The organism is Streptomyces sp. GC420 (assembly GCF_009916105.1).
In the GTDB taxonomy this organism is placed as follows: Bacteria; Actinomycetota; Actinomycetes; order Streptomycetales; family Streptomycetaceae; genus Streptomyces.
In genome coordinates, this window is record NZ_JAAAXQ010000017.1 from 1 (window position 1) to 41,700 (window position 41,700).

General features: G+C 72.6%; 34 protein-coding genes. 27 read left to right on the forward strand and 7 right to left on the reverse strand.

What is annotated here, in order from left to right:
- Positions 1 to 1,320, reverse strand: a 1,320-nt coding sequence (locus GUY61_RS03805) for a cytochrome b/b6 domain-containing protein (RefSeq protein WP_166628602.1), incomplete at its 3' end; no start/stop codon positions are given.
- A gap of 460 nt (positions 1,321 to 1,780) precedes the next feature.
- On the opposite strand from GUY61_RS03805, the gene leuS reads away from it, so the two are divergent.
- From leuS to holA, 8 genes are all read left to right on the forward strand, one after another.
- Positions 1,781 to 4,645, forward strand: coding sequence for a leucine--tRNA ligase (gene leuS, locus GUY61_RS03810; RefSeq protein WP_166628603.1), 2,865 nt, complete (start codon positions 1,781 to 1,783; stop codon positions 4,643 to 4,645).
- A 122-nt stretch (positions 4,646 to 4,767) separates the two neighbouring features.
- Positions 4,768 to 5,526, forward strand: coding sequence for a hypothetical protein (locus GUY61_RS03815; RefSeq protein WP_166628604.1), 759 nt, complete (start codon positions 4,768 to 4,770; stop codon positions 5,524 to 5,526).
- A gap of 116 nt (positions 5,527 to 5,642) precedes the next feature.
- The gene (locus tag GUY61_RS03820; RefSeq protein ID WP_166628605.1) at positions 5,643 to 6,488 is read left to right on the forward strand and encodes a DegV family protein; all 846 of its coding nucleotides are present in this window, start codon (positions 5,643 to 5,645) and stop codon (positions 6,486 to 6,488) included.
- Between the two features lie 735 nt (positions 6,489 to 7,223).
- A complete protein-coding gene (locus GUY61_RS03825) occupies positions 7,224 to 7,922 on the forward strand; it encodes a helix-hairpin-helix domain-containing protein (protein ID WP_398954129.1) in 699 nt (232 codons plus the stop codon).
- A complete protein-coding gene (locus GUY61_RS03830) occupies positions 7,919 to 10,777 on the forward strand; it encodes a ComEC/Rec2 family competence protein (RefSeq protein ID WP_166628607.1) in 2,859 nt (952 codons plus the stop codon). The genes GUY61_RS03825 and GUY61_RS03830 overlap by 4 nt, the downstream gene beginning before the upstream one ends.
- Entirely contained in the window at positions 10,699 to 11,391 is a 693-nt protein-coding gene (locus GUY61_RS03835) for an arylamine N-acetyltransferase (protein ID WP_166628608.1), read from the forward strand. The genes GUY61_RS03830 and GUY61_RS03835 overlap by 79 nt, the downstream gene beginning before the upstream one ends.
- A gap of 29 nt (positions 11,392 to 11,420) precedes the next feature.
- On the forward strand, positions 11,421 to 11,666 hold the full coding sequence (locus GUY61_RS03840) for a hypothetical protein (RefSeq protein ID WP_166628609.1): 246 nt from the start codon (positions 11,421 to 11,423) through the stop codon (positions 11,664 to 11,666).
- A 54-nt stretch (positions 11,667 to 11,720) separates the two neighbouring features.
- Positions 11,721 to 12,713 (forward strand): DNA polymerase III subunit delta, encoded by a 993-nt coding sequence (gene holA, locus GUY61_RS03845; RefSeq protein WP_166628610.1) that lies wholly within the window; start codon positions 11,721 to 11,723, stop codon positions 12,711 to 12,713.
- Positions 12,714 to 13,135: 422 nt separating this feature from the next.
- On the opposite strand, the gene rpsT is transcribed toward holA, so the two are convergent.
- The gene (gene rpsT, locus GUY61_RS03850) at positions 13,136 to 13,405 is read right to left on the reverse strand and encodes a 30S ribosomal protein S20 (RefSeq protein WP_166628611.1); all 270 of its coding nucleotides are present in this window, start codon (positions 13,403 to 13,405) and stop codon (positions 13,136 to 13,138) included.
- 209 nt (positions 13,406 to 13,614) lie between these two features.
- On the opposite strand from rpsT, the gene lepA reads away from it, so the two are divergent.
- From lepA to GUY61_RS03865, 3 genes are all read left to right on the forward strand, one after another.
- Positions 13,615 to 15,483: a translation elongation factor 4 gene (lepA, locus tag GUY61_RS03855; protein WP_166628612.1), complete on the forward strand. Its 1,869-nt coding sequence runs from the start codon at positions 13,615 to 13,617 to the stop codon at positions 15,481 to 15,483.
- A 298-nt stretch (positions 15,484 to 15,781) separates the two neighbouring features.
- Positions 15,782 to 17,671, forward strand: coding sequence for a long-chain fatty acid--CoA ligase (locus GUY61_RS03860; RefSeq protein ID WP_166628613.1), 1,890 nt, complete (start codon positions 15,782 to 15,784; stop codon positions 17,669 to 17,671).
- A 360-nt stretch (positions 17,672 to 18,031) separates the two neighbouring features.
- The gene (locus GUY61_RS03865; RefSeq protein WP_166628614.1) at positions 18,032 to 19,507 is read left to right on the forward strand and encodes an FG-GAP-like repeat-containing protein; all 1,476 of its coding nucleotides are present in this window, start codon (positions 18,032 to 18,034) and stop codon (positions 19,505 to 19,507) included.
- Between the two features lie 42 nt (positions 19,508 to 19,549).
- On the opposite strand, the gene GUY61_RS03870 is transcribed toward GUY61_RS03865, so the two are convergent.
- Entirely contained in the window at positions 19,550 to 20,134 is a 585-nt protein-coding gene (locus GUY61_RS03870; RefSeq protein WP_166628615.1) for a two-component system response regulator, read from the reverse strand.
- Between the two features lie 289 nt (positions 20,135 to 20,423).
- Between GUY61_RS03870 and GUY61_RS03875 the strand changes: the two genes are divergently transcribed.
- Together GUY61_RS03875 and hemW are read left to right on the forward strand one after the other, a co-directional pair.
- On the forward strand, positions 20,424 to 22,355 hold the full coding sequence (locus GUY61_RS03875; RefSeq protein ID WP_166628634.1) for a SpoIIE family protein phosphatase: 1,932 nt from the start codon (positions 20,424 to 20,426) through the stop codon (positions 22,353 to 22,355).
- 88 nt (positions 22,356 to 22,443) lie between these two features.
- Complete coding sequence (gene hemW, locus GUY61_RS03880) at positions 22,444 to 23,676, forward strand: radical SAM family heme chaperone HemW (protein WP_166628616.1); 1,233 nt, start codon at positions 22,444 to 22,446, stop codon at positions 23,674 to 23,676.
- Between the two features lie 117 nt (positions 23,677 to 23,793).
- On the opposite strand, the gene GUY61_RS03885 is transcribed toward hemW, so the two are convergent.
- Together GUY61_RS03885 and GUY61_RS03890 are read right to left on the reverse strand one after the other, a co-directional pair.
- Positions 23,794 to 24,627, reverse strand: coding sequence for a DUF3097 domain-containing protein (locus tag GUY61_RS03885; RefSeq protein ID WP_166628617.1), 834 nt, complete (start codon positions 24,625 to 24,627; stop codon positions 23,794 to 23,796).
- 19 nt (positions 24,628 to 24,646) lie between these two features.
- Positions 24,647 to 25,384 (reverse strand): MBL fold metallo-hydrolase, encoded by a 738-nt coding sequence (locus GUY61_RS03890; protein ID WP_166628618.1) that lies wholly within the window; start codon positions 25,382 to 25,384, stop codon positions 24,647 to 24,649.
- Between the two features lie 162 nt (positions 25,385 to 25,546).
- On the opposite strand from GUY61_RS03890, the gene hrcA reads away from it, so the two are divergent.
- The 8 genes from hrcA to GUY61_RS03930 all read left to right on the forward strand — a co-directional run bounded on the left by hrcA (position 25,547) and on the right by GUY61_RS03930 (position 32,758).
- Positions 25,547 to 26,563 carry a heat-inducible transcriptional repressor HrcA gene (hrcA, locus tag GUY61_RS03895; RefSeq protein ID WP_166628619.1) on the forward strand — a complete coding sequence of 339 codons (1,017 nt, stop codon included), beginning with the start codon at positions 25,547 to 25,549 and terminating at the stop codon, positions 26,561 to 26,563.
- Complete coding sequence (gene dnaJ / locus GUY61_RS03900; protein WP_166628620.1) at positions 26,564 to 27,700, forward strand: molecular chaperone DnaJ; 1,137 nt, start codon at positions 26,564 to 26,566, stop codon at positions 27,698 to 27,700.
- Between the two features lie 99 nt (positions 27,701 to 27,799).
- Positions 27,800 to 28,861 (forward strand): nitronate monooxygenase, encoded by a 1,062-nt coding sequence (locus GUY61_RS03905; RefSeq protein WP_166628621.1) that lies wholly within the window; start codon positions 27,800 to 27,802, stop codon positions 28,859 to 28,861.
- The gene (locus GUY61_RS03910; RefSeq protein ID WP_166628622.1) at positions 28,858 to 29,607 is read left to right on the forward strand and encodes a 16S rRNA (uracil(1498)-N(3))-methyltransferase; all 750 of its coding nucleotides are present in this window, start codon (positions 28,858 to 28,860) and stop codon (positions 29,605 to 29,607) included. The genes GUY61_RS03905 and GUY61_RS03910 overlap by 4 nt, the downstream gene beginning before the upstream one ends.
- Before the next feature lie 131 nt (positions 29,608 to 29,738).
- Entirely contained in the window at positions 29,739 to 30,395 is a 657-nt protein-coding gene (locus GUY61_RS03915; RefSeq protein WP_243766164.1) for a hypothetical protein, read from the forward strand.
- 50 nt (positions 30,396 to 30,445) lie between these two features.
- Entirely contained in the window at positions 30,446 to 30,805 is a 360-nt protein-coding gene (locus tag GUY61_RS03920; protein WP_166628623.1) for a histidine triad nucleotide-binding protein, read from the forward strand.
- A gap of 15 nt (positions 30,806 to 30,820) precedes the next feature.
- On the forward strand, positions 30,821 to 31,726 hold the full coding sequence (locus GUY61_RS03925) for a ribonuclease Z (RefSeq protein WP_166628624.1): 906 nt from the start codon (positions 30,821 to 30,823) through the stop codon (positions 31,724 to 31,726).
- Positions 31,727 to 31,765: 39 nt separating this feature from the next.
- Positions 31,766 to 32,758 carry an adenosine deaminase gene (locus GUY61_RS03930; RefSeq protein ID WP_166628625.1) on the forward strand — a complete coding sequence of 331 codons (993 nt, stop codon included), beginning with the start codon at positions 31,766 to 31,768 and terminating at the stop codon, positions 32,756 to 32,758.
- A 79-nt stretch (positions 32,759 to 32,837) separates the two neighbouring features.
- Here GUY61_RS03930 and GUY61_RS03935 read toward each other — a convergent pair whose 3' ends face one another.
- Positions 32,838 to 33,839: a class I SAM-dependent methyltransferase gene (locus tag GUY61_RS03935; RefSeq protein WP_166628626.1), complete on the reverse strand. Its 1,002-nt coding sequence runs from the start codon at positions 33,837 to 33,839 to the stop codon at positions 32,838 to 32,840.
- A gap of 322 nt (positions 33,840 to 34,161) precedes the next feature.
- Between GUY61_RS03935 and GUY61_RS03940 the strand changes: the two genes are divergently transcribed.
- From GUY61_RS03940 to GUY61_RS03965, 6 genes are all read left to right on the forward strand, one after another.
- Positions 34,162 to 35,496, forward strand: a complete 1,335-nt coding sequence (locus tag GUY61_RS03940; RefSeq protein ID WP_166628627.1) for an enolase C-terminal domain-like protein — start codon at positions 34,162 to 34,164, stop codon at positions 35,494 to 35,496.
- A gap of 117 nt (positions 35,497 to 35,613) precedes the next feature.
- A complete protein-coding gene (locus tag GUY61_RS03945) occupies positions 35,614 to 36,735 on the forward strand; it encodes a PfkB family carbohydrate kinase (protein WP_166628628.1) in 1,122 nt (373 codons plus the stop codon).
- A 149-nt stretch (positions 36,736 to 36,884) separates the two neighbouring features.
- Positions 36,885 to 37,946: a PhoH family protein gene (locus GUY61_RS03950; protein WP_166628629.1), complete on the forward strand. Its 1,062-nt coding sequence runs from the start codon at positions 36,885 to 36,887 to the stop codon at positions 37,944 to 37,946.
- Positions 37,947 to 37,959: 13 nt separating this feature from the next.
- Positions 37,960 to 38,457 carry an rRNA maturation RNase YbeY gene (gene ybeY / locus GUY61_RS03955; protein ID WP_166628630.1) on the forward strand — a complete coding sequence of 166 codons (498 nt, stop codon included), beginning with the start codon at positions 37,960 to 37,962 and terminating at the stop codon, positions 38,455 to 38,457.
- A gap of 4 nt (positions 38,458 to 38,461) precedes the next feature.
- The gene (locus tag GUY61_RS03960; protein WP_166628631.1) at positions 38,462 to 39,775 is read left to right on the forward strand and encodes a hemolysin family protein; all 1,314 of its coding nucleotides are present in this window, start codon (positions 38,462 to 38,464) and stop codon (positions 39,773 to 39,775) included.
- Complete coding sequence (locus GUY61_RS03965) at positions 39,772 to 40,128, forward strand: MmcQ/YjbR family DNA-binding protein (RefSeq protein ID WP_166628632.1); 357 nt, start codon at positions 39,772 to 39,774, stop codon at positions 40,126 to 40,128. Before GUY61_RS03960 ends, GUY61_RS03965 begins: the two co-directional genes overlap by 4 nt.
- A gap of 44 nt (positions 40,129 to 40,172) precedes the next feature.
- Here GUY61_RS03965 and GUY61_RS39705 read toward each other — a convergent pair whose 3' ends face one another.
- Positions 40,173 to 41,108, reverse strand: coding sequence for an HAD-IC family P-type ATPase (locus GUY61_RS39705; RefSeq protein ID WP_313896498.1), 936 nt, complete (start codon positions 41,106 to 41,108; stop codon positions 40,173 to 40,175).
- Between the last annotated feature and the right edge of the window lie 592 nt (positions 41,109 to 41,700).

Below are 41,700 nucleotides of genomic sequence, written 5' to 3' on the forward strand. Positions count from 1 at the left end.
GGCGAGCGGCGGCTCCGCGGGGAACCGGCCGGCGCCGTAGCCGTTCTGCGGGGCCTGCCCGGTCTGGCCGGCCGCGGGGAACTGGCCGGTGCCGCCGAACTGGTCCGCGCCCGGGAACTGGTCCGAGCCCGGGAACTGGTCCGCGCCCGGGAACTGGCCGGTGGCGGCGAACCGGCCCGTGTCGTAGGCGCCCACCTGCGGCATCTGCCCGCTCTGCCCGGCGGAGGGGAACTGGCCGGTGCCGCCGTCGAAGGGCGGCGGGGGGTCCGCGAACGGGGCGGGCTCGGCCGGGGTGAGCCGTTCGGCCGTGGGCGCTCCGGGCTGGGGAGGCATCACCGCGGTCTCCTCGGCCGCGCCGGAGACCGCGCGGTAGGCGGCGGACATGCCCGTGTCGGAGACGCCGGAGGCCGCGCCCGACAGGCCGGCGGTCAGTCCGGCCGCGCGCCGCGGCGCCTCGTACAGCGTCGGCTGGGGCGGCTTCATGCGCGGCACGGCCGGATTCCCGGACTTGCGGCGGCTTCCCGCCCCGGGGGCGGCGGAGACGGAGAAGGAAGCCGTGCCTCCGCCGGGCAGCGGCGCGGTGGAGGGGTCGCGCGGTGCCTCCCGCACCGGGCCGCCCGGGGTGCTCTCACCCGGCTGGAGCACGGCGAGCAGGCGGTTGGCGAGCCGGCGTTTGGTCGGGACCGGGAGCAGGCGCGTGCTGACGGCGGCGGCCACGCCGAGCATCGTCAGGCCGTACAGGACCGTCACGTACGTCTTGGCGGGGCGGCCGGCGTACAGGCCGTGGATCAGCGCGAAGGACCACGCGGGGTAGGCGAGGGAGTGGATCGCGCGCCACTTCGCCGCGACCTCGCCCCCCGGTGCGATGAAGGAGCGCCGGATCGCGCCGGTGACGGCGGCGGTGATCAGGCAGTAGGCGGCGAGCGGGCCGAAGGTGATCAGCAGCGAGGAGGCGGAGAACCCGAGGCCGAAGGGCACCAGCGCGTTCGGCGGGATGTGGTCGAGGAAGAGCTTGACCGAGACATGAAGGATCAGGAAGGTCACCGACAGGATGGCGGTGGCCCGGTGGACGCCCTGCGCGAGCAGTCGGTGCCGCGGCGACAGGAACACCCGGTCACGGGCCAGCAGTCCCCATACGACTGCGCCGCTCAGGGTCAGCAGCGAGACGACTCCGGCACCGAAGTTGAGGAAGTCGCGCACCGCGTCGCCGCCGACGACGACGATGACGGGCAGCAACGCCACCGCGCCCGCGGTGAGGGCGAGGTACCGGGTCGGTATGCCCGACTGGGGATCCGAAGGGATCTTGAGGCGAGGGTTCATGGGGTGCAACTCCGAATGCTCCGGGAAAGCGGTCCCGACTCGGCATGCTAGGTCGCCCCATACCAAGTGGTACGAGGATTGAGTTATTGCGCCGTTATCAAGTGACGCCTGAGCCGGGGGTTGTCCGGGTAGCTGCCGATACGCGGAGTAACCCCTTGGCCTTTGTCGCCGATTCATATACGTGAGGTCGCCCGCATTGTTTCAATGCGCCGGCGAGGTGTACCAAGTGGCCCGAGTCCTGTGCGGGGGGCCGGTGTGCTGCGGTACCCTGACCCCATGCGTGCCGTACGCCTTCTGCTTAGCGGGCCGCGCTGATCAGTCCCGACCGACGGAGAACGTGGTCGGAATCGGCGCGGCGTCCCCTCCTGTGCGAGGGGATTTTTCATTTCCGTACGATCCGGACGGGCTCGTACGAACCGGACTGACGCCGGCAGAGACGATCGATGGAGCTTTGAGGATCATGAGCGAAAATACCGCTGCCGCCGAGGTGGCCGCGCCGCACCGCTACACGGCGGCCATGGCCGCCGAGATCGAGGCGCGGTGGCAGGACTTCTGGGACGCCGACGGCACGTACGAGGCGCCCAACCCGAGTGGTGACCTGGCCGGCGACGCGGAGACCGTGGCGCGGCCCAAGCGGTTCATCATGGACATGTTCCCCTACCCCTCGGGCGCCGGACTGCACGTGGGACACCCGCTGGGATACATCGCCACCGACGTCTTCGCCCGATTCCAGCGCATGACCGGCCACAACGTCCTGCACACGCTGGGCTTCGACGCCTTCGGCCTGCCCGCCGAGCAGTACGCGGTGCAGACCGGCACCCACCCCCGGGTGTCCACCGAGGCCAACATCGAGAACATGACGGCGCAGCTGCGCCGGCTGGGCCTGGGCCACGACAAGCGCCGCTCCTTCGCGACGATCGACCCGGACTACTACAAGTGGACCCAGTGGATCTTCCTGCAGATCTTCGACTCCTGGTACGACGAGGAGGCGAAGAGGGCGCGCCCGATCGACGAGCTGGTCGCGCAGTTCGAGAGCGGAGAGCGCGAGGTGCCCTCGGGGGGCGCCTGGAACGAGCTGAGCGCCGTGGAGCGCTCCGACGTCCTGAGCGGGTACCGCCTGGCGTACGCCTCCGACGCGCCCGTCAACTGGTGCCCCGGCCTGGGCACCGTCCTGGCGAACGAGGAGGTCACGGCGGACGGCCGCTCGGAGCGCGGCAACTTCCCCGTCTTCAAGGCCAAGCTGCGGCAGTGGAACATGCGCATCACGGCCTACGCCGACCGGCTGCTGGACGACCTGGAGGCGCTGGACTGGCCCGAGGCCATCAAGCTGCAGCAGCGCAACTGGATCGGGCGCAGTGAGGGCGCGCGCGTCGACTTCCCCGTTGACGGCGACGCCATTACCGTCTTCACGACCCGTCAGGACACCCTGTTCGGCGCCACCTACATGGTGCTGGCGCCCGAACACCCGCTGGTCGACAAGTTCGTGCCGGAGACCTGGCCCGAGGGCACCCACGACGTCTGGACGGGCGGTCACGCCACCCCGGCCGAGGCCGTCGCCAAGTACCGCGCCTTCGCCGCCTCCAAGTCCGACGTCGAGCGGCAGGCCGACGCCAAGGAGAAGACCGGCGTCTTCACCGGTGTGTATGCCGCCAACCCGGTCAGCGGCGAGAAGATCCCCGTCTTCATCGCCGACTACGTCCTGATGGGCTACGGAACCGGCGCCATCATGGCCGTCCCCGCCCACGACGCCCGCGACTTCGCCTTCGCGCGCGCCGTCGAACTGCCGATGCGCTGTGTCGTCGAGCCCACCGACGGCCGCGGCACCGACCCCGCCGCCTGGGACGACGCCTTCGTCTCCTACGACGCGAAGATCGTCAACTCGTCCGGCGACGGCATCTCCCTGGACGGCCTGGGAGTCGTCGAGGCCAAGGCCCGCATCACCGAGTGGCTGACGTCACGCGGCATCGGCGAGGGAACGGTCAACTTCCGGCTGCGCGACTGGCTGTTCAGCCGCCAGCGCTACTGGGGCGAGCCCTTTCCGATCGTCTACGACGAGGACGGCGTCGCCCACGCGCTGCCCGAGTCGATGCTGCCGCTGGAACTGCCCGAGGTCGACGACTACTCGCCGCGCACCTTCGACCCCGACGACGCCGACACCCAGCCCGAGACCCCCCTGTCGCGCGACGAGGACTGGGTGAACGTCGAGCTGGACCTGGGCGACGGCGTCAAGCGCTACCGCCGGGAGACCAACACCATGCCCAACTGGGCGGGCTCCTGCTGGTACGAACTGCGCTACCTGGACCCGCACAACGACCGCCGGCTGGTGGACCCGGAGACCGAGCGGTACTGGATGGGCCCGAGGGAGGGGCAGCCGCACGGTGGTGTCGACCTGTACGTCGGCGGCGCCGAACACGCCGTGCTGCACCTGCTGTACGCGCGCTTCTGGTCCAAGGTGCTGTTCGACCTGGGTCACGTCTCGTCCGCCGAGCCGTTCCACAAGCTGTTCAACCAGGGCATGATCCAGGCGTACGTCTACCGGGACGCCCGCGGGTTCCCGGTGCCCGCCGCCGAGGTCGAGGAACGCGACGGGAGGTTCTTCTTCGAGGGCGAGCCCGTCAAGCGCGAGCTGGGCAAGATGGGCAAGTCCCTGAAGAACGCCGTCACGCCGGACGAGATCTGCGCCGAGTACGGCGCCGACACGCTGCGGCTGTACGAGATGGCGATGGGCCCGCTGGACGTGTCCCGGCCCTGGGACACCCGCGCCGTCGTCGGCCAGTACCGCCTGCTGCAGCGGCTGTGGCGCAACGTCGTGGACGAGGCGACCGGCGCCGTGACGGTGTCGGACGCGGAGCCCGGCGAGGACACGCTGCGGGCGCTGCACAAGGCGATCGACGGGGTGCGCTCCGACCTGGAGGGGCTGCGCTTCAACACGGCCATCGCCAAGATCACGGAGCTGAACAACCACCTGACGAAGGCGGGCGGCCGCGTGCCGCGCTCCGTCGCCGAGCCGCTGGTGCTGATGATCGCCCCGCTGGCCCCGCACATCGCGGAGGAACTGTGGCGCAGGCTGGGCCACACCGACTCGGTCGTCCACCAGGACTTCCCGGTCGCCGACCCGGCGTACGTGATCGACGAGACGGTGACCTGCGTCGTGCAGATCAAGGGCAAGGTCAAGGCGCGGCTGGAGGTCTCGCCGTCGGTGTCGGACGCGGAGCTGGAGGCCGCCGCGCTGGCCGACCCCGCGGTGGTGAAGGCCCTGGACGGAGCCGCGATCCGCAAGGTCGTCGTACGGGCGCCGAAACTGGTGAACATCGTCACCGCCTGACGCCTGGGTGATGTCCCCTACGGGCAGGTTGGGGGTTCCGCAGGAACCCTCGGCCTGCCCTTTCCGTTTACCGTGGGAAGGGGCGAACGCCCTCGAAAGCTGTCGGAGGGGCGGAGGCGCTCATGGAAGCCGTCATCCTGATCCTGGTGCTGCTGTTCGTGACATTCGTCGCGATGGGGGCATACGCGGGGATCAAGCTGGTCGGCGCGGCCAAGCGGGGAGTGGACCGTACGGTCGCCCAGGCGCGGCGCACCGTGGAGGACACCGCGCTGCGGGCGAAGAGCGTGGGCCAGCCGGGAGTGGCCGGCGAGCTGGCCCAGTTGCGGCTCGCGCTGCGCACGTCGATGAGGGCGACCCAGGACGCGCTGCACGCGGGTGCCGCCCAGGACGCCTCACTGCGGGAGTCCCTCGGTCTCTTCGAGCGGCTGAGCGTGCACGGGCGCGAGCTGGACGAGGAGCTGAAGCGGCTGGAGCGTGATCCGGACAAGGCACGGATCGGCGCGGTGCTGCCCTCGCTCCGTGAGCGGACGGAGCGGATCACACACTCCGCGGACTCACTGAGGTGGGCGGCGCGCGACCGGGCGCGGCAGTTCGCCGACGACGAGCTGACGGCGCTGAGCGCCCAGATCGAGGTGGAGTCCGGCGCGCTGCGGCATGTCGCGCAGGACCCGCTCGAGGCAAGAGTCGCCGAGGCCGGGCGGCTGTCGCCCGCCGAGGCCGACGGGGCGGGGGCGGCTACGGCCGCGCGGGACTCCGGGGCCGCACAGCAGCCGGATGCGGGGGAGCGGCCGCCGCGGCGCGAGGCGATCACGGCCCGGGACCCTCGGCAGGACGTGCCGTACACCTGGCAGAAGACCACGCGTCCCGAGACCACCACCTGAGTGCGGCCTGAGGGCCGTTCCAGGTGGGTACGACAGGGGGATTCGGCCCGCACGGGATCGATCTTTCGCAGGGCCCGGACTGACGCGGGCTTCGGATGACGGGTAACCTCCCGCTCATGTCCCGCCATGTCGCGATCGTCACGGATTCAACGGCCTACCTGCCGCAGGAGACGATGGAGCGGCATCACATCGTCGCCGTACCGCTGACCGTCGTCCTGGGCGACAGAGCCCTCGAGGAGGGCACCGAGATCTCGGCCCGTTCGGTGGCCGTGGCGCTGCAGAAGCGGCGTCCGGTGACCACGTCCCGGCCCAGCCCCGAGCTGTTTGCGGAAACCTATCGGCGCATCGCCGACTCCGGCGCGGACGCCATCGTCTCCCTGCATCTGTCCGGGGAGTTCTCGGGAACGTACGACGCGGCCGTGCTCGCGGCACGGGAGGCACCCGTACCGGTGCGGGTGGTGGACACCGGGATGGTCGCCATGGCGCTGGGGTTCTGTGCGCTGGCGGCCGCGGAGACCACCGAGGCGGGCGGCGGCGCGGACGAGGCAGTGGCCGCCGCGGAGAAGCGGGCCGCCTCCACCTCCGCCTACTTCTATGTCGACACCCTCGACTATCTGCGCAGAGGCGGCCGGATCGGCGCCGCCCAGGCGCTGTTCGGCTCGGCGCTGGCGGTGAAGCCGCTGCTCCAGTTGACCGGCGGCCGCATCGAATTGCTGGAGAAGGTGCGCACGGCATCCAAGGCGATCGCCCGTCTGGAGGAGATCGTCGTCGAGCGGGCCGGTTCGGGCCGTGTGGACGTCGCCGTTCACCACCTGGCCGCAGCGGAGCGAGCCGCGGCACTGGCGGAGCGGCTGCGGGCCCGGGTGCCGGGCCTGGCCGACCTGCATGTCAGCGAGGTGGGCGCGGTGATCGGCGCTCACACGGGGCCGGGGCTGCTGGGGGCCGTGGTCTCGCCGCGCTGACGGGCCCGGGCCGCACCCGTCGCGGCGGCCGCAGACCGCCCGACCGCCCGGCCGGCCGCGCCGGCACGCGCGGGGAGGGCTCGGTGGCGGTGGTCGCCGACGCGCGGAGGCGTGCGGAGGTGCGCTGTGCGCGGGGTGCGAGCGGCGCCGTACGGTCGAGCACCCGTCAGGGTGCGGCCGCTGCCGGCTGTCTGTCGTTTGCCTCCGGCCGTTTGCCCTGTGCCGCTCACCGCCTGCCGCCCCCTGCCGCCCTGCCGCCCCCTGTCGCCGTGTCGTCCGTGGCCCGCGCCGGTACCGCCCGCGGGAGCGGCCGCACGAGCCACCGGCTCGCCCTCACGAGTGACGGAGTTGTCCACAACTCCCCGCCCGTCCACAGAAAACGGCCTTGATCACCAAGAGTGCGCGCGGCGGCCTACCGTCCGTGACATGGCACTTCGATCGCACACCGAAACGACCGCCCCCGGCCGCCGCGCCACGACGAGCACGCGCCGCCGTGCGCAGCACAGGCGCCCGGACCCGGTGGCGCTCCGCGCGCGTGCCCGGGCACTGCTCGTCGAACCCCCGCCGAATGACGCTCCGTCACCGAGCCTGCCGGGCCGGCCGTCCGCAGCTCCCGGTCCACCGGGTCTTCCCGCCCCGTCCGCGCTCCAGGCCGGACGGAGAGCGCCGCGCGATTCACCCACCGCGGTTCCAGGACCGACGAACGCCTGGGCGGCGCCGGTGGACACGGACCCGGTGGCAGCGGTCAGGCCGGGCGCGGAGCTGAGCCTGCGGCACAGAGCGGGGGCGGCTCTGCGCGAACGGCTGCCGCTGTGGGCACAGTCGCGATGCGCCCTGGAACCGCGTGGCCTCGTCGCTCTCGGCATGGTCGTCCTGGTGGCCCTCGTCCTCGCCGCCGCGCACTTCTGGACCGGCCGGCCGGAGACGGTTCGCGCGCCGGAGACGGTGCGGGCCAAGGCCGCACCCCTGCCGAGCCCTTCACCCGGCCCGGCACCGCCCGCGACAGAGCGGCGGATCGTCGTCGACATCAGCGGCAAGGTGCGCAGGCCCGGTGTCCGCCGGCTGCCCGCCGGATCACGGGTCGCCGACGCACTGGAGGCCGCCGGGGGAGTGGAACCGGGCGCGGACACCAGCGGGCTCAACAAGGCCCGCGTCCTCACCGACGGCGAACAGGTCGCCGTCGGCGTCCCTGCCGCCCCGCAGAGCGGCCCCGCGGGACCGGCGGGACCCACCGCCGCGGCGGGACCGATCAGCCTCAGCACCGCCACACCCGAACAACTCGACACACTCCCGGGCGTCGGCCCCGTCCTCGCCCGGCACATCGTCGACTACCGCACCGCACACGGCGGCTTCTCCTCCGTCGACCAGCTCCGTGACGTCAACGGCATCGGCGAACGCCGCTTCGCCGACCTTCGGAACCTCGTCCGGCCATGAACCGCCCGGGCAGCTCGGAGACCTCGGCAGGCACGGCAGAGCGGCCGCCCCGGGAGCGGGCCGCCGACCTGCGGCTGGTGACGCCCGCGCTCGCCGCCTGGGGGGCCGCGGCCCTCGTCCTCGGTGCGCCGGGACGAGGCCTTGCGCTCGCCGCGAGCTGCGGGACGGCCGCCGCGCTGCTCGTCCTCGTCCCGGCCCTCGTCCGCGCCGGAGCCCGGCGGAGCGGCCGCGGCGCCTCCGGCCCGGGCCCGAACACGGCGGTCGCGGCCGCAGCCGTGCTGCTGTGCGCGGCGGGCGGAGCGCTGTCCGCCGCCGCGCACGCCGCCGACCTGCACCGCGGACCGGTCCCCGAGCTGGCGCGGGAACACGCGCGGGCCCGGGTGGAGGTGGAGGTCGCAAGCGATCCCCGGCTGACGCGGCCTCGCGTACGGGGCGAGAGGAGCCTGCCGGTGAGTGTGCTCGTGGACGCGGAGGTGACCCGGGTGACCGGGGCCGACGGGAGCGTCGTCAGGACGCGGACCCCGGTCCTGCTGATCGTCCGGCCGGGTCCCGGCGACCCCCGGCGCAGCCCCTGGCTCGCACTGCTGCCGTCGACGAGGCTGGAGCTCTCGGCCCGGGCCGCGCCACCCCTGTCGGCCGGCGACCGTGTCGCCGCCGTGCTGAAGGTGCCCGAGGACCAGCGGCCGGAGGTCACGGGGCGGCCGACCGCCCTCCAGCGGACCGCGGGCGAACTGCGCGCAGGACTCAGGCGGGCCACCGACGGGCTTGCCCCGGACGCCCGCGCACTGCTCCCGGGGCTGGTCGTGGGCGACACCTCACGCGTTCCCGACGACCTCGACGCGGCGTTCCGGGCCACCGACCTCACCCATCTGCTGGCCGTCAGCGGCAGCAACCTCACCATCGTGCTGTTCCTGCTCATCGGACCGCCCGGCATCGCGACGCACGCCGAGCGGCGCGGCCTCGCGCCGAGACTCGGCGTCACACTGCGCGGCACCGCCGTCCTCGGCGGAGCCCTGACGGCAGGCTTCGTCGTCGTGTGCCGTCCGGAGCCCAGCGTGCTGCGGGCCGCCGCCTGCGGAGCGGTCGTCCTGCTCGCCATCGCCACCGGCCGCCGCCGCTCCCTCGTTCCCGCACTGGCCGCCGCCGTACTGATCCTCGTGCTGTACGACCCCTGGCTGGCCCGCAGCTACGGCTTCCTGCTGTCCGTGCTCGCCACGGGCGCGCTGCTCACGGTCGCCCCCGGCTGGAGCGCCGCCCTGCAACGCCGGGGCGTGCCCGCCCGGTTCGCCGAGGTGCTGGCGGCGGCCGCCGCGGCACAGGCGGTGTGCGGACCCGTGGTCGCCGTGCTCGCCGCGCGCGTCAGCCTGGTGGCCGTTCCGTGCAATCTGCTCGCCGAGTTCGCGGTGGCGCCGGCGACCGTGCTGGGCTTCGCCGCCCTCGCCGCGGCCCCGCTCGCGCCGCCCGTCGCCGAAGCCCTGGCGTGGTGCGCGGGCCCGCCCGCCGGGTGGATCGCCACCGTCGCCAGGACCGGGGCCGAACTGCCGGGCGCAGAGGCCGACTGGCCCGGTGGCCCGTCCGGCGGACTGCTGCTCGCCGCGGTCACCGCCGTCGTCCTGCTGGTGCTGCGCCGCACGCCGGGCCGCTCCTGGCTGTGCGCGGGCGCGGCACTGCTGCTGCTCCTGGCCGTGCTGCGGCCCGCACCGCTGACCCGGATCGTCACCGGCTGGCCGCCGCCGGGCTGGAAATTCGCCCTGTGCGACGTCGGCCAGGGAGACGCGGCGGTCCTCGCCGCGGGCGAGGGCAGCGCGGTCGTCGTCGACGTGGGCCCCGACCCGGCGCTCGCCGACCGCTGCCTGCGCGCCCTCGGGGTGAACCGGATCCCGCTCCTGCTGCTCACGCACTTCCACGCCGACCATGTCACCGGCCTGCCCGGAGCGCTGCGCGGGCGCGGCGTCGGCGTCATCCAGACGACCGGTCTGCGCGAGCCCCCCGGCCAGGCCGAGTTCGTGCGGCGCACGGCGGAGGCGGCCCGCATTCCCGTGGAGAGCGCGGTGCCGGGCGAACGGCGCCGGACGGGCCCGCTCGACTGGCAGGTGCTGTGGCCGCAGCCGGGATCCGCTCCCGAAGGCCCCAACGACGCCAGCGTCACCCTGCTCGTGCGCACCGCGGGGCTGACCCTGCTGCTCCTCGGCGACCTCGAACCCCCCGCTCAGCAGGCCCTGTTGCGCGCGCATCCCGAACTGCCGCCCGTAGACGTCATGAAGGTCGCCCACCACGGCTCCGCCTACCAGGACCCCGAACTGCTGCGCAGAGCCCGGCCGCGCCTGGCGCTGGTGTCCGCAGGCGCAGGCAACCCCTACGGGCACCCCTCGCCGCGCACGCTGGCAGCTCTGGAGGCGCAGGGGACGGCCGTGCTGCGCACGGATACGGACGGGGCGATCACGGTCACCGGGGGAGGACGAAGCGGTGGCCCGCGCGCCACCGCCGCGGGCCGCCGGGCGGTCCACCGGCGCACCGACTCTCGCACGCGGCAGGCACGCTCCCCGCCTCACACCGCGTCGGACACGCCCCGGCCCGCCTCGGGCGCCGGACCCAGGACCCGCCCGGGACCCGATCGCGCCCCGGGCCGCGGGCGCGGCGACCGGCCCGGGGCGCCAGACTGGTCGGCATGGACACCGCACACACGGAGGCATACCTCCACCGCATCGGCGCCACCCGGCCCGGGCGGCCGACCACCGAGGCGCTGCGCAGGCTGCATGTGCGCCATCTTGCCGCCGTGCCGTTCGAGAACCTCTCGGTCCACCTCGGCGAGAAGATCGTGCTGGAGGAGGAGCCGCTCCTCGAAAAGATCGTGAACGCCCGCAGGGGCGGCTTCTGCTACGAGCTCAACGGCGCCTTCGGGGCCCTGCTGAGCGGGCTCGGCTACCGGGTCGAGCTGCTTCAGGCACGGGTGTACGGCGATGAGGGCCGGCTCGGTGTCCCGTACGACCACCTGGCGCTGAGCGTGGGGACGGCGGACGGCGGCGGGTCGTGGCTGGCGGATGTCGGCTTCGGCCGGCACAGCCACTACCCGCTGGCGCTCGGCGAGCGGGGGGAACAGGCGGAGGAGGGAGGGGTGTTCCGGATCGCCGAGGCGGAGGCCGGGGCCGCGGACGGGGATCTGGACGTGCTGCACGACGGGCGCCCCGTCTACCGGCTGGAGCGACGGCCCCGGCTGCTGGCCGACTTCGAGGCCGGTGCCTGGTGGCACAGCACCTCGCCCGCCTCGCACTTCACCCGGTCCCTGGTGTGCTCGCGGCTGACGGAGGAGGGCCGCCTCACGCTCAGCGGCCGCAAGCTGACCCGGACGGTCGGCGACGAACGGAAGGAGGAGGAACTGTCCGGTGACGCGGAGGTCCTGAACGTCTACCGGGAGCGCTTCGGCATCGTGCTCGACCGGGTGCCCGAGCCGCTGCACCTCCCGGCGTGAGCAGGGCACCCACCGGCCACAATGTCGGGGTGACCGATGTGAGACATGTGCTGGTGCTGCCGGACCGGGACGCCGCGGAGGAGGCGGCCAGGGCGCTGGAGGAGCGGTTCGCCGTCCGGGAGGAGCCGCAACTGGTGCGGGAGGCACTGGCCGGCGAGGACGACGCCGAGGACGCCCAGTGGCTCGTCGTGGTCGAGGAAGCGGAGGAACGGCTCGACCCGGTGGCGCTGGACGAGTTCGCCGCCGAGTGGGACGGCTGGTACGAGGAGCCGTAGCGGCGGGCGCCGCTCGTGCGGCGCTGTCGGTGCGCCGTGGGATGCTGGACGGCGATGGCCACCAGGAAGACTTCCACCGACGATCCGCTCGCCCCTCTCACGCTCGCCGTGGGCCAGGAGGACCTTCTCCTCGACCGCGCGGTGCAGCAGGTGGTGGCGGCCGCACGCGCGGCCGACGCCGACACGGACGTCCGGGACCTCACGTCCGACCAGCTCCAGCCGGGCACGCTGGCCGAGCTGACCAGCCCTTCGCTCTTCGCCGAGCGGAAGGTCGTGGTCGTCAGGAACGCGCAGGACCTGTCCGCCGACACGGTCAAGGACCTGAAGGCGTACTTCACGGCGCCTGCCGAGGAGATCACCCTGGTGCTGCTGCACGCCGGCGGTGCCAAGGGCAAGGGCCTGCTGGACGCGGCGCGCAAGGCGGGGGCCCGTGAGATCCCCTGCCCCAGGACGACCAAGCCTGCCGACCGTCTGTCGTTCGTGCGGTCCGAGTTCCGGGCGGCCGGGCGGTCGGCGACGCCGGAGGCATCCCAGGCCCTGGTCGACGCGATCGGCAGCGATCTGCGGGAGCTGGCGAGCGCGGTCGCGCAGCTGGTGGCCGACGTCGAGGGCACGATCGACGAGGCGGTCGTCGGGCGCTACTACACGGGCCGTGCCGAGGCGTCGAGCTTCACGGTCGCCGACCGTGCCGTCGAGGGCCGGGCCGCGGAGGCACTGGAGGCCCTGCGCTGGTCGCTCGCGACCGGGGTTGCGCCCGTTCTGATCACCAGCGCGCTGGCCCAGGGCGTGCGCGCCATCGGCAAGCTCGCCTCCGCGCCCCGGGGTGCCCGCCCGGCCGATCTCGCCCGGGACCTGGGCATGCCGCCGTGGAAGATCGACAGGGTCCGGCAGCAGATGCGGGGCTGGTCGGCCGACGGCGTCGCCGAGGCCCTGCGCGCGGTCGCCGAGGCGGACGCGGGCGTCAAGGGCGGTGGCGACGATCCCGAGTACGCCCTGGAGAAGGCCGTGGTCACCGTCGCCCGCGCGGCGCGCTCCCGCCGGCCCTAGCGGCCGCGCTTCCGCCGCGGAGCGGTCCCGGACCCGCGCGCGCGGGGGCGGACCGCGTTCACTCCGTCCTCGCCTTCCGGCGAGCGCCCCCGCCTCCACCCCGTGTTCCGCCGTGCCCGGCCCACGACGCCCGGCTCTCCGGCCTTGGCCGTCCGGCCCCAGGCCCCGGACCCCAGGCCCCGGGTGGGTTGCCGCACCCCCGTAACCCTGGGACTCCGCACGTGCGGCGGGAACGGCGAAGGCCCCGTCGGCGCCCTGGGGAAAGGGCGGCGACGGGGCCTTCGTCGTGAAGCCGGGTGCCCCGCACCCGCGTGGCGAACGCAGGCCGCGTGCGGGGCTGGAAATCAGGTGCCGGTCGGGAGCGGATGAGAGGGCCCGCTCGAGTCCCTTCCGGCTGTCAAGTCATGAAGACGTGAGGTGACTCAGCCCTGCTGCACGGAGGCAAGCTGGGAAGCCAGGGCCGACTTCTTGTTGGCGGCCTGGTTCTTGTGGATGACACCCTTGGAGACGGCCTTGTCGAGCTTCCGGGACGCCTCACGAGCGGCCACGGTGGCCTTCTCGACGTCGCCCGCGGCAGCGGCCTCACGTGCCTTGCGGATCGCGGTCTTGAGCGAGGACTTGACGGCCTTGTTGCGCAGGCGCGCCTTCTCGTTCGTCTTGTTCCGCTTGATCTGGGACTTGATGTTCGCCACGAAAAGTTGCCCTTTTGTTTGATTCGATCGAGATGATCATTTGATCTGCAGGTGCGACTCGCGGTAGAGGGGCCACGAGACGCAGCTAGTCAGGCTACCAGCCGCACTCCGACCGGCCCAAACCGACCGCAGCCCGCTGTCCGTGGGACGATGGAGGCTACGTATCGATCCGACCCGGGGCGGAGAAGCCCCAAGAATCAGGACCCTGCGTGCCCGCGACCCCTACCAACGTGCCGGAGCCGAGCCGTACCGACCCGGCGCTGATCCGCAATTTCTGCATCATCGCGCACATCGACCACGGCAAGTCGACGCTCGCCGACCGGATGCTCCAGCTGACGGGCGTGGTCGAGCAGCGGCAGATGCGCGCCCAGTACCTCGACCGCATGGACATCGAACGCGAGCGCGGCATCACCATCAAGTCCCAGGCCGTACGGCTGCCCTGGGCGCCCCGGACAGGCCCGGATGTGGGCACCACCCACATTCTGAACATGATCGACACCCCGGGCCACGTGGACTTCACCTATGAGGTGTCGCGTTCCCTCGCGGCCTGCGAGGGCACCATCCTGCTGGTCGACGCCGCCCAGGGCATCGAGGCCCAGACCCTCGCCAACCTCTACCTGGCGATGGAGAACGACCTCACCATCGTCCCGGTCCTCAACAAGATCGACCTGCCGGCGGCCCAGCCGGAGAAGTTCTCGGAGGAGCTCGCCAACCTCATCGGGTGCGACCCGGAGGACGTCCTCAAGGTCTCCGCCAAGACCGGTCTGGGCGTCGAGGCGCTGCTCGACCGGGTGGTGGAGAGGGTTCCGGCCCCGGTCGGCGTCAAGGACGCCCCGGCCCGCGCCATGATCTTCGACTCGGTCTACGACTCCTACCGCGGCGTCGTGACGTACGTCCGTGTCGTCGACGGCCAGCTCAACAAGCGCGAGCGCATCCGGATGATGTCCACCGGTGCCACGCACGAGCTGCTGGAGATCGGCACCAACTCGCCGGAGATGCTTGCGGCCGACGGCCTCGGCGTCGGCGAGGTGGGTTACCTCATCACCGGTGTGAAGGACGTCCGCCAGTCCAAGGTCGGTGACACGATCACCACCCTGTCCAAGGGCGCCACCGAGGCGCTGGGCGGGTACAAGGACCCCAAGCCCATGGTGTTCTCCGGCCTCTACCCGCTGGACGGCTCGGACTACCCCGAGCTGCGCGACGCCCTCGACAAGCTCCAGCTCAACGACGCGGCCCTGGTCTACGAGCCGGAGACCTCCGCCGCCCTCGGCTTCGGCTTCCGCGTCGGCTTCCTCGGCCTGCTCCACCTGGACGTGATCCGCGAGCGGCTCGAGCGCGAGTTCGGCCTCGACCTGATCGCCACCGCCCCCAACGTGGTCTACCGCGTGATCATGGAGGACGCCAGCGAGCACACGGTCACCAACCCGAGCGAGTTCCCCGAGGGCAAGATCAGCGAGGTGTACGAGCCGGTGGTCAGGGCGACCATCCTCGCACCCTCCGAGTTCATCGGCTCGATCATGGAGCTGTGCCAGAACCGGCGCGGCGTCATGCTCGGCATGGACTACCTCTCCGAGGACCGCGTCGAGATCCGCTACACCCTGCCGCTCGCCGAGATCGTCTTCGACTTCTTCGACCAGCTGAAGTCCAAGACCCGCGGCTACGCGTCCCTCGACTACGAGCCCACCGGCGAGCAGACCGCCCAGCTCGTCAAGGTCGACATCCTGCTGCACGGTGACAAGGTCGACGCCTTCTCCGCGATCACGCACCGCGACCAGGCCTACGCGTACGGCGTGCGGCTGGTCGCCAAGCTCAAGGAGCTCATCCCGCGGCAGGCCTTCGAAGTGCCCGTCCAGGCCGCCATCGGCTCCCGGGTCATCGCCCGCGAGACCATCCGCGCCATCCGCAAGGACGTTCTCGCCAAGTGCTACGGCGGCGACATCTCCCGCAAGCGGAAGCTGCTGGAGAAGCAGAAGGAGGGCAAGAAGCGGATGAAGATGGTCGGCAGCGTCGAGGTTCCGCAGGAGGCCTTCATCGCGGTGCTGTCGAGCGACGAGTCCGGGGCGGCGAAGAAGAAGTAGCCACCCGTCCGGGGGGCCTCAGGAGTATCCCTGAGCCCCCGGAACAACCCGGACGACGTACCAGCGGACCCGCGGCGCCGATGCGCGCCGCGGGTCCGTTCGTGTCTGTTCGCGTAACGCCCGCCGAAACCTCCCACCGGTGTGGTGAGCGGCACGGCTAGCGTGCCTCAAGCGAGAGGTTCCAGCCTCTTACGCACAGGGCCTTCGCCCTCTACTCTGACCACTGCTCGAAGGTTACTCGCCAGTTAAACAACTGCCCCTCGCAATGCACTGCAATGTCGCGGGCCCGGAGGATGTCGTGAGCGACACACAGACCTTGATCGAGAACCGGCCGCCCTCCGTGGCGACCCTGTTCCTTGAGCGCGTGGCGGAGACTCCCGACGCCGAGGCCTACCGGTACCCCGTGCCGGCGGCCTCCGGGCAGGGGCCCGACGACTGGAAGTCGCTCAGCTGGGCGCAGGCGGCGGAGCGCGTGTACGCCATCGCCGCCGGCCTCGCCGACCTGGGCGTACAGGCCGAGGAGCGGGTCGCGCTGGCCTCCGGCACGCGCGTGGAATGGATCCTGTGCGACCTCGGGGTGATGTGCGCGGGCGCCGCCACGACCACCATCTACCCGAGCACGAATGCCGAGGAGTCGGCGTTCATCCTCTCGGACTCGGACAGCCGGGTCCTCATCGCGGAGGACGCGGCCCAGCTCGCCAAGGCCCGTGAGAAGCGCGCCGAGCTGCCGGGTCTCCGGCACGTCGTCGTCATCGACGCGGACGGTGTCGAGCCCGAGGAGGGGGAGCCCGAGGGATGGGTGCTCTCCCTCGCCGAGCTCGAGGCCCGCGGCGCGGCCTACCTGGAGAAGCACCCGCAGGCGGTCAAGGAGCGAGTCTCCGCGATCACGAAGGACCAGCTGGCGACGCTGATCTACACCTCGGGCACGACGGGCCGCCCCAAGGGCGTCCGCCTCGCCCACGACGCCTGGGCGTACATGGCCAAGGCCATCCCGGCCACCGGCCTCATCACCAAGGACGACGTGCAGTACCTGTGGCTGCCGCTCGCGCACGTCTTCGGCAAGGTGCTGACCTCCGGGCAGATCGAGGTGGGGCACGTCACCGCGGTCGACGGCCGCGTCGACAAGATCATCGAGAACCTGCCGGTCGTCCAGCCCACCTACATGGCCGCGGTGCCGCGCATCTTCGAGAAGGTCTACAACGGGGTCGCCGCCAAGGCGCGGGCGGGCGGCGGCGCCAAGTACAAGATCTTCCTGTGGGCCGCCGAGGTCGCCCGGGAGTACGCCAAGGTCTCCCAGGACAACTTCCGGCGCACCGGCGCGCGTTCCGTGCCCTTCGGACTGGCCGCCAAGCACGCGGTCGCCGACAGGCTCGTGTACGCGAAGCTCCGCGAGGCCTTCGGCGGCCGGCTGCGCGCCTGTGTCTCCGGCTCCGCCGCCCTCGCGCCCGACATCGGCTACTTCTTCTCCGGCGCCGGGGTCCACATCCTGGAGGGCTACGGTCTGACGGAGTCCAGCGCGGCCTCGTTCGTCAACCCCGGTGAGGCCTACCGCACCGGCACCGTCGGCAAGCCGGTGCCCGGCTGCGAGGTACGGATCGCCGACGACGGCGAGATCCTGCTGCGGGGCCCCGGCGTCATGCAGGGCTACCACGGCCTGCCCGACAAGACCGCGGAGGTCCTGGAGCCCGACGGCTGGTTCCACACCGGTGACATCGGCGAACTGTCGGACGACGGCTACCTGCGGATCACCGACCGCAAGAAGGACCTCATCAAGACCTCCGGCGGCAAGTACATCGCACCGGCCGAGGTCGAGGGCCAGTTCAAGGCCGTCTGCCCCTTCGTCTCCAACATCCTGGTCCACGGCGCCGACCGGAACTTCTGCACCGCGCTCATCGCCCTCGACGAGCCCGCCATCCTGGGCTGGGCGGCGGAGCACGGCATGAAGGGCAAGTCGTACGCCGACGTGGTGGCCGCCCCGGAGACGGTGGAGCTCATCGACGGATACGTCAGGCGCCTCAACGAAGGGCTCCAGCGCTGGCAGACCATCAAGAAGTTCCGGCTGCTGCCGCGTGATCTCGACGTCGAGCACGGCGAGCTGACGCCGAGCCTGAAACTGAAGCGCCCGGTGGTGGAGCGCGAGTACAAGGACCTCATCGAGGACATGTACGCGGGCACGCGGGAGGCGTAGCCGACAGCCGGCGGCGGGTGAGGGGCGGGAGGTCGCGGACCTCCCGCCCCTTCCCGTGCGCCCGGGGACGCCAGCGGGAACGGAGGACGGCACCGCAGGCACCGGGCACCGCAGGCACCGGGCACCACACGCACCGGGCACCACAGGCATCACGGGCATCGCAAAAAGACCGCCGGGACCTCAGGACCCAGGTACAACCCTTTGCCCGCTCCGCGTGTCTGATGATCGCCGTGCCCCGATGACGCACGGGCGAACCCAGGGCAAACCCCGGGGCAACCCCGGGCGGAACGGGGCCGGCGGACCCCCGACGACCGCGGGACGCCTGCCAGGCGTCCCCCGCACGCAGCAGGAGAACCCCGCATGCACAAACACCGGCGTCTCGTCCTCGCGACGGCCACCGCTGCCGCGATGACGGGTGGGCTGCTCACCTTCTCGTCCGCGACGGCGACGGCCGCGGACTCCGTCCACCACCACGAGGCCGACTTCAACAACGACGGATACGGCGACGCCGCGTTCTCCGCGGGCAACGCCACCGTCGGCGGCAAGAAGGAAGCCGGCCAGATCGTCGCCCTGTACGGCTCCGCGAGCGGCGTGAAGTCCACGTCCCGCACCACCTTCAGCCAGAACACGACCGGTGTCCCGGGCGGCGCCGAGACCGGTGACCACTTCGGCTGGATCAGCGCCTACGGCGACTTCGACGGCGACGGCTACGACGACCTCGCGGTCTCCGCGGCGTACGAGGACGTCTCCGGAGACACCGACGGCGGCACCGTCATCATCCTGTGGGGCTCGTCGACCGGCCTCAAGGGCGGGACGACCCTCAAGGACCCCGCCGTCTCCTCCCACGACCGCTGGGGCGACACCCTCGCCGCGGGCGACTTCGACGGCGACGGCAAGGAGGACCTGGCGGTCGGCACCTCGTCCAGCACCATTTACGTCTTCAAGAAGGGCATCACGCGCTCGGGCGGCTACGGAGCCCGGTACACCGTCAAGCCCCCGATCCAGTCCGGTGGTCTGACCGGCCCGATCAACCTCACCGCGGGCGACGTCAACGGCGACGACATCACCGACCTCGTCGTCGACGGCTACGAGACCGACAGCGAGTACGGCTGGAACACGAACTACTACGTGCCCGGCACGGCCGCCTCCGGCCTGGACGTCTCGTACGCGCAGGAGATCAAGCGCGGCGTCATCACCGCCATCGGCGACGTGAACGGCGACGGCTACGGCGACATCGTCACCGGCCAGTCCTGGGACCCGTCCAACGACGGCAGCCCCTCGGTCCCCGAGTCCTCCACCGGCGGCAAGGCCCACATCGTCTACGGCTCCGAGAGCGGCCCGGACACCGCGGTCGCCGTCACCCAGGACACAGGCAACGTGCCCGGAGGCTCGGAGCGCGGCGACTGGTTCGGCAGCGAACTGTCCCTGGGCGACATCAACGGCGACGGCTACCAGGACCTGGCGATCTCCGCGCCGGGAGAGAACCTGGGCGGCGTGGTCGACACCGGCGCGGTCACCGTCCTGTACGGCTCCGCCTCGGGCCTCAACACCTCGTCGGGTTCGCAGTACTTCGCCCAGTCGACGGCCGGTGTCCCCGGCGGCGACGAGAAGGAGGACTACTTCGGCGCCGAGGTCAAGCTGACCGACGTCACCGGCGACGGCAAGTCGGACCTGCTCGTCGGCGCGCAGGGCGAGAACGACTTCAACGGGTCGCTGACCTACCTGCCGTCCGGAGGCACGAAGATCACCACGACCGGCTCGCGGGCGCTGTCGACCACGTCGGTCGGCGTCTCCACCGACGGCTACCCGGTCTTCGGCGCCAACGCCGCCAACTGACACGGTGTGCGGCCGGCGCGAGCCGGCCGCACACGCCGGGCCTTAGCGCGTGAGCCCCGGCCGCAGTCCGCGCAGGGACTCCTCCAGGCGCGAGACGCGGTCGCACAGCTCGGCGGAGGCCGCGTCGCCGCCGCGGGACAGCGCCGTCTCGACGGCCAGGACCCGGTCCGCGAGTTCGGCGAACTGCGCCTGCTCCCGCGCCAGCAGAAGCTCCAGCTGGCGCGTCTTGCGGTGCAGGTCGAGGAAGACGTTCACCTTGGCGCGCAGCACCCACGGGTCGAAGGGCTTGCCGATGAAGTCCGCCGCGCCCGTGGAGTAGCCCCGGAAGGCGAACGCACTGTCGTTGTCCTTCCCTGTCAGGAAGATGATCGGCACGTCCCTGGCCCCGTCGAGGCGCTTGATGCGGGTCGCGGTCTCGAAACCGTCCATGCCCGGCATGTGCACGTCCAGCAGGACGACGGCGAACCGCTGCCGCAGCAGGGCCGCGACGGCCTCACCGCCGGAACGCGCGCGTACCAGCGGCTCGTTGAGGGAGGCGAGAACCGCCTCCAGGGCGGCGAGGTTGTCCTCCATGTCGTCCACGATCAATATGCGCGCCGGTTCATCGGCAGCGACCCCGGTGCTCATACGGTCGGCCTCACAGTGTTGTCCCGCTGTCGTCAGAAGTTGGCTGAATGGCACTGGTTCTGTTCATGGTGGCCCACTTCGGTGACTCCGTGCACATGGGCGGGCTCAGTCTGTCACCCTGTGAGGGACACAAGCGGTGCATTGTCCGAACTGCTCACTGCACACTCTCTCCTGGAGCCGCACAGTGAGGTCTTTACCGAGGTCTCGCCCTCTCCCGCAGGTGCTGCCGCACGCCCTGACACCGGCCGAGGGCCGCTGTGCCGCGCGCACCAGCCTGCCGGACAGTCCGATGGCACCCGCCGCCGCCCGCCGCTTCGTACGGGGCGCGCTCTCCGGCTGGACCGCCGTGGGACTCCCGGGCACCGAGCGGATCGACGAGCGGCTCGCCGAGGACGCCGTCCTCCTCGTCAGCGAGCTCGTCACCAACGCCGTCGTGCACGCCGGGACGGCGGTCGACGTGCTGTGCCGGATCGAGGAGGCGTACGACGGCGAGCCCGCCGCGCTGCGCGTCGAGGTCGGCGACCACCATCCCGCCAGGGCTGTGAGGCGGGAGGCCTCGGCCCCCTTCGAGGAGGCCCCGGGCCTGCGCGAGTACGGGCGCGGCCTCGGCCTGGTCGCCGCGCTCTCCGAGTCGTGGGGCATCACCTACCGCGGCAACCGCAAGGCGGTCTGGGCCCGGCTGTCCGTCGGGGTGCCCGACCCCGCTTCGGCCTTCGACCCGCTCGGCCTGAGCGTCGCCGACATCCTCGCGCCCGCCCGGCCGCCTTACGCCCCCGAGGCCGTGGAGTCTCCCGCACGCACGGGGCACGGGCACGGGCTCCGGGACGGACACGGGGACGGACACGGACAGGAGTCCGCGCCCGGCGGGGAGCACCGCCGGGCGGAGGGTCCCGGCCAGGAGGAGGGACGGGGCGCCGGGCGCGGGTGGGGCGAGGAGCGCGACTGGATCAGCCGGGGCGCCCTCACCTTCCTCGCCGAGGCCTCCGACCTCCTCACCGGCCAGCTCGACGAGGACATGGTCGCCGCCCTCGCCTGCCAGCTCCTCGTGCCGCGCCTCGCCGACTGGTGCGCCGTCTGGCTGGGCGACGAGAACGGCACCGGCCGACACCCCGGCACCTCCCGCCCGGCCGGCCCGTCCCGGCTCGCCCGCGTCTGGCACCGCAGCGAGAACCTCATCGACGAGCTCCGCGCCGCCCTGGAGAAGGACCCGCCGGCCGTCCCGGGCGACGGGACGCCCCAGCCCGTTCCCGTGCGGCCGCCGTCCTTCGCCCCCGCGGGCGAGGGTGACGGAACGGCCGTCGCCTACCCACTGCTCGCCGGCGGCCGCACCCTGGGCGTGCTGCTGCTCGGCCGTACCGTGGAACCGCGGCTGCCGGACGAGGTCACCGGCCTCGTCGAGGACTTCGCCCGCCGTGTCGCCCTGGCGATCGGCGCAGCCCGCCAGTACGCCAGGCAGGTCACCATCAGCCGGGTGCTCCAGCAGGGGCTGCTGCCCAGCGCGGTCGCCGAGATCCCGGGGGTGGAGAGCGCCCTGGTGTACGAGCCCAGGGGACAGGGCGTCGCGGGAGGAGACTTCTACGACGTCTTCCCGGCAGGCGACGGCCGCTGGTGCTTCGCCCTCGGCGACGTCTGCGGCAACGGGCCCGAGGCCGCCGTCGTCACGGGCCTCGCCAGGCCCTGGCTGCGGCTCCTCGCACGCGAGGGCTACCAGGCCGCCGAGGTCCTCGACCGGCTCAACAGGCTGCTCCTGGACGATGCCACGGAGGCGGCGGAGGCATCGGTGTCCGCGGGCGCGGGCGACCCGTCGCGCTTCCTGTCCGTGCTGTACGGCGAGCTGGTGCCGGAGCGCGAGGGGGTGCGCTGCACGCTCTCCAGCGCCGGGCACCCGCTGCCGCTGCTGCTGCGCCCCGACGGGTCCGTGCGGCCCGTCGCGCAGCCGCAGCTGCTGCTGGGCGTCGTCGACGGCGCCCCGTACAGCAGCGAGACCTTTCTGCTGAAGCCCGGTGACACCCTGCTCTGCGTCACCGACGGCGTCACCGAGCGGCGCAGCGGGGACGGCCAGCGCCAGTTCGACGACGGCGACGGGCTCTCCGCCGCGCTGTCCGGCTGCGCGGGCCTCGGTGCCCGGGGCGTCGCCGAGCGGATCAGAACCCTCGTCCACGACTACTCCCCCCTTCCGCCCGACGACGACCTCGCCCTCCTGGTCCTCCAGGCCCGCTGACCCGCACGAGCCGGCGGGCCCCGGCCCCACCCACGGCCCCGGAGCGTGGCGGGGCCGGGGGTTTCCGGCGCCTGGGACAATGGGGGGCATGCCTTCCGTACTGCCCGATGGTGAGCCCCTGCCCGAGAGCGGGGCGCTGCCCGCGTCCGCCCTGGAGGGCGCCGCCGGGCGACCCCTCGGGTTCTATCTGCATGTGCCGTACTGCGCCACGCGCTGCGGCTACTGCGACTTCAACACGTACACCGCCACCGAGCTGCGCGGTTCCGGCGGTGTCCTCGCCTCCCGGGACAACTACGCCGAGACGCTCGCCGACGAGATCCGCCTCGCGCGGAAGGTGCTCGGAGACGATCCCCGCAGCGTCGACACCGTCTTCGTCGGAGGCGGTACGCCGACCCTGCTGGACGCAGGGCACCTGGTGCGGATGCTCGACGCCGTCCGGCAGGAATTCGGGCTCGCGGACGGCGCGGAGATCACCACCGAGGCCAACCCGGAGTCCGTGGACCCGGCCTACCTCGAACAGCTGCGGGCCGGTGGCTTCAACCGGATCTCCTTCGGGATGCAGAGCGCCCGGCAGCACGTGCTGAAGGTCCTGGACCGCACACACACCCCCGGGCGGCCCGAGGCCTGTGTCGGGGAGGCGCGGGCGGCAGGGTTCGATCATGTGAACCTGGACCTGATCTACGGGACCCCGGGGGAGTCCGACGAGGACTGGCGGGCCTCGCTGGACGCGGCGCTCGGCGCCGGGCCCGACCATGTGTCGGCGTACGCGCTGATCGTCGAGGAGGGCACACGGCTCGCCCGGCGGATCCGGCGCGGCGAGGTGCCGATGACCGACGACGACGTGCACGCCGACCGGTACCTCATCGCCGAGGAGATGCTCGGCGGCGCCGGCTTCGAGTGGTACGAGGTCTCCAACTGGGCCACCGGCGAGGCCGCCAGGTGCCTGCACAACGAGTTGTACTGGCGCGGCGCCGACTGGTGGGGTGCCGGGCCCGGAGCGCACAGCCATGTCGGCGGCGTGCGCTGGTGGAACGTCAAGCACCCGGGCGCGTACGCGGCGGCCCTCGCGCAGGGGCGCACGCCGGGGGCCGGGCGCGAAGTGCTCGGCGACGAGGACCGGCGGGTGGAGCGCGTGCTGCTGGAGCTGCGGCTGCGGGAGGGCTGCCCGCTGGACGTCCTGCGGCCCGCCGGCCTCGCGGCCTCCCGCCGCGCCCTCGCGGACGGGCTGCTGGAGGCCGGTCCCTACGCCGCCGGGCGTGCCGTGCTGACGCTGAGGGGGCGGCTGCTGGCCGACGCGGTGGTGCGGGACCTGGTGGACTGACGGGCCGCGGGGCCGGGATACCGGGGACCGGCCCGACGGGCCACTGGACGGAAGCCCCCTGCGACGGAACCGTTCCCGTGAACGGAACGGGCCCCCGGGACCGGCCCGGGGTTTCCGTCAGCGGCGCGGGGTGTCCTCCGTCATGGTCACGTGATCGATCAGCTCCTCGACCCTGCCCAGCAGCTCCGGCTCCAGATCCTTGTACGACCGCACCCTGGACAGGATGTGCTGCCAGGCCGCCCCCGTGTCGGCCGGCCAGCCCAGTGCCTCGCACACGCCCGTCTTCCAGTCCCGGCCGCGCGGCACCGACGGCCAGGCGGGGATGCCCAGGGCGGCCGGCTTCACCGCCTGCCAGACGTCGACGAAGGGATGGCCGACGATCAGCACGTGCGGGTCGGTGACCTGTGCGGCGATACGGGACTCCTTGGAGCCCGGGACGAGATGATCGACCAGGACGCCGAGGCGGGCGTCGGCGGCGGGCGCGAACTCGGCGACGATCGCGGGAAGGTCGTCGATGCCCTCCAGGTACTCGACGACGACGCCCTCGATCCGCAGGTCGTCACCCCAGACCCGCTCCACGAGCTCCGCGTCGTGGCGCCCCTCCACGTAGATGCGGCCGGCGCGGGCCACCCGGGCGCGGGCGCCCGGGACCGCGACCGACCCCGACGCGGTGCGGGCCGGCGGCAGCGGGCCGGCCGCCCTGGGGCGTACGAGGGTGACGGGGCGGCCTTCGAGGAGGAAGCCGCGGGGCTCCATGGGGAAGACGCGGTGCTTGCCGAAGCGGTCCTCCAGGGTGACGGTCGGGCCCTGGGCGGTCTTCTCCGTACGGATGACCGCCCCGCAGAAGCCCGTCGTCACCTCCTCGACGACAAGGTCGGGCTCGGCCACCACCTCGGGGGCGGGGGCCTGCTTCTTCCACGGCGGTGTCAGATCGGGGCTGTAATGGCGCACCCGACCGACAGTAGGACGATCACGACGGCGACACACCGAAGCGCGCCGCCAGGGAGCGGCGCTGGGCGCGTACGAACCCGGCGTCGACCGTGGCCCCGTGCCCCGGCACGTACAGCGCGTCCTCGCCGCCCAGCGCCAGCAGCCGGTCCAGGGCGGCAGGCCACTGGGAGGGAATGGCGTCGCGGCCCGCCTGCGGCTCGCCGGACTCCTCCACCAGGTCCCCGCAGAAGACGATCTCGGTACCGCCGGGGGCACCGGGAACGAGCACGGCGAGGTCGTGGGCGGTGTGGCCGGGGCCCACATTGGCCAGCAGGACCTGCCGGTCCCCGAGGTCCAGGGTCCACTCGCCGCTGACGAGGTGGTGCGGTGTGACGAGGTAGTCGGCCGCCTCGGCCGCGGGGCCGGGCGGCACACCGTGACGCACCGCGTCCTCGCACATCTCGTCCTTGGAACGCGCCATGAGCGCGTCCGCGCCCACGGCGGCGTAGACCTCCGTACCCGCGAAGGCGGCTCCGCCGAAGACGTGGTCGAAGTGGGGATGCGTCAGCGCCAGGTGGGTGACCCGGCGTCCGCCGAGCAGCCGCTGTGCCTGTTCGCGCACCTCGGCGCCCTCGTGGATGGTGGAGCCGCAGTCGACCAGAAGGGCGCCCGAGTCGCCTGTGACAAGGCCCACTGTGCAGTCCCAGCCGGGCAGCCGGCGCCGGCCGGTTCCGGGGCCCAGCCGCTCCCATCCCTGGCCTTCCCAATCGATGTCCATACCGGGACGCTAGTCGAGGAGCGCACGTCGTCGCGCGGTACCGTGACGGGCCGCTCTTGCTAGGTGTGTACTACCCGGCCGTACACTGGCTCGGGGGAAGCTGGCACTCGCGCGCATCGAGTGCCAGGCCGGGACCGGGAAAGACAGCTGGAGGTGTGCGCGATGCTCAGTGAACGCAGGCTCGAAGTGCTGCGCGCCATCGTCCAGGACTACGTGGGCACCGAGGAGCCGGTCGGCTCGAAGGCGCTCACCGAGCGGCACAGGCTGGGCGTCTCGCCGGCGACCGTCCGTAACGACATGGCGGTCCTGGAGGACGAGGGGTACATCGCGCAGCCCCACACGAGCGCGGGCCGGATCCCCACCGACAAGGGCTACCGCCTGTTCGTGGACAAGCTGGCGGGCGTGAAGCCGCTGTCGTCGCCCGAGCGGCGCGCCATCCAGAACTTCCTGGACGGCGCCGTCGACCTCGACGACGTGGTGGGGCGCACGGTGCGGCTGCTGGCGCAGCTGACCCGGCAGGTCGCCGTCGTGCAGTACCCGTCGCTGACGCGCTCCACGGTGCGGCACGTCGAGCTGCTGTCACTGGCACCCGCACGGCTGATGCTCGTCCTGATCACCGACACCGGACGGGTCGAGCAGCGCATGGTCGACTGCCCGGCCCCGGTCGGCGACACCTCGGTGGCCGATCTGCGGGCCCGGCTCAACAGCCGGGTGGTGGGGCGGCGCTTCGCCGACGTCCCGCAGCTGGTGCAGGACCTGCCCGAGTCCTTCGAGGCGGAGGACCGCGCCTCCGTGCAGGTCGTGCTGGCCACGCTCATGGAGACCCTGGTCGAGGAGACCGAGGAGCGCCTGATGATCGGCGGCACCGCCAATCTGACCCGCTTCGGCCACGACTTCCCCCTCACGATCCGGCCGGTGCTCGAGGCGCTGGAGGAGCATGTCGTGCTCCTCAAGCTGCTCGGCGAGGCCAAGGACCCAGGCATGACCGTGCGTATCGGGCATGAGAACGCCCATGAGGGGCTCAACTCCACATCCGTCGTCGCGGTCGGCTACGGTTCTGGCGACGAGGCAGTCGCCAAACTCGGCGTGGTCGGACCGACCCGCATGGACTACCCCGGAACGATGGGAGCGGTACGCGCAGTGGCACGTTACGTCGGACAGATCCTGGCGGAGTCGTAAGTGGCCACGGACTACTACGCGGTCCTCGGCGTGCGGCGTGATGCCTCGCAGGACGAGATCAAGAAGGCGTTCCGCCGGCTCGCGCGCGAGCTGCACCCGGATGTGAACCCCGATCCGAAGACGCAGGAGCGGTTCAAGGAGATCAACGCCGCTTACGAAGTCCTCTCGGACCCGCAGAAGAAGCAGGTCTACGACCTCGGCGGCGACCCGCTGTCGTCCAGCGGCGGCGGTGGCGCGGGCGGCTTCGGAGCCGGCGGCTTCGGCAACTTCTCCGACATCATGGACGCCTTCTTCGGCACGGCGTCCCAGCGTGGCCCCCGGTCGCGCACGCGCCGCGGCCAGGACGCGATGATCCGGATCGAGGTGGAGCTGGACGAGGCGGCCTTCGGCACGACCAAGGACATCCAGGTCGACACCGCCGTCGTCTGCGCGACGTGCAGCGGCGAGGGCGCGGCGCCCGGCACCTCCGCGCAGACCTGCGACATGTGCCGCGGCCGCGGTGAGGTCTCCCAGGTCACCCGGTCCTTCCTGGGCCAGGTCATGACCTCCAGGCCCTGCCCGCAGTGCCAGGGCTTCGGCACGGTCGTGCCGACCCCCTGCCCGGAGTGCGCGGGCGACGGCCGGGTCAGGTCCCGCAGGACGCTCACCGTCAAGATTCCGGCGGGTGTGGACAACGGCACGCGCATCCAGCTCGCGGGCGAGGGTGAGGTCGGCCCCGGCGGCGGCCCCGCCGGTGACCTCTACGTCGAGATCCACGAACTGCCGCACGCGGTGTTCCAGCGCCGCGGCGACGACCTCCACTGCACGGTCACCATCCCGATGACCGCCGCAGCCCTCGGGACGAAGGTTCCGCTGGAGACCCTGGACGGCATGGAGGAGATCGACATCCGGCCCGGCACGCAGTCCGGCCAGTCGGTCCCGCTGCACCAGCGCGGCGTCACCCACCTCCGCGGCGGCGGCCGCGGCGACCTCATCGTGCACGTCGAGGTGCAGACCCCGACCAAGCTCGACCCGCAGCAGGAGGAACTCCTGCGCCAGCTCGCGGTGCTGAGGGGCGAGGAACGGCCGATGGGCCAGTTCCAGCCGGGGCAGCAGGGGCTGTTCTCGCGGTTGAAGGATGCGTTCAACGGCCGGTGACCGGTGTCGGCCGGGCCGGCCGGCCGTGAGGCCGAACGGCTGCCCCGACGCCCCGAGGGCCGATTCGGGGCCGTGCGGGGGACGTGGCACGATGCGTGCATGTCCTCCGCACTGACCGATCTCTGCCGGTTCCCGATCGTGCAGGCCCCCATGGCGGGCGGCGCCGCGTGCCCGCAGCTCGCCGCGGCCGTGTCCGAGGCCGGCGGCCTCGGGTTCCTCGCCGCCGGGTACAAGACCGCCGACGGCATGTACCAGGAGATCAAGCAGTTGCGAGGGGCGACCTCGCGCCCCTTCGGCGTGAACCTCTTCATGCCGCAGCCCGACCACGCCGACCCCGCCGCCGTGGACGTCTACGCCGGTCACCTGGCCGGCGAGTCCGCCTGGTACGACACCCCGCTCGGCGACCCGAACGCCGGCAGCGACGACGGGTACGAGGCGAAGCTGGCCATCCTCCTGGAAGACCCGGTTCCGCTGGTCTCGTTCACCTTCGGCTGCCCCACCCGCGACGTGCTGGACGCCTTCGCCAGGGTCGGCACGACCACCGTGGTCACCGTCACCACCCCCGAGGAGGCCCAGGCCGCCCAGTGGGCGGGCGCGGACGCCGTGTGCGCCCAGGGCGCGGAGGCCGGCGGTCACCAGGGCACCCACCGCGACGGCCCCGAGGCGGACGGCCCGGGCGCGGGACTGGGGCTGCTCTCGCTCGTCGCGCAGGTCCGCGAGACCGTGCAGCTGCCGATCATCGCCGCCGGAGGCCTGATGCGGGGTTCGCAGATCGCGGCGGTCCGGGCCGCCGGCGCGGAGGCGGGACAGCTGGGCACGGCCTTCCTGGTCTGCCCCGAGTCGGGCGCCAACGTCCTGCACAAACAGGCCCTGACCAACCCGATGTTCGTGCGCACCGAACTGACCCGGGCCTTCTCCGGACGACCGGCGCGTGCCCTCGTCAACCGCTTCGTCCGGGAGCACGGTCCGTACGCCCCGGCCGCCTACCCCCAGGTCCACCACCTCACCTCCGGGCTGCGCAGGGCGGCGGCCGCGGCCGGTGACGCCCAGGGCATGGCCCTGTGGGCGGGCCAGGGCCACCGCATGGCCCGGGAGCTGCCTGCGGGGCAGCTGGTCGAGGTGCTGACCGCCGAACTGGAGAGCGCGAGGAAGCAGTCATGACGGCACCGGTGTTCGTGGTCGACCACTTCGACGCGGGCCCGGGCGGCCGGTATGTGCTCGAAGGACCCGAAGGGCGGCACGCCGTCTCCGTGAAGCGGCTGCGGCCCGGCGAGGACGTCGTCCTGACCGACGGCACCGGCCGCTGGGCGGAGTGCGTGGTGACGGACACGGAGGGCAAGGACCGGCTCGTCGTGCGGATGGACTCGGTGGCGGAGGAGCCGCCGTCCGAGCCCCGCATCACCGTCGTCCAGGCCCTTCCCAAGGGCGACCGCGGCGAACTCGCCGTGGAGATGATGACGGAGACCGGTGTCGACGCGATCGTGCCCTGGGCGGCCTCCCGCTGCATCACCCAGTGGCGCGGCGACCGGGGCGCCAAGGCGCTCGCCAAGTGGCGCAGCACGGCCCGTGAGGCCGGCAAGCAGTCACGCAGGGTCCGCTTCCCGGAGGTCGCGGAGGCCATGACGGGCAAGCAGGTCGCGGGCCTTCTGGCCCAAGCCGACTTCGCGGCCGTCCTGCACGAGGACTTCGAGTACGGAACCGTCCCCCTGGCCACGGTGGACCTTCCCGCGCGGGGCTCGATCGTGCTCGTCGTCGGCCCGGAGGGAGGCGTCTCGCCCGAGGAGGTCGCACTCTTCACCGAGGCGGGCGCGCTGACCTGCCACTTGGGCCCCACCGTGCTGCGCACCTCCACGGCGGGCACGGCGGCCGTGGCCCTGCTGCTGGGGCGGACCGGCCGCTGGTCCTGACGGCTGCCGGTCCTGTCGGCCGCGGCTCCTGACGGTCGCTCGTCCCGACGGGCGGTTCTGACGCAGCGTCACCTCCGTCTGTCCGCAAGCCGACTACCACGGCCCGCCCGGCGCGTGGCAGGCTCGCTCCCATGGGCGCAACGAAACGATACGGGCGTGCCCTGGCCGCAGCCGGGTTCGCCGGAGTGGTGGCAGTGGGTCTCGTGGCGTGTGATCCGGCCGCCACGGGCGGCGGGCTGACCTCCATGGGGGTGGCACTCACCACCGACACGACCGGGACCCGGGCCCTGGAGAGCCAGGGTGTCGAAGTCCAGTGGCTCAGCTGCTCGGCGACGGTCGGCACCAGCGGCGGCACGGGCAGCGGCACGGGCAGTGGCACAGGCAGTGGCAGCAGCGCCGGGACCGGTGGTTCCCCGAACGCCGACGCATCGAACGGCAGTGGCGCGGGCGGCGGTACCGCCGCCGCGAGGACGCCCGCACCGAGCCGGTCCGCACAGGACGTGGCGAGCGTCGACTGCGAGGGGGAGACCAGGGACGGCAAGGACATCACCCTCGCGGGGAAGGTCACCGACGAGGTCGGCGGACGGTGCGTCAGGGGTGACATGACCGCCAAGGTGGACGGGGACACGCTCTTCCGCGCCACCCTCCTCGGCAACTGCTCGGCGTCTTCGACCATCCGCGCTCCGGCCCCCGGCCCGGCCACCCCGTCCGCCCGGCCGCCCGCGCCGGGCCCCGCGGCAACCGTCACCGTGACCGTCACCGCCTCGCCCGCCGGTACGGCCAAGTAGCATGCCGCTGTACTGACGCACATGATCGGCGTACCGAGGAGGCCCGGACCATGGCCGGTGAGGCACAGGCGGACTGCCTGTTCTGCAAGATCGTCTCGGGGGAGGTGCCGGCCGACGTCGTACGGGAGACCGAGACGACGTACGCCTTCCGCGACATAAACCCCCAGGCTCCCGTCCACGTCCTGGTGATCCCGAAGGTCCACTACCCGGACGCGGGCACCCTCGCCGCCGCCGAGCCGCAGATCGCCGCCGACGTCCTGCGTGCGTGCGCCGAGGTCGCGGCGCAGGAGAAGATCGCGGACACGGGCTTCCGCATCGTCCTCAACACCGGTCCCGGCGCGGGGCAGACCGTCTTCCACACCCACGCCCACGTCCTCGGGGGCCGCGGCCTCGAATGGCCTCCCGGATAGGCCCGGGACCACACCGTGTCCGTACGCGAACTGGTGGTGCTCGGCACGGCGAGCCAGGTGCCGACCCGCCACCGCAACCACAACGGGTACCTGCTGCGCTGGGACGCCGAGGGCATCCTCTTCGACCCCGGTGAGGGCACCCAGCGCCAGATGCTGCGCGCCGGGGTCGCCGCGCACGACATCAACCGGATCTGCGTCACGCACTTCCACGGTGACCACTCCCTCGGCCTGGCCGGGGTGATCCAGCGCATCAACCTGGACCGGGTCCCGCACCCGGTGACGGCGCACTACCCGCGCTCGGGGCAGCGCTTCTTCGACCGGCTCCGGTACGCCACGGCGTACCGCGAGTCCGTCGACCTCACCGAGGCTCCGGTGGACGCCGACGGCCCCCTCGCCGAGGAGCCGTCGTACGTGCTCGAGGCGCGGCGGCTGTCCCATCCCGTCGAGTCGTACGGCTACCGGCTGGTCGAGCCCGACGGGCGCCGCATGCTGCCCGAGAGGCTCGCCGCCCGCGGCATCCGGGGGCCGGACGTGGGGCGGCTCCAGCGCGAGGGCACCGTGAACGGCGTGACACTCGACGAGGTCAGCGAGCACCGGCGCGGGCAGAGATTCGCCTTCGTCATGGACACCCGCCTCTGTGACGGGGCGTACGCGCTCGCCGAGGGCTGCGACATGCTGGTCATCGAGGCCACGTTCCTGGACGAGGACGCCGCGCTCGCCGAGGAGTACGGCCATCTCACGGCGGGTCAGGCCGCAGGGATCGCCGCCGAATCCGGCGTGCGGCACCTCGTCCTCACCCACTTCTCGCAGCGGTACACCGAGCCGGACGCCTGGGAGCGGCAGGCGCGCGCCGCCGGGTTCGAGGGCGAGCTGACCGTCGCCCACGACCTGTTGCGGGTTCCCGTGCCCAAGCGGCACTGATCCCCGGGGACGCGGCACCGCCCGGCGTACCATCCGGTAATGCCCATTCCCAAGGCCGAACTCCACCTGCACATCGAAGGCACCCTGGAGCCCGAGCTCGCCCTCTCCCTTGCCGCGCGCAACGGCGTCGATCTGCCGTACGCCGGCACCGACGACCTGCGCAAGGCGTACGAGTTCGAGGACCTGCGGTCATTCCTGGACCTCTACTACGCTCTCATGGCCGTCCTGCGCACCGAGGCGGACTTCGAGGAACTCGCCGAGGCATACCTGGCGCGGGCCGCCGCACAGGGCGTGCGCCACGCGGAGATCTTCTTCGACCCGCAGGCGCACACGGCGCGCGGCCTCGGCATCGGCACGGTGATCGAGGGTCTGGCGAGGGCACTGGACCGCGCCCCGGAGCGGCACGGCATCTCCACCCGGCTGATCATGTGCTTCCTGCGGGACGAGCCCGCGGCGTCGGCGATGGAGACCCTGGAGGCCGCCCGGCCGTACCTGCACCTGATCACCGGCATCGGCCTGGACTCGGCGGAGGCCGGCAACCCGCCGTCGAAGTTCCGCGAGGTGTACGAGGAGGCGGCACGGCTGGGGCTGCGCCGGGTCGCGCACGCGGGGGAGGAGGGGCCGCCGGAGTACATCGGGCAGGCCCTGGACCTGCTGGGCGTGGAGCGCGTCGACCACGGCCTGCGCTGCGTGGAGGACCCGGAGCTGGTGCGGCGGCTGGCGCGGGAGCGGGTGCCGCTGACGCTGTGCCCGCTGTCGAACGTGCGGCTGCGCGCCGTGGGCACGCTGAAGGAGCACCCGCTGCCGCACATGATGGCCGCCGGGCTGCTGTGCACGGTGAACTCGGACGACCCCGCGTACTTCGGCGGGTACGTGGGTGACAACTTCGACGCGGTCGGACGGACGCTGGGGCTGGGTCCGGAACAGCTGCGCGAGCTGGCCCGCAACTCCTTCCTCGCGGCGTTCCTCGACGACGACGAGGAGCGCAGGGCGCGCTGCCTCGCCGAGGTCGAGTCCTACCGGTTCGGCTGACCCGGGTCCGGCTGACGCGGTCCGGCCGTGCGGGGCCGACCACCCGGGTGCGGAGGTCGGATCCGGGCGGCGCGGGCGGCTAGGAACGCCGCCCGAGCCGCCCGGCCAGCCGGCGCAGCAGGGACCGCCGCGGCTGCCGGGGCCGCCGGGTGTCCGGCCCGGTCTTCGTCAGGGCGCGCTCCAACTGCTCGAAGTGGTCGGCGCGGGTGGCGCTCAGATAGTCGTCGGACTTCAGCGGCTCGGCGATCCGCCAGGCCCTGCGGTGGTCGCCCTCGTAGTGGACGGCGTACGCCTTGGCCAGTTCGAGCACCGACCCGAAGGGGATCCCGCCGGTGTGGTCGCGGTCGACGACCTCCTGGACGGCCGAGATGAGTCTGAGCTTCTCGTGTGTGCCGAAGGAGTCCTCGGCGAGGGCGGTCAGCACCTTCGCAGGGATCGGCCGGACCACCTCGAAGGCGAGGGTGGAGCGGATGGGCGGCCCCGCGATCTCGATGTAGGGCAGCAGCGCGCCGGTGCTGTAGTGCAGCCAGGGCAGCCGGGGACCGGCGAAGTCCTGGTGCAGCACCAGGGAGCCGGGCTCCAGCCGGGGCAGGAAGCGCTCGGCCACACAGCGCCACACCCGCGCCGTCTTGGCGATGTCGACGTGCAGGAACTCGATGGGGCTGCGGTCGTTCTCGTCGGAGGTCTGCCAGATGTCGCCGGGGTGGACCTCGATGAAGTCGATGAACGGCGCGAGCTTGTCCCTGAAGTCGCCGAGGAAGGAATCGCTGTCCTGCGGCGCGGCACCGCCCTTGAAGAACTTCGGCGAGGCGAACGTGCCCTTGCCCACCCGGAAGAAGTCGTACGCGTGCAGCCGGCCGCCGCTCCGGTCGAAGCCCGGGTTCTCGCTCAGGCCGAGCGCGAGGGCGTACGTCGATCCGCCGCCCCCCGACCCCAGCTCGATCAGCTGACCCTCACCGGTCAGCCGGCTGCGTCCCAGCAGATAGAGGAAGCGCAGCTCCCAGGAACTGACCTGGGAGTAGGGGACGGCGGCCGGGAGTACGACATCGCCCAGCTGGGAGTAGAGCTTGCCGAGGGACATGGTTTCCTCGCGGTCTCGGTCGTTGTCGGGCTGCGCTCCGGACGGGACGGAATACCCTGTCGGCCACGCGTGAACGCAGGGCGGCCGGCAGGCCGACAGTCGGCACTGCGGAGCTGAACGGCATCGGCCGCGGGCCCGCGCCACCGCGCGGGCGGCGGTGCGCGCCCCTCCAAGCGGCACCGGGCGTCGGCGTACGGCGGGCGCCCTTGACCGACCTCCGTTCACGTACTTACTGTCCATTCTCATATCTGGACAGCGCCTTGTGGTGTGCACGACCCGCACGTCCCGGAACCGACGGAACCGACCCCGTAGGAGCGCACCGATGAACCCGAAGGACCTCACGGTCACCGACGTGCGGCTCACCCCGGTCCTCGTGGCCGACCCGCCGCTGCTCAACACCCAGGGCGTGCACCAGCCGTACACGCCCCGGCTGATCGTCGAGGTCGTCACCGCCGGTGGCGTCACCGGCGTCGGAGAGACCTACGGCGACACCGCGTACCTGCGGCTCGCCCGTCCCCTCGCCCAGGCGCTGCCGGGCCATCGGGTCACCGATCTGAACGTGCTGCCGGATCTTGCCGCCCGCGTGTGCGGAGACTCCCCCGACGCCGACGCCGACGCCGACGCCGACGCCGACGCCGACGCCGACGTCGTGGACGCCGGCGGACTGCGCGGCGTCCGGACCGCCGAGAAGCTCCGCCTGTCCGTCGTCTCCGCCTTCGAGGTGGCATGCCTGGACGCCCTCGGCAAGGCGCGGGGACTGCCCGTGCACGCGCTGCTCGGCGGCAGGGTCAGGGACGCGGTCGACTACAGCGCGTACCTCTTCTACCGCTGGGCCGGACACCCCGGCGGCCGGGGCGAGGACGACGGCTGGGACGCCGCCCTCGACCCGGCCGGCATCGTCCGCCAGGCCGCGCGCCTCGCCCGCGAGCACGGCTTCGCCTCCTTCAAGCTCAAGGGCGGCGTCTTCGAACCCGACGCGGAGATCGCCGCCGTCCTCGCCCTCGCCGAGGCCTTCCCCGGCCGGCCGCTGCGCCTCGACCCCAACGGCGCCTGGTCGGTGGAGACCTCGCTGTACGTCGCCGGGCGGCTGGAGGGCGTCCTGGAGTACCTGGAGGACCCGGCCTCCACCACGGCCCGGATGGCCCGGGTCTCCGCCGGCACGGACATCCCGCTGGCCACCAACATGTGCGTGACGACGTTCTCCGAGATCCCGGAGGCCTTCGCCTCGGACGCCGTGCAGATCGTCCTCTCCGACCACCACTACTGGGGCGGACTGCGCAGGACCCAGGAGCTCGCCGCGGTCTGCCGCACCTTCGGCGTCGGACTGTCCATGCACTCCAACACCCACCTCGGCATCAGCCTCGCCGCGATGACCCACGTCGCGGCCACCGTTCCCGGCCTGGACCACGCCTGCGACAGCCACTATCCCTGGCAGACCGAGGACGTCCTCACCGAACGGCTCCGGTTCCGCGCGGGCCGCATCGCGGTCTCCGACGCTCCGGGACTCGGCGTGGAACTCGACCGCGACCGGCTCGCCGCGCTCCACGCGCGCTGGCTCGACGAGGCCGCGCACGGCCCGATGCGTGACCGCGACGACGCCGCGGCGATGCGGCTCGCCGACCCGTCGTGGACGGCCCCGCCCGTGCCGCGCTGGTAGGGCCGCGCCGCGCCGCCGGGGCCGTGGCCGTGGACGCCTTCCGCGCGGATCCGGCCGCGGACCGGAACGCATCGGGCACACTGGGCGTCACCGAGCACCGCACACCCCGGAGCACACGTGGCCGCCGAGAGCACCCTCAACCGGAAGAACGGACAGCACCCGCACACCGCTGTGGATCCGCTGGCGCGGCTGCGCTCGCCCAAGGACCCCGTCTACGACGTGTACCTGACCGGGACGGTGTTCCTCGACATCATCTTCACCGGCCTCGACTCCGCACCCGTGCGCGGCACCGAGTCCTGGGCGCGCGGCATGGGATCGAGTCCCGGAGGGGTCGCGAACATGGCCACCGCGCTGGCCCGGCTGGGCCTGCGCACCTCGCTGGCCGCGGCCTTCGGGGACGACCACTACGGGGAGTACTGCTGGGACGCCCTCGCCCAGGGCGAGGGCATCGACCTGTCGTTGTCGCGGACCGTCCCCGGCTGGCACTCGCCGGTCACCGTCTCCATGGCCTACGAGGGCGAGCGCACCATGGTCTCCCACGGCCACGAGGCACCGCCGCAGGAGCCCGCGCCGGACTGCCCGCCCTCCGCCAGGGCCGCCGTGGCCGCGCTGACGCCGGGCAGGCAGGCCGAATGGGTCGCCCAGGCGGCCCGTAAGGGAACCCGGATCTTCGCCGACGTCGGATGGGACGACACCGGCCGCTGGGACCCGGCCGACCTCGCCGACCTGCGGTACTGCGAGGCGTTCCTGCCCAACGCGGAGGAGGCCATGCGCTACACCCGCACCACCTGCCCGCGCGCCGCCGCGCACCGGCTCGCCGAACTGGTGCCGCTCGCCGTCGTCACCCTGGGCGCCGAGGGCGCGTACGCCGTGGACGCCGCGACCGGAGAGTCGGCGGAGGTGCCCGCCATCAAGGTGGAGGCGCTGGACCCGACCGGGGCGGGCGACGTCTTCGTCGCCGGGTTCGTCGCCGGCACCCTCGCCGGGTGGCCGCTGGCCGACCGGCTGGCCTTCGGCGGACTGACGGCCGCCCTGTCGGTGCAGGAGTTCGGCGGCTCGCTGTCCGCGCCCGGCTGGTCGGAGGTCGCCGCCTGGTGGGAGCAGGTCCGCACGCACCCCGCGCAGGACCCGGAGGCGCTGCGCAGATACGCGTTCCTGCAGGACCTGGTGCCCGAGGCGGCCCACCCGTGGCCGCTGCGCAGGGCCGTCCCGACCATCGGCTTCCGCAGCGGCTCCTGATTGAGAGGGGCCACGGCCCGGGTACGGATGTGGCGGAGGAGGAAAAAGCCCTCGGCCCTGTCGGCGGCAGGTCGTACTCTTGACGTACGAGGTTGTCGAGCAGCGAGAACCCTGCACACGGAGGTATGCGCAGGCCACAGAGCCGGCCCATGACTCAGACACCCACAGCACAGACCCCGGCGCCGGGGCAGGCCCGAGCCCACTTCACCGTTCCCGCCAAGCATCCGATGGTGACGGTCCTGGGATCCGGCGACGCCCTGCTGCGCGTGATCGAGAAGGCGTTCCCTTCCACCGACATTCATGTGCGAGGCAATCAGATCAGTGCGGCGGGGGATGCGAAGGAAGTCGCTCTGGTCCAGCGCCTGTTCGACGAGATGATGCTGGTGCTCCGCACCGGACAGCCGATGACGGAGGACGCAGTGGAACGCTCGATCGCCATGCTGAGAGAGGAGACCTCGGGCACGGGTGTCGAGACGCCCTCCGAGGTCCTCACCCAGAACATCCTCTCCAGCCGCGGCCGCACGATCCGGCCCAAGACCCTCAACCAGAAGCGGTACGTCGACGCGATCGACAAGCACACGATCGTCTTCGGCATCGGTCCCGCCGGTACGGGCAAGACGTATCTCGCCATGGCCAAGGCGGTCCAGGCCCTGCAGTCCAAGCAGGTCAACCGGATCATCCTGACCAGGCCCGCGGTGGAGGCCGGGGAGCGCCTCGGCTTCCTGCCCGGCACGCTCTACGAGAAGATCGACCCCTACCTGCGTCCGCTCTACGACGCCCTGCACGACATGCTGGACCCGGACTCGATCCCCCGGCTGATGGCCGCGGGCACGATCGAGGTCGCCCCGCTGGCGTACATGCGCGGCCGCACACTGAATGACGCGTTCATCATTCTGGACGAGGCCCAGAACACCAGCGCCGAGCAGATGAAGATGTTCCTGACGAGGCTCGGCTTCGACTCGAAGATCGTCATCACGGGCGACGTCACACAGATCGACCTGCCCGGCGGCACCAAGAGCGGTCTGCGCCAGGTGCAGGACATCCTGGAGGGCGTCGAGGACGTGCACTTCTCGCGTCTGACGTCCACCGATGTCGTCCGGCACAAGCTGGTCGGCCGTATCGTCGACGCGTACGAGAAGTACGACAACGTCAACGGTGGCCGTGACAAGCAGGACCAGCGGGACAGCGGGAACGGCCGGCACGGGAAGTAGAGCCCAACAGCACATGTCGATCGACGTCAACAACGAGTCCGGCACCGAGGTCGACGAAGAGGCCATCCTCGACGTCGCCCGCTTCGCCCTCGCACGTATGCGGATCCACCCGCTCTCCGAGCTCTCGGTGATCGTCGTGGACGAGGCGGCCATGGAGCAGCTGCACATGCAGTGGATGGACCTCCCCGGCCCCACGGACGTCATGTCCTTCCCCATGGACGAGCTGCGTCCGCCGGGCAAGGACGACGAGGAGCCCCCGCCGGGGCTGCTCGGCGACATCGTGCTCTGCCCCGAGGTCGCGCGGAAGCAGGGCCTGGACGCTCCCACGGGGCATTCCATGGACGAGGAACTCCAGCTCCTCACCGTCCATGGAGTGCTCCACCTCCTCGGCTACGACCACGAGGAGCCCGACGAGAAGGCCGAGATGTTCGGCCTCCAGGCGGCGATCATCGACGACTGGCGCGCCGAGCACGGCGTGACCGGGCCGTCCCCCGCCCCCACCACCCGGTGACCCGGTGACCGGTCAACTGATCACCGGAGCGGTCCTGCTGGTCGTCGTCGCCTGGCTGGCGGCCTGCGCCGAGGCGGGCATCGCGCGGGTCAGCAGCTTCCGCGCCGAGGAGGCGGTCCGCTCGGGCCGGCGCGGCGCCGTCAAGCTGGCCCTCGTGGCCGGCGACCCGACGCGCTACCTGAACGTGGCGCTGCTGGTGCGGGTGGCCTGCGAGATGGCCGCCGGTTCCCTCGTCACGTACGTCTGCCTCCAGGAGTTCGACGCCACCTGGGAGGCGCTGGCCATCGCCATCGGCGTGATGGTCCTCGTCAGCTATGTGGCCGTCGGCGTCTCCCCTCGCACCATCGGCCGCCAGCACCCGCTGAACACGGCGACGGCATCGGCGTACGTCCTGCTGCCGCTGGCCCGGATCATGGGCCCGATCCCGCAGCTGCTGATCCTCATCGGCAACGCCCTGACCCCCGGCAAGGGCTTCCGCAAGGGCCCGTTCGCGAGCGAGGCGGAGCTGCGGGCCATGGTGGACCTCGCGGAGCGCGAGTCCCTCATCGAGGACGAGGAGCGCCGCATGGTGCACTCCGTCTTCGAGCTGGGCGACACGCTCGTCAGGGAGGTCATGGTGCCCCGCACCGACCTCGTCTCCATCGAGCGCTACAAGACCGTCCACCAGGCACTCACCCTCGCCCTGCGCTCCGGTTTCTCCCGCATCCCGGTGACCGGCGAGAACGAGGACGACATCGTCGGCATGGTGTACCTGAAGGACCTCGCCCGGCGCACCCACATCAACCGCGACTCCGAGAACGACCTGGTCTCCACGGTGATGCGCCCCGCCGTCTTCGTTCCCGACACGAAGAACGCGGGCGACCTGCTGCGCGAGATGCAGCAGGCACGCAACCACGTCGCGGTCGTCGTCGACGAGTACGGCGGCACGGCCGGCATCGTCACCATCGAGGACATCCTCGAGGAGATCGTCGGCGAGATCACGGACGAGTACGACCGGGAGGAACTGCCGCCGGTCGAAGACCTCGGCAACGGCTCCTACCGCGTCACCGCCCGTCTCGACATCGGCGACCTGGGCGAGCTGTACGGCCTCGACGAACTCGACGACGAGGACGTGGAGACCGTGGGCGGCCTGCTGGCGAAGGCCCTCGGCCGGGTGCCGATCGCCGGTGCCTCCGCCGTCGTGGACCTGCCGGACGAGCGCTCGCTGCGGCTGACCGCCGAGTCCCCCGCAGGGCGGCGCAACAAGATCGTCACCGTGCTGGTGGAGCCGGTCCAGGTGACCGCGGACTCGGCCGCGGAGGGCGGCGCGGAAACGTGACACCACAGGAGCTCAGGTCCTTCTGCCTCGGCTTCGCCGCCGCGGTGGAGGACTTCCCCTTCGGCCCCGAGTTCTCCGTCTTCAAGGTGGCCGGGAAGATGTTCGCGCTGAGCGACCTGGGCGGCGAACCGCTGAAGGTCTCCCTGAAGTGCGACCCGGAGGAGGCCGTCCGGCTGCGGACCGCTCACGCCGCCGTCGAACCCGGCTGGCACCTCAACAAGCGGCACTGGAACACGGTGACCCTGGACGGCAGCCTGCCCGACCGGACGGTGCGCGAGCTGATCGAGGACTCGTACGACCTGGTGGTGGCGGGCCTGCCGAAGGCGGAACGGCTCCGGCTCGACCGGCCCTGACGACGCGGGCCCTGGGGCAGCCGTCCGGACCGTCCCCCCGCCCTTCACGTGCGGGCGGGGTGCCTGCCGCGCCGGGCGGTGCGGAGCGCGATGCGGCCCGCCACCAGCCCGATCAGGGCCGCGAGCAGCGCGGGCAGCAGCTCCCTCCCGCTCAGCGGCTCGGTGTCCAGCATGGTGCGCAGCGCCGGTACGTAGACCGCCGCGAGGCCCAGAACCGCGGAGGCGGCGACGGCGGCGGGCAGATACGGGTTCTCCCGCGACCACAGGCGCTCCCGGAGGCCCAGGCAGATTCCCAGCTGCGCGGCGAGCAGCGACAGGAACAGGATGCTCTGCCAGGGGCCGCCGCGCCGGTCGGCCCAGACGCCCGCGACGAGGCTGACGGCGGTGACGAGGGCACCGAGCGCGAGCACGCGGTTCCACAGCCCCGCACCCAGCACGTGTTCCTGCGGAGGCCGGGGCGGGCGGTTCATGGCCTGCGGCGAGGCGGGTTCCGCGCCCATGGCGACGCCGGTGAGGCCATGGGTGAGCAGGTTGATCCACAGGATCTGCCCGGCCCGCAGCGGCAGTGCAAGACCCATGAGCGGGCCGAGCAGCATGACGGCGATCTCGGCCGCGCCGCCCGCGAGGCCGTACAGGAGGAAGCGGCGGATGTTGTCGTAGATGCGCCGTCCCTCCTCCACCGCCGCGACGACCGTGCCGAGGTCGTCGTCGGCCAGCACCAGGTCCGCGGCCTGGCGCGCGACCTCGGTGCCGCGGCTGCCCATGGCGACGCCGATGTCGGCCTGCCGCAGCGCGGGGCCGTCGTTGACGCCGTCGCCGGTCATGGCCGTCACTCCGCCGTGGCTGCGCCACGCCTGCACGATGTCGAGCTTCTGCGGCGGGCTGGTCCTGGCGAATACCCGCACCCGGGTGAGGTCGCCCACCTCACCCGCCGCGATCTCCTCCCCGGTCACCACCAGCCCGTCCCCCGCCTGCCGCACAGCGCCTCCCCGGCCGGGGCCGGCCTCCTGGCCGCGCCCCACCTCGGGTGCTCCACCGCGCACCGCACCCGCACCCGGCTCCGGCCCTGCGCCCCGGGCCTCCGCGCCGGGCGTGGGCGCGGGCGCCGGGGTCCGGGTGTCGTCCGCCTGCCGGGTGGCTGCCGTCTCCTGCTCGGGCGGGAGCTCTCGGCCGGTGTCCGCCCCGCCGTCGCCGTCCGGCCCGGCGGCCCGGCCCTCCTCGCCGGGCGCGGGGCGGTTCGCGCGGCTCGCGCCGGGCGTGGGCGCCGGGGTCCCGTTGTGGTCCGTCCGCCACCCGGGTGCGGGTTCCTGGCCCTGTGCCCCGCGGCGGTGCGGTGCGGGTGCTTCGTCGGGGACCGGGTCCGGCCCGGGGGACCGGCCGGAGGCCTGCTCCGGCTCGGAGGGTGCGGACCCAGCGGCTTCCGCGTCCGGGGCCGACGGGCGGGCCGTGACCCTGCGGCGGGCGTGCGGCTGGTCGGCCCGAAGCCGCGCTGGGCGCGCGCGGACGGCGGCGAGGCGGGGCTGCACCCGTCCAACATCCACGACACGCCCTACTCGGTGGGCGCGGTCGACT

Excerpts from the sequence above, each read along its gene's own strand:
- leuS (WP_166628603.1), top strand. The coding sequence starts at position 1,781 with ATGAGCGAAAATACCGCTGCCGCCGAGGTGGCCGCGCCGCACCGCTAC.
- GUY61_RS03815 (WP_166628604.1), top strand. The coding sequence starts at position 4,768 with ATGGAAGCCGTCATCCTGATCCTGGTGCTGCTGTTCGTGACATTCGTC.
- GUY61_RS03820 (WP_166628605.1), top strand. The coding sequence starts at position 5,643 with ATGTCCCGCCATGTCGCGATCGTCACGGATTCAACGGCCTACCTGCCG.
- GUY61_RS03830 (WP_166628607.1), top strand. The coding sequence starts at position 7,919 with ATGAACCGCCCGGGCAGCTCGGAGACCTCGGCAGGCACGGCAGAGCGG.
- holA (WP_166628610.1), top strand. The coding sequence starts at position 11,721 with ATGGCCACCAGGAAGACTTCCACCGACGATCCGCTCGCCCCTCTCACG.
- GUY61_RS03865 (WP_166628614.1), top strand. The coding sequence starts at position 18,032 with ATGCACAAACACCGGCGTCTCGTCCTCGCGACGGCCACCGCTGCCGCG.
- GUY61_RS03870 (WP_166628615.1), bottom strand. The coding sequence starts at position 20,134 with ATGAGCACCGGGGTCGCTGCCGATGAACCGGCGCGCATATTGATCGTG.
- GUY61_RS03875 (WP_166628634.1), top strand. The coding sequence starts at position 20,424 with ATGGCACCCGCCGCCGCCCGCCGCTTCGTACGGGGCGCGCTCTCCGGC.
- hemW (WP_166628616.1), top strand. The coding sequence starts at position 22,444 with ATGCCTTCCGTACTGCCCGATGGTGAGCCCCTGCCCGAGAGCGGGGCG.
- GUY61_RS03890 (WP_166628618.1), bottom strand. The coding sequence starts at position 25,384 with ATGGACATCGATTGGGAAGGCCAGGGATGGGAGCGGCTGGGCCCCGGA.
- hrcA (WP_166628619.1), top strand. The coding sequence starts at position 25,547 with ATGCTCAGTGAACGCAGGCTCGAAGTGCTGCGCGCCATCGTCCAGGAC.
- GUY61_RS03905 (WP_166628621.1), top strand. The coding sequence starts at position 27,800 with ATGTCCTCCGCACTGACCGATCTCTGCCGGTTCCCGATCGTGCAGGCC.
- GUY61_RS03910 (WP_166628622.1), top strand. The coding sequence starts at position 28,858 with ATGACGGCACCGGTGTTCGTGGTCGACCACTTCGACGCGGGCCCGGGC.
- GUY61_RS03915 (WP_243766164.1), top strand. The coding sequence starts at position 29,739 with ATGGGCGCAACGAAACGATACGGGCGTGCCCTGGCCGCAGCCGGGTTC.
- GUY61_RS03920 (WP_166628623.1), top strand. The coding sequence starts at position 30,446 with ATGGCCGGTGAGGCACAGGCGGACTGCCTGTTCTGCAAGATCGTCTCG.
- GUY61_RS03930 (WP_166628625.1), top strand. The coding sequence starts at position 31,766 with ATGCCCATTCCCAAGGCCGAACTCCACCTGCACATCGAAGGCACCCTG.
- GUY61_RS03935 (WP_166628626.1), bottom strand. The coding sequence starts at position 33,839 with ATGTCCCTCGGCAAGCTCTACTCCCAGCTGGGCGATGTCGTACTCCCG.
- GUY61_RS03940 (WP_166628627.1), top strand. The coding sequence starts at position 34,162 with ATGAACCCGAAGGACCTCACGGTCACCGACGTGCGGCTCACCCCGGTC.
- GUY61_RS03950 (WP_166628629.1), top strand. The coding sequence starts at position 36,885 with ATGACTCAGACACCCACAGCACAGACCCCGGCGCCGGGGCAGGCCCGA.
- ybeY (WP_166628630.1), top strand. The coding sequence starts at position 37,960 with ATGTCGATCGACGTCAACAACGAGTCCGGCACCGAGGTCGACGAAGAG.